A 57671-nucleotide genomic window follows, 5' to 3' on the forward strand; every position below is an offset into this window, starting at 1 on the left:
TTTACTACTCTTTACAGGTGATAGTTTCCGTTATAAAGAATCCTTACTACATGGATAAAAGGATTTGGCAAGTGGCATACAATTTTAAATGCCAAATCATACATTTTTTACTTGCCAAATACAGTCTCCCATAAATATCTCTTTCCACAAACATTTTGATTTATCCTGTTAGATTCAAGTTGTTTTATGAGAGGAAAAGTGTGTGCTTGAGGGAAATGCATAGTTTTATTTCCTATTGAGCGATAAATATGGTAAAGCATTGAGGGGGTAAGAGAGAAGAGGGGAGTTTGTAAGGGGGAGGACAAGAAACTAACACATGTATAGATTATTATTTATCTTCGAATATGGCTTGTTTATTGGGATTCATTTAGAGTATAGCTATTTCAGGGGATATATCAATTTGTTATAATTTACCAATAGATAATTGTATTAATGAAGTGGCTTCAGTTAGTGGATATCCATTCTATATGTAGAAAATGGTGAATATTCCTGTCTCCTTATAGATTACAAACTTTTAATAAAAAGCAGATTATCACTTTTCAAAAAGATAAAGTGAAACTTATGACAGAGTCTAAAGTAAAAAAAAGACTGGCAATTACATTTATCTTTATAGTATACCAGTCCTTTAAAACGATTAATAGAAAGGGAATCAAAATAAACTTTTTATCCAATTGATATCTGAGACATGTAGTAAGTTTTTGACTTTTGTTGCGACTATATCGTAATCTTCTTGATTCTTTGCAGTTTCATAGTCAAACCATTGGGCATCTGGGTCATTTAAATTTTCACTAAGCCTATGTCGGTCATTTACATCATATGCGGTTACTTTATTAGGAGGTATTTTTTCTCCCCAACTGGTTGTAACTCCATCAGCTGGACAAACAGCTAATTCTACTACAAAAGATCCACCATGACGATTAAATTGAAAAGTAATGAGGTCAATATTATCTTCATTTTGCCTTCTAAAGTGAGGAAACGACCCTTTAAAGCCATGTTCTCGTAAATATGGAACAACAATATTTTTTATTGAATTAGTCATATTTTGACGGGCGTTTGTAGTCATGTTAATGATTTCCCTCCATTTTCATTATATTATTCAAATGTCTTTTTAATAGAGGGATTCCTTAGTAGTTGGTAAAAGTTGTTTTTAGGAATCCCTTTTTTATTAACAAAAAAATTTATAATTATTTATCATGAATTTTATAGGAAATTCCTTTAGATTTCAAATAATCTTTTACAGCCTTACTAGCACCTATTTTCCCTGTCTTATCACTTCTAAAGAAATGCCATTGAGCTCCCTTAACATCCTTTACGGATTTATCTTTAATTAATAAGTAGTCTTTATCAATCTGTTTTTTAATTGTTTTAGTTAATGTAACATAACCCACCTTTGATTCATGAGCAATACCGGAAATATCGAGTACGTCTATGTATCTACCACCTAGACTAGTTTTTTTATAAACTTGAGTACCTTTGACTTTTACTAAAGTTTCTAAATACTTTTCTCCAGCTTTACCACTACTAAATGATTTCTTAGCACTTTTTGCAGCGGATTTAGTTACTTGTTTCCCTGTTTGTTTAGAGAAAAATTTAATTGCACCACCAACTATCCTTACGATTATGCCTACTATTGAAGCATGGGCATCATCTTCAGATATAGTTATTACTTCACCAGTCTGTTTGTCTTCTAAAAGAACTTTGAATTCTTCATCTGTATTTTTAATTATTCTTACATCATAAACTGCTACTTCTATTCCGTTTCCATAATCTAATATAGAACTAACTGTAATATTATTTCCGTCTAATGTTGAATTAAGTATTAATTCTGCATCGTATTCGTCGTTATCAATATTTAATTGAAGCTCAATTCCATCATTATCTAGATTTTTGATAATAGGATTTATATTATTAGCTTTATTTTCTAAAGTTTCCTCAAGTACATTGTTGTAATCATTAATCAAGTCTGTTTTTATTTCTTCTAAGATTTTTCGCTCATTTAAAAGACTATCTACCAAGTCTTTTTCATCAAGCAATGCATTTACAGTATTTTCATTAGAAGAAATTTTATCTATTAACTGATCATCTTCTAAAATATTTTGAACAATATTATCATTTGTTAAAACATCGGTTACTAGATTTGGATCTTCAGCAATTGTGTTTACTATACTATCATTTTCAATTATATCATTTACTAAAATAGGATCTTCAGCAATTGTACTAGAAATTTCTTCATCATTTAAAATTTCTTTGACTATTTCAATGTCCTCGGTAATAACTCTTGACTCGTCTTCAGTTAGGATATTATTGATGCTTTCATCATCAGATAAAACAACGCTAGCTATATTAGAATCACTCACAATTGTATTTACAATGTTATCGTTATTGAAAATCTCATTTATTAAGTCAGGTTCCTCTACAATTGTATCAATAATTTTTTCATTTGATAGGACTTCTTCAACTAGATTAGAATCTTCATTTATTACATTTAGAATATTGTTATTATCCAAAATTTCCTTGGATAAATCAGTAGAATTAGCAATTGAATCTTTAAATTCTTCAGATGTAAAAAAATCTAGTAGTTGATTTTGTAGTTCAGTACTTTGAGGTTCATTAGAGTTGTTTGTTGATTCAGCGTAGACGATATTAGTTACACTAGAGAAGTTAGATATTAGTAAAACAATTACAGTTAGTAAACTTAAAAATTTTTTCATTTTCAAATCCCTCGTATCACTCTTGTTTTTTTATTAGGATTAAACCGTTCCCGTATTTATTGTCTACTCCATCTGTCCCTAAGTCATATGCATATTTTTTTAATTCATGATTTATAAATTGATAAGCGCCTTCCTTATCGGTATATTTAGAAATAATTAGAGAAATAATACCGGTAAAATAGGCTGTAGAAAATGATGTTCCGTCAAAATAATCATAGTTACCTTTATTATCTATTGATTTTAAATCAGTGCCTAAAGTGACAAAGTCTATTTTTCCCTCTCCAGAAAAATATGCTTTAGATAAATCTTCATTTACTGATCCAATAGATAAAACATTTGGATATTTTGCAGGATAATCAACTCCAAATCCATATGTATTACCTGCAGCAGCTATAACAATGATGTTATTTCTATTCGCCTTTTTAATAACGTCTTCTAAAGCAGAACTTGATTTCTGAAAACCAAAACTTAAATTTATAATGTCTACATCTTCCTCGATTGCCCACTCAATCCCTTTAACTAGATGCTCCAACTGTCCGGTCCCATCCTCTTCAATAAATTGAATGTCATATAGATTGACATTTGGATTTACGCCAATTTTATTTCCAGCAATAATACCTGCAACAGGTGTTCCGTGATTGAATTCATCGTTTGTAAAGCTAGATTTATTAATTGTATTGTAACTTTTAACTACTTTATCTTTTAGTTCGTCATTTAGATTTATACCAGAGTCAATAATAGCAATTTTTATTATGCGATTCTTTTCTGGTTTATTATTTTTAATAATTTCATCAACTTGATAATAATTTTTATCATTTTCAAAACTAAACATCAGAAAAAATACAAAGACGGTAAAAACAATTATAAGTAAAAAGAAATAATTCTTTTTAAAACATGGTACATTTCTCACCTCCGTAACTATTTAATTGTATTATATTCAGATAATACAATATAAAAAAATAATGATGAATAGTAAAAAAATACTAATTTCTTAATTTTGATTACCTTATTAATAAATATAGAAAACTAAAAAGTAGATTTTTTGATTTATGGCTAAAAATTTTGAACAAATATAATATTAGGGTATAGATGGAGGTGAATGTGTTTTATTATTTATGCTAATTACTTAAAAAATGAAAAGATAAAAAGTTATGGAGGGGATTTTATGGTTAATTTTAAAAAGAATTTAACTAATGATTTTAAAGAGGCTCAATATGCTGCAGGGATGAATTTCGATGTTGAAGAGATAGAACCTTTTTTAAATCATTTATCAAAATCTATCTTAGATATTGGATTGACTCAAAAAGATATTAAATTGATTCAAGAAGAAATTGAAAGTACAAATGAACATAATAAGTTAATAGAGTTTGGAACTTTTAATGTGACTTATAAAGGAAAGCAGTCAAAAATAAGAATTCAAGTTGAAATCCATATTGAAGACGAGGATAAAGAGGTAGTTATGTATATATATAGTAGTCAAGAATTAGTAGATATTATTGATGAGGAAATGTTGAAGGTAGAGGGACAAAGGGAAATTTAAGTCAATAATCGGCTGTAAAGAACAATTCACAGCATCTTAAAGTCAAAAGTAGGAGAGAATAGAAAAAATAAATGTCATCTAGTAAAATTTTATTTTAACAAACGAAATCATTACACATATAGGGAAAAAGAAAAGTTGAGAATAAACAGAAAAAGAAGAATCTGTAAAGAAAACAAGAAAATATGATGTATTTGTCTACTTAATAAAATCTCTTTACATCTGTTAAAATACAATACACTTTCGGACTGGATCCAATCGTGATTCAGTCATTTTTTATTTTCCAATAATTATCCAATCCCTTGTCCATTTATCTAAAACTATTAATTATATTAGGGTTAATATTACCATTGGCATCCTTATAAGAGGACACCCAAAAGTGCATTCTTTTTAAGAGGTGCTCATTAGGATGAAGGGAAAAGGTGGAATTAATGATGGATTATGATTATATTAAATTGGCAGATAAAATAAAAAAACTTGAAATTACCTTCAGCAACAAAAGAATCTACTGAACTTATTTTAATAAAAAAATTTAAAGCAGTTGAAATACCATTATATAGTATTCATCAGATGATTATAAAAATGATGATGAAGTGGCTGAAACAAAAATTTATAAATTATTTACCATCACGAATCCAGAAATATTAATTAAGATATGTAACGAAGAAGAAAAAAGATTTGAAGATGAGCGTAATGATAAAACAGAGATACATGTTCCTTGTGATGAAATCACATATAATAATTTAATAGATGAATATAATAAAGGTTACAGGATATCTATAGTGCTGGAATTTGAGGATGGTATTCATATCAGTCATGCAAGGGACTACGTTTTTTTCTGAATATTTAACAACGTGTCTTGTTGCTCTTATTTTTGATTATCTAAGAGAGAAATGGTATTAAACGATCTCAATGATAGAGGATTTCAATTTTACTAGGGGTGTTAAAAAAGCACAATTTTATTTAATGAAATGTGATCAGTTGAATCCTATCTTATGTGATGGGTACCTATCTTTAAGAGAAAAAAGGTCGTATAGAAATTTTCTACACGCACCTTGATTGTTTTGAAAATGTACGATAACTATTTGAAATCGTACATGGATAAGAAATCATCACTTAAAAACAGCTAAATTTACAATATATTTTTGCTCATTTATGTTAAAAGTACTTTCGTTCAGCAAATGGAATATATAAAACGTCAAACTCTTTGTAAGTATATCAAAAAAGTTTGGCGTATTTTTCCTTTATATATCAGAATCATAATTTTCATATTGCTATGCATACTAGGAAGTGCTGGTAATGAATTTTGTGGACTTAACCTATTCAACAATACCAACCTCATCTATATCCACATGCACATCAACTTTAACGGTCAAGTTTTTATAGTAATCATCCCTCCACTTCTGATAATTGAATTTTCGATCCTCTGACTTAATAAATCGGCCAAATCCAATAGGATCGATATCCTTTTCCTTGAATACATTAATTAATTCTAGACTTCTCTTTTTTATTTCTTCTTCAAATTTTGTTTCAAGTTTACCAAGTGCTTTATTATTAATCATAATTCCTGTATATTCATTGATAACACCTTTTAAATGAATTTTTACGGTCACTTCATAAGGAGGGGAAGATTTCGTTAATTCAAATTTCCGCTTTGTATTAATATTCTGTATAGATGCTTTATACCCATCAATTTCAACATCATGCCAACCTCTACTATATTTGTCCGTTAGTAATTTGAAAAAAAATGCTTCTTCCATTGAAATTTGATGAACAAGCTTTCCGAATCTGATAAATCCCACACCAATAATTTTGATTTTATTTTCTCTTTCTTTTTTTATTATTGGGACATACGGTGATTTACCACGACTATGGAAATCAACTAAAAAGCGATGAAAATTTGTTTTTGGTAAGTTCCCGTGATTAACAGCCGTATCAATTGTCCATTTAATAAAAAACGCATTTCCACGAACACCATAATTGCCTTCCATAAATTCCCTTACATTTCCATCTACAATTGCCATCCTCATTGCGGTACCAATCCTTGGATCTCGTGTAAATGGATCAATTAAATCTAAGATTCCCTTTTGCTTTGTTAATTCTTTACCAAATAATAATATCTCTAAACTTCCCGTGGCAATCGGATTGGCAGACTTTTCCTGAATAACTTGGAGTATTGATTTCTTTAATTCTGCTTTAGCAGATAAAACATTATTTTTTGGTGGTGCATCCTTTTGAAAAATAGGGTTACAGATTACCCCAATAATTTTATCTCCACTTTCACTTATATCAAATCCAATGGAGTTAACCAGAGTTAATTCATCTAAAATCCTAGATTCCCCAGAACTACTTAGTAGCACAATGCAGAATATAGGAATAAACATATTAATTACTCGTTTTCCCATGTTTTTTCACCTTCCAAACAATCAGTACACAAATGAATAAGATTGGAATATAAATTCCAGTTAGATACAGGTCAATTTGGGAAACAAAATCAATAGCACTATGAATTTGTGTACGGTTTTCCATAAAAGGAAGGACGATTAAACAAAGGCTTGCAATTATTGGAATTGAAGTTCTTAATCGTACATCAAAACTTCTCTTTAACATTCGACCGGATATCCAAAGATATAAACAAACTTTTGGAAGCATGATAACAAACCATGTAGCGATTCCGATATATTCAAACCGTTCTACAAAGGGCATTTCAATAATTTTCCACATATTTAAACTTGCCCATATCAGTTGATCGATGGATTCTACTGGAAAAAACATAAAAGTCAATATAGCTATGTATAAGTAAAACAATGTAGTGAACAACAACGCAAAATGGGCCCATTTTTTTGACTTAGCAGGTTCTTTAAGAAAAGGATAAATAAATAGTATAATTTCATATCCCATATACGAATAAGAAATACCGATTACAGCCTTAAATATCTCTCCTAATGAATGGGAAAAAACTGGTTTTAAAAAAGAAGGGTTAGCATAAGGAACTGTATATAAAAATAAAGGCATTACTAAAAAGAGAATGATCATGGAAAAAACATTTATACCAACAATTGTACGAAAACCACCATAGACGATGTAAACAGATAAAAGTAAGAATGCTAAGCCAAATTTAAAAGTGTTGAATGTATGAAACATCCATACTTGTACAATTTCAATATATCCTCTTAAAACCGTTATCATCTTAAAGCATGCATAAATAGCCAACAGTAATGAAAAAATTTTACTTATTTTCTCTCCAAAAATAAAGGCGTGGACATCATACCAATCCCCTTTCACGATATTTAACATTTTATATATACATATCATTAATATTTGTAATAAAATACCGCCAATGATAATTGATATCCAACTGTCCGTACCGGCATCTTTAGCAATTATTCTTTGAAATCCGAGTACCCCTAACCCGATTTGGGAGGATGTAATGATATAAAAAACGAGAAAGGGCGCTATTTTTCGATTTTCTGGTACTTTTAGTTTCACAAAAATCCCTCTATTCACCGATTTTTTCTGATATCTATAAACATGATGTATAGCCCAAAAATTAATAGGGATATGTTCATCACTTTATGCATATAGCTGCGAATCGTTTAAGATATGAATACACCAAAGCTTACATTATATAATTATGTATAGTTTCACCTTACTTGGTGATTTTATCCATAATTTAAAACAGTGATTTGATTAAAAGGTTGGCGACCTGACTTTACGAATATGTTTAGGTCGTTCAAAGATGTCAATTGAAGCTCAAAACGACATGATTCTTTATATGAGTGATTACATGAAAGATTTAATGGAAGAGGGACTTTCTGAACAGGAAGCATTTGAACATGCGAAGATAGTGCTTATGTTCGGAGTGCAACAACTGAGTCCACTGATTTGAAGAATACTGTGATAATCTTGATGTAGCCCATCAAGAAGCAATGGGTTTATTTTATGCAGCGTTTATGTTTATTGGTGTTTCTATAGGTGCTCTTATTGGTTTTCTAGGTAGTGGCGGAAGAGAAATGTTCTTCTCAGGAGGTTGGATTGATGCACTAATCGGTGTCATGATTGGAGGAGTCATTGGTATAGGATTAGGGCTTATTAGCCATGCGATTCTTTTATTAAAGAAATAAGTAATATTTATATTGTAAAATTTTTATATAATCAAGTAACTTGCTTCCTGAAAACAAACCTGGATAGTGGTATGCTAGTGATTCTTGAAAAAGCAGGCTTGCAGAAATGCAAGAATATGTAGTAATACATGTCCATATAGGTGCTAATGTTTTAGCACTAGCACCTGGTCCAGATTATTTGTCTATGAACCGCTAAAAGAGGTTATATTAAGATTTTTGAAGATTAGATAATGCCTTTTGAAGTGGGGTTGTTATCAAGAAAAACTGGAAGCAATATTTCATCCACTAATACTTCCAACCTTTTTTCATCAATACCATCTTGACGCAAGATATTTTCCATACGGATCAAGTCAAAAGGTAGTGTTAATGTCTCATCACTCACTTCTTTTATTACTTCACCGCGTTTTTTTGCAAATTCAAGCAGCTTACGCATGACGAATATATTTTTATTCGTGGCATTCATTTCTAGTTCAGACATTTTATCGTTGTTTTGACCCAGTTCAAATAAAATCGCATTCATGATTTCATGTTCAACTTCTATATAAACACTTTGATAGAGAGTAAGCAATTGTAACAAGTCCCCACGCAAGCTTCCGGTGTCCTCAATTCTATCAATCAATTCCCCGCCAAGCGTATTCTTCATTTTATAAACCATAATATCGTAAATTAATTCAAACGTCGTTTTCCAACGGCGATATAGCACTGTCCGACTTGTTTTCGCAGCTTGTGCGATTTGCTGGAATGTAAGATTGGTATAACCGACTTTTTTAATTAATTCAATCGCGGCTTTATAGATGTCTTCAGTTAGTGTGTCTCCACGTCTACGAGTATTCCTACCTACTTTATTCAACCTGTGATCTTCCTCTCTTTGGAAACCGTTTTAACTTTCAAAAATGTATAGCATTGGAATAGTTGTAAAACATTATAACATATTTTTCAGGAAAAATATAAGGTACATATTGAATCTTATCAGAAAAACATGTATATTAATAAGGTACATTATGTTTCTTAAGGAGATGGAGTTGTGGAAAATGAAAAATTCCCAAAAGAGGTAGTCAGTATAGCATGGATCTTGGTACTTGGCGCAGTTCTACCTATGTTGGACTCTACCATTGTAAATATTGCGGTGAACGATTTGGCAAAGGTATTCTCAGCAAGTTTTACGGTTACACAATGGGTTGTGACCTGATATGTCCTAGCTTTAGGAATTGCCGTACCCTTTTCTGGGTGGATGATGCAAAAATATGACGGAAAAGGAGTATACATGGGTGCATTAGGATTGTTTTTATTAGCTTCACTCCTTGCCGGTCTTTCATGGGATGTACAGAGTTTAATTGCATTTCGTGTGTTACAAGGATTTGCTTCCGGCATTATAATACCTACACTGACGGCTTTAATTGCACAAGTTGCAGGTGAAAACCTTGGTCGTCTAATGTCAGTTGTAGGAATACCTGTCGTATTTGGTCCGATAATTGGTCCGGTGATTGGAGGATTTATTTTACAGCATTTACAATGGGAATGGCTTTTCTTTGTAAATCTTCCTATAGGAATTATTGCTTTATTAATCGCACAATGGAAACTGCCGAAATTCGAAGCAATGAATAAATCCGCAAAATTGGATTGGCTCGGTATTATGTTGCTGGCACTGTTATCAGGAATGTTTATTCTTGGTATAACGGAAATTAGGACGGAAAACGTTCATGTAACAGGCATTTTGGCTTTTATAATCGCTTTTGTCTCGCTAATTTCCTACTTATTTTATGCGCGGAAGAGAAAGGATCAGGCATTAATCCCATTGGATCTATTTAAATCAAAAAATTTCAGTGCGTCGTTTCTTTCACTATTTTTAGCAGGGTTTGCTACTAATGGGCCTATGCTTCTCTTCCCGCTGTTTTTTCAAAATGTATTCGATCTTAATGTTATAACAGCAGCGCTTTGGTTAATTCCCCAGGGCGTAGGGATGCTTGTCGTACGTCCTATGGTCGGTACTTTTACAGATAAGTATGGGGCACGCTTAGTCGTTTTGCCTTCAATTGCCATAACCATTATTGGAACGCTACCCTTTGCATTTTTTGATGCCGATACAGCGCAGTGGATTATATGGGTTGTACTGTTTATTCGTGGAATGGGTGTTGGTGGAATTACAATTCCAGTGATGAGCGATTCATTTGTAGGGCTGCAAAAGTCACAAGTCCCAGCAACTAGCATTGCTACTCGCATCATTCAAAATGTTGGGGCTGCTTCTGGTTCTGCAATTTTAGCAACGGTGGTAAGCAATGCTCTCTTACAGGAAACTACAATAAATCATTTTGCTCATGCTTATCATGTAGGTTTTGTTACAAGCTTGATTTTTATGGTGTTAAGCATTATACCTGCCTTTTATTTGACTAATAAATTAGAACAAAGTAATTAACCTTTAGGCTATCACAATATATAACATTGACAATTTAGTTCATCCCTAATATAATTCATCTGTAATATAAAAAAGGAGGATTATTAAAAAAGTGACACATTCGATGAGACTACGTTTCCCAACTTTGAACTAATGAATTGAATATGTTCAAAGGCTCTGCTTGTGAATGGCAGAGTAATGGGAGTAGTCTGTCCTTTTTTAATAATCGTTATTGAATATATATGATAATTATTACAATTGTGATTTAAGACAATTGTATATTTATGATATATTAGTGACTTCTATATTAATATTTGAATTTTAAAAAGGCAGAGTTTCTCTGCCTTTTTATTTTATAAGGACTTTTTATAAAGGTATAAAGATTTATAAACTTCAGGTTACCTTTCTCTTGGGTGATGTGTGTACATTGTCCTTTTTTGATATATAAAAAAGCAATAAAAATAAAGGATAGATTCTCTTCCCCTTACTCTAAAATCGCAGGCAGATCCTTGTGATGATCTATTTTAAGGAGGAAGAGAAAAGATGACTAGAAAAAAACGTATTTATAAGAAAAACAAAATTGTAAGAGGTGAACCTCCCAATTATTTAGGTCAGCACTTAATGCATAATAAGAAGTTACTGTTAAAAATCGTGAATGAAGCAGCAATTAGTCCAAATGACCTCATTTTAGAATTAGGTGCTGGTAAAGGAGCGTTGACCGAGATACTAAGCCAAAGGGCGAAGAAAGTACTTGCTGTAGAATATGATAAGAAGTTTATCAAGATTTTAGAAAAGAAAATAGCAAACACCAAAAATACTAAAATTATTCATCAAGATATCTTAAAAATAAAGTTGCCGAAGGAACCTTTTGTCGTTGTTTCGAATATTCCATACGCCATTACAACGCCAATAATGAAGAAACTCCTTAATTATCCATTTCATCCTTTTCAAAAAGGTGTAATTGTCATGGAAAAAGGAGCTGCTAAGAGATTTACATCAAATTATGTAAAAGATCCATATATAATCGCTTGGAGAATGTGGTTTGATATTTGCTATGTAAGAGATATTTCAAGAAGAAACTTTTCTCCTCCACCACGAGTAGATTCTGCATTAGTTAAGATTTGTCGAAAAACTAACCCGATTGTGCCATATCGTGATTATTTAATCTTTTGGGGCTTAGTCGATTATATGTATAAAAATTATCAATTTCCGATCGATGATGCACTAAAGGGAGTTTTTACAGCACAACAAATCAAGCGATTGAAAAGAATTCTTCGAATCAATAATGACATACCAGTTGCAGCACTCACTGAACAACAATGGGGTATTATATATGAAACGATGGTAAAGTATGTACCGAATTTTAGATGGCCAAAGATTAGAAAAGGTAAGCTTAAACATTTTTAAAAAGGCACTTAACTTTATCGGAGGAGAATTCACACTACTCTTTCTAAAAATGAATAGAAACCGACTTCATGCAATTTTAAGTATATAATAAAAAAATAAATGTCTCCTTTAGAGCAATGGAGACATTTATTTTGACTAAAAGATCATGTGTGTTGATGTTTTTGTTTAAAAACTTCGAGTTCTCTTCTTTCTTCAGCAGAAAGGGCCTGAAGCCTTTTATTGAGAAGTGTTTTACTGTATTCATATAGTTGTATATCCAATTTATTGTTTTCTTTAATCAATTGAATTAAACTTGGATCAAGGTCTGTTACAGCTGGTCTTCTTTTTGTGATATTTATTTTTTTATATTCAGTGTCTATCCACCCAAACTCTTTTTGTAATAAGTACAATGTTTCATTAAATCGTTCGGTAACACCAACAATGGAAAATGTTTGTAAATGTTTCATCGCTTTCTGGATACTTGGATTTTTACCAATGTCTCCAGAAATCATCTTTGTTTGTAAATTATGTGCCTGCGGTTCTGATAATACAAATTGTTCGAGAGTCATTCTTTTTATTCTTTCAAATCCTGGTGTGTTTCTAAGATAATAATAAGAAGAAATTACACGGTCAATCGGATCTCTTAACATAGTAAAATATGTTGCCCTTTTGTTAAATAAATGGTGGATTCCATAAAAATAGTGACCAGCAATCGCTTGAATCTGTTTTTTTTCTTCTTCTGTTAAATCTTCAAGTTTCATCCTTTTATTTTGATAATTATCATGATCAAATAATTTATCTCTCATAAATTGTTTGCGAAATATAGAGTTTAATGTTGTTCCACCCGTTTTAGGAATATGCAAAAAGATAAGTAATGAATTTTTGTCCATTTTTTCCCTCCGAAGATAAGGTGATATTCTGTAATACAATATGCTTAATAAGAATCGTTTGTTTGGACAATGATCGAATTTGGACGCAAATCACTTTCCTATTTTGTTAGGGAAAAAGTATTTTTAGATGACTAGACATTCAAACATCTAGTTGATATTGGTCATTATCAAAGTTATACTAAATTTGAACAAATATGGAATACTAGATTAAATAGCTATTTAACGAGAGGAATGTGATTGGAAATGCTTAAAAAGCTTTTTAAAAAGACAAAGGGAGAAGAAAAAATTGTTGCGGCTTTGAATGGTAAAGTAGTAAAGCTGGAGGATGTTCCTGATCCTGTATTTAACCAAAAGATGATGGGAGAAGGAATTGCGATTGAACCTGTTCAGGGTGAAGTAGTATCCCCAGTAAATGGAAAAGTAGTGCAAATTCCAGCTTCAAAACATGCGATAGGTTTGGAGTCGGAGCAAGGTGCAGAAATATTGATACATGTGGGATTGGAAACGGTAGCGCTAGAAGGAAAAGGATTTACTCCTCATGTTCGTGTAGGGGATAAGGTCTCTGTTGGACAATCGCTTTTATCCTTTGATTTAGATTTTATTCGTGAAAATGCAAGTAGTACAGTGACCCCAATGGTAATTACGAATACCAATACCTTAAATAAACAAATGAGAGTTGCAGAAGTATCCGATGCTAAAGCAGGTGAAACGGTATTAATCACAATTAAATAGTAGGATCTGGATAGACGAATGTAAATTAGGAAATGTTCTAGAACAATTTAATCAAATTTCATCTATAATAAATAGACTAGAAACAGAAGAATCGGAAAAAATAACACTGGCAGCGTCAAAAATCAGTAAGGTCTTGAAGAATAATGGTATTGTTCACTAGACTTTAAGCATTCCCATATCTTAATACAATTTTACTATGAGTACCACTACTAATAAGTGGGAAATGTAGATTGCGCGAATGAGCATTGCATTAATAAAAAGAATATCGAAATAGAATAGGGTTTCAACTGTATAGATGTATAGACAACTATATGATGGTATGTTATAATTTGGATGATATTTGAAGGGTCTTTCTTCCTATTATCAAGGAATGAAAGCGGATTATTGTTCATATTGGATAGTAAAGGAGGTTATTTGTATGATGAAGTATTTGCAAAACCTTGGTAAGTCGTTAATGCTTCCTGTTGCGGTTTTGCCTGCAGCTGCATTATTGACTGGTGCTGGATATGCACTTGACCATGAAGGATGGGGTTCAGGTAATATAGTATCTGCATTTTTGATTAGTGCAGGTAACTCAATATTAAATTTTATTCCGATTCTCTTTGCAGTTGGGGTTGCAATAGGAATGTCAAAGTCAAAGGATGGTCCTGCAGCCCTTAGTGGTTTGGTTGGTTATTTAGTAGTAACTACCGTTTTAGCACCCGAAAACGTGGCAAATCTTCTACATACTAATCCTGAAAGTGTAGATGTGGCATTCGGCCAAATCGGAAACGTTTTTGTTGGTATTATTTCTGGTTTAGTTGCAGCTACTTTATACAACCGATACAGTGAAGTAAGATTGCCAGATGCATTAGCTTTCTTTAGTGGAAAACGATTAGTACCGATTCTTACTGCCGCAGCAATGTTGGCTGTTTCTGTTATTCTGTTGTTTGTATGGCCTTATGTTTATAATGCATTAGTTTCATTTGGAGAAGGGATTAGTAAATTAGGTGCAATTGGTGCTGGTTTATATGGATTCTTTAACCGGTTATTAATTCCTACAGGACTACACCATGCATTAAACAATGTATTCTGGTTTGACTTAGCTGGTATTAACGATATCGGTAACTTCTGGGCAAGTGAAGGTGAAAAAGGTATTACTGGTAGATATCAAGCAGGTTTCTTCCCAATTATGATGTTCGGACTTCCAGCTGCAGCCCTTGCCATGTATCATACAGCAAAAACCAAAAGGAAAAAGCAGGCTGCTTCTCTATTAATGGCTGGAGCACTTGCAGCATTTTTAACTGGTGTTACAGAGCCACTTGAATTCTCATTCATGTTCTTAGCACCTGTACTTTATGTGGTTCACGCAGCACTAACAGGACTATCATTGTTCATTGCCGCGTCATTTCAATGGACAGCAGGATTTAGCTTTAGTGCTGGATTAATTGACTATATACTTAGTTTACAAATACCAATTGCGAATATGCCATTCATGTTATTAGTACAAGGTTTAATTTTTGCAGTGATTTATTACTTCTTATTCCGTTTCTTAATCGTCAAGTTCAATTTCAAAACCCCAGGACGTGAAGATGATGATGTTATAGAAACAAACCAAGCAACAGCATCTACTGGTAAAGACCGTTTTGCGGTAATGGCACAAACAATTTATGAAGGGCTGGGCGGAGATGAAAACGTCCTATCTGTTGATAACTGTGCTACACGTTTAAGACTTGAAGTAAAAGATGTAGATGCGGTCGATCAAGGTAAAATAAAATCAACTGGTGTACCAGGAATTAATGTTGTTGGAAAGCATAATATCCAAGTAATCGTTGGAACACAGGTACAGGCAGTTGCCGATGAAATCAATAAAATAAGAAATAACAAATAGAATACCCTAGGGGGCTGGTGATTAAATATGAATCACTGGCTTTCTTTTTATAGTAATATTTTTAAGCTCTGTGTAAGTAAAAATCAATGGAGGATTTATTTAAATGAAACGTATATTAAACTGTACTGCATCAGACTTTGCAAAAATGAATAAACAGGATTTACTCCAGTCGATTAGGGCAGCAGAAGGAAGAACGTTGGTTGCCGAAGTGATGTGCCATACTACCCCGTTATATCCAGGGCTGACCAATGCTGAATATGCATCAGCATTTGGGGCCGACCTGATATTACTGAATGTTTTTGATGTAAATGAGCCGAAAATAGAAGGATTGGAAAATGTTAAAGCAGCAGATACGATTATACAATTGAAAAAACTAGTTGGAAGACCGGTTGGAATTAATTTAGAACCTGTTGATCCAGAAGCGGAAGCGATGGAAACATTGAGTGAGCTACCGGAGGGAAGAAAAGCAACAGCGGCATCGCTAAAAAAGGCTGTTGAATTAGGGGTGGATTTTGTTTGTTTGACGGGAAATCCTAAAACTGGTGTAACCAATAAAGCGATTTTAGAAAGCACAAAGTTGGCGAATGAATTAGGTTTATTAATAATCGCTGGCAAAATGCATGGAGCAGGGGCTAATGAATCGCTGGTTAATGAAGAAACAGTTAAAGCATTTGTTGCTGCAGGGGCAGATATTGTATTAGTGCCAGGGGTTGGGACGGTACCTGGAACGACGTTAGCGAAGACGGAAAAATTAGTTGAAGCTATTCATGAAAGTGGAGCACTTGTTTTAAGTACGATTGGAACAAGTCAAGAGGGTGCTGATAAAGAAACAATTCAACAGATTGCTTTGTATAACAAAATGGCAGGAGCAGACATTCATCATATTGGAGATGCTGGAATGAACGGTATAGCTGTTCCAGAGCGCATTATGGATTACTCGATTACCATCCGGGGTAAAAGACATACATATTTTCGGATGGCCAGCTCAATCCTTCGATAAAGTTTAGGCACCTTTCGTTTTGGAGTTAAAAAACTTCAAAAGGTGCCTATTCATTAATCACGTTTCATTTGGATAATAAACTTGTATTTGTCAGAACGATATGCAGATTTAACATATTCAATCGGTGTTTCTTGTTCATCATGTAGAAAACTGATTCGACGCATGACGAGAACAGGTTTCCCTTTTTTGATGTTTAAATAATCAATCTCATCTCCTCTTGCAAGAGAGGCCTCAATAGTTTGTGTACCATAAGCAATTTTTAAGTTGAGTTTTTTTTCAATATAATCATAAAAAGAGGTAGTGATATCTCGCGCTTCGATTTGACCAACTATTGCCTTCGGTGTGTATATTGTTTCTAATGCGACGGGTTCATCATTCGCCAGTCGAATTCGTTTTATTTTATATATTTCACTTTCTAAATCGATCTTTAGTTTAGAAGAAAGCGAAGGATCGCCAGTAATTGTTTTAAAACTGATTAATTTATTTGAAGGAGTAAGTCCTCGCTTTTTCATATCTTCGCTAAAACTAGATAATCCGGAGAGGTCTTGTTCAAATTTTCGTTCTGCAACAAAGGTTCCTCTCCCTTTTTGACGATAAATCAATCCTTCTTTGACTAAATTTGCAATGGCTTGTCTAACGGTCATTCTGCTAATATCGTATTTTTCTGAAAAGTCCCGTTCGGATGGCAGCATATCACCAGGAGAAAGTTCTTTTTCGATCATACGGCGGATTTCCTGTTCCAATTGATAGTAAATAGGAATCGGTGAATTTTTATTAATCATGTATATCCCTTCTCCTATCGTTAATTTTAATATTAGTTTATCAAATAAAGGTAAAATTGTACAGAAGACAATATGTATAGACATCTATATATGTAATTGGTAATCTAATGGTGGAAAGGAATGATGACATATGCATACAACCACTTTTATAAAAAATGCAACTATTTTTTTAGAAGACGGTACCCTTATAAGAGGTGGCTTGTTTATAGCAGACGGAAAGATAAGCGCGATTTACGAAGAGCAAGATAAGCCGATTGATATACCTGAAAATGTTCAAATTATTGATGCTACGAATCTTACTGCCATTCCGGGGTTTATAGATGGCCATATCCATGGAGCCAATGGAGCAGATACGATGGATGCAACCGAGGAAGCATTAGATAAAATGGCTTCATTTTTACCAAAAGAAGGCACAACGAGTTTCTTAGCTACCACGATCACACAAGCACCTGAAAATATTGAAAAAGCGTTACAAACAATTGCAAGCTATCAAAATAAACCGACCTTTGCGGAAATGATTGGTGTCCATTTAGAAGGACCTTTTGTAGAGAAATCCAAGGCAGGTGCGCAACCTTTAAAATATATTGTAGAACCAGATATTGATCTTTTCTTAAGATGGCAGGAGTTGTCAGGTAATAAAATCCGAACAATTACGATGGCTCCAGAGCATGACATAGATGGGTCATTTATCAATACATTAAAAGAACATGGGATTAACGTATCTGCAGGACATACCGGTGCAGGATTTGCAGAGATTAAGAAAGCTGTTGAACAAGGTGTTTCTCAGTTGACACATCTATGTAATGCGATGAATGGAATTCATCATCGGGATATCGGTGCAGTAGGTGCTGCATTTCTATTAGATACATTGCGAGCTGAATTAATAGCAGATGGGATCCATGTTGTACCTGAGATGCTTCAGCTCATTTATGATAATGTTGGTAGTGATAGAATTATTCTAATTACCGATTCTATGCGTGCCAAAGGCCTGCCTCCTGGAGACTATGAATTAGGTAACCAGCCAGTAAAAGTAGATAATGAACGTGCGGTACTAGAAGACGGTACACTCGCTGGTAGTATTTTAAAGATGGATGATGGTGTTCGGAGAATGTTTGGATTAAATGGTGTTTCACTTCATGATGTGGTCAAAATGGCTTCCGTTAATCCAGCTAAACAAATTGGAATATATGATCGGAAAGGGAGTATTACAGTCGGTAAAGATGCAGATATTTTACTAGTAGACAATGACTTAAATATCCAGTATACGATTTGTCGTGGAGAGATTGCCGTTCGTCCATAAGTTTGTTATTTACTAAAACAACTCCTAAATCCATAATGGTTAGGAGTTGTTTTTTAATTGAACGCCTAAAGCTTGTATCATACCCGATTCACCATCAGATGTACCTAGATCATCACAGCCAACTCCTAACGCTATAAGTAGTTGTTTTTAAGGGGTTCTTTTATTACGAGGTACTAGTTTTAATCCTGTTACTGACAAAGCAGGCAGTTCGTTTTCCACTCTCTACATATATCCTAAAATGACTGTGAATCTTCTTGCTAACTGGTCCTGTCACTTTTTTATAGATCAATTCTCCTCCTTTTATGTTAATGAGTTTTCGCAAAACTTTCTCCTCCATCGATCATTGGTAAAACACCCATTTCAATCGATGGATCAACACGTTTCATTGCTGAAGCCACAAACATTCTTTATATCCCGACGGTACTATAACAATTTCTATTAAAACATTCCTCTAATACTTCTACCTAATTTATACAATCAAAAAGTTAGAAGTTAATAAGAGCCACATTAAAAAACAAATATAAAGCTTAATTTATATGAGAAAGTGTTTTAATAGGTTAAGAAGATGACATGTCATTACAAAATATTTTTTCTAAAATATTAATAATTTAGGTTTACACTATTGTGTTTTCTTTATCCTTCTAATGGCTGTTTCAGAACTTTTTCCTATATTTCCATAAAATGTTAATTGTAAGCACTTGCAAAACTTGTATATACAAGATAAACTATAGTTAGAACATGTATATACAAGTTAATAGAAAACGATTTCTTGTATATATAAATTCAGACTAGAACATGTATACAAGTTCTTTCATACCAAATAATCTTTTAAAAGTTGAGAGCGTACGCTTTTTGTTGAATATTTTTATTGTTTTATTAATGCGTATTTGTGTCTTTTAACCAAAATAAGGATACTACTGTTTTATGACGGGAAATATAACAATAGCAATTAAGAATTGGAGTGAAAAACATGGCAAATCAAGCAAGAAAAATAGCTTTGGTAGCGCCGCTAACTGGTAAGGTTGTCGCAATTGAAAATGTTCCAGACCAGACATTTTCTGAGAAGATGATGGGGGATGGACTGGCCATTGAACCGACAGATGGTAAAGTGGTTGCACCGGTAGATGGAGAAGTTGTCGTAACGTTTCCAACGAAGCATGCAGTTGGTTTAAAAACCGCTTCAGGTATGGAATTGCTTATTCACGTCGGTTTAGAAACCGTTCACATGGATGGTGAAGGGTTTGATATGCATGTTAAGCAAGGGGATAAGGTTAAGGCTGGAGATCTGTTGTTGACATTTGATTTACAGCTAATTAAGAAAAAAGCAGCAAGTCATATTACTCCGGTCATTATTACAACTGGTGAGCTAGTTCAAAGTATTAGAAAAACCAATGATGGTACGGTGATCGCCGGGGAATCAACATTGTTGGAAATCACGTTGAAAGGTCAATCTGAAGAGAGCTCAAAAGAAAAAGTAGTCACTCAATCTGGTATGGAATATAGCGAAGAGGCAAAGCAAATTGTTGAAGCGATTGGTGGAATCGAAAATATTAATGCAGCAACTCATTGTGTTACAAGACTACGCTTTGCATTAGACAATGAAGACATTGTAGACAAAGATAAATTAGAAAAAATAGATGTTGTAAAAGGTACGTTTTCTGCAAATGGACAATTTCAAATTGTGATTGGTCAAGGTACTGTAGATAAAGTATACAAGGCATTAGTTCATGAAACAGGTATTAAAGAAGCGACCAAAGAAGAAGTAAAAGCTGCTGGCGGTCAAAAATTGAATCCGCTTCAACGAGGAATTAAAGTACTTGCTGATATATTCATTCCAATTTTACCGGCCATTGTTATGGCAGGTTTACTACTGGGGCTAAATAATATCTTAGTTAACCCGATATTTACAGATCAGCCGATCATTGAAATGTATCCTTCTTGGGCTGGCGTAGCGGATATGATTAACGTAATAGCCAATACTGCATTTACATTTTTACCTGCACTAATTGGTTGGTCGGCAGTAAAACGATTTGGTGGAAATCCGTTACTAGGGATTGTACTCGGGTTGATTCTTGTACATCCATCCTTAATGCCTGCAAGTGATTATGCGGTTGCGGCAGCAAAAGGTGAAGCACCCACTTGGAATCTTTTCGGTTTTGAAGTAAACATGATGGGTTATCAAGGACAAGTGTTGCCTGTTTTAGTTGCATCATGGGTGTTAGCAAGTATTGAGAGATGGTTAAGAAAACGAGTAATTGACTCCTTACAGTTGTTAGTCGTTGCACCTGTTGCTCTTCTTGTAACTGGATTTTTAGCATTTATTGTCATTGGGCCAGTTACCTTTACAATTGGAAACTGGATAACAAACGGATTAATTGCTATCTTCGAGGCAGTTCCACTCATTGGTGGTCTAATTTATGGATTATTTTATGCTCCTTTAGTTATTACTGGAATGCATCACACATTTCTTGCCGTAGACTTGCAATTGATCGGTAGTACAGGTTCGACTTTCCTATGGCCAATCGTAGCACTTTCCAATATAGCCCAGGGATCTGCTGTATTTGCAATGTTTCTTGCTACTAAAAATGAAAAGTTAAAAGGACTAGCAGGAACTTCTGGAATATCCGCCTGGTTAGGGGTTACAGAACCAGCGATGTTTGGGGTTAATTTACAATATCGCTATCCATTTATTGCTGCAATTATCGGAGCAGCAATTGCCGGTGCTCTCATTACAGTAAGTAATGTACAAGCTTCCTCTATCGGTGTTGGTGGAATTCCAGGATTTTTATCAATATCCAACAGCATAGGAGCCTTTTTCATTGGAATGTTGATTGTAATCGTGGTTCCATTTATCATTACATTTATTATTGCAAAACGGAAACAACTGGAAAATTAAATGCATTGTTATTTAAAAATATTTGCCTTAGTTCTTTCGTTTTAAAATGGTACGAAGGAGCTGAGGCATCTATCTATTTTTATTCATAATCGTTTTGAAAGGAGTATATATTATGATGAAAACAGAAGCATGGTGGAAAAGGTCGACGGTCTATCAAATTTACCCAAAAAGTTTCTATGATACGACAGGATCAGGGACTGGTGATATTCAAGGGATCATTCAAAAACTTGATTATATAAAAAAATTAGGTGCTGATGTCATTTGGTTAACGCCAATTTACCAATCTCCTCAAAATGACAATGGCTATGATATTAGCGATTATTATGCGATTGACCCGTCCTATGGAACAATGGAAGATTTTGAGCAGTTGTTGGAAGAAACACATAAACGTGGGATGAAACTAATTATGGATCTAGTTGTCAACCATACCTCCACTGAACATGAATGGTTTAAACAGGCGAGATCATCCAAAGACAATCCTTTTCGAGAATTCTATATTTGGAAAGATCCAAAAAATGGTGGTCTTCCGAATAACTGGCAGTCAAAATTTGGTGGACCTGCCTGGCAGTTTGATGAGAAAACCGGACAATATTATTTACACTTGTTTGATGTTACTCAGGCCGATCTGAACTGGGAAAATGAAGCGTTAAGAGAAAAAATATTCGATATGATGCGCTTTTGGGCAGAAAAAGGAATTGATGGTTTTCGTCTAGATGTCATTAATTTGATTTCTAAAAATCAAGATTTCCCTGATGATGATATCGGTGATGGGCGTAGATTTTATACAGATGGACCGCGGATCCATGAATTTTTGCATGAAATGAACCGGAATGTTTTCTCGAAATACGATATGCTTACTGTCGGGGAAATGTCGTCTACCAATCTGGAAAGCTGTATTAAATATACGAATCCGGAACGTGAAGAACTGTCGATGACATTTCAATTCCATCATTTAAAAGTGGATTATCCAAATGGGGAGAAATGGACGAAAGCACCGTTTGACTTTTTGGAGTTAAAAAAGATTTTATCTGATTGGCAAGTTGGCATGCATAAAGGTGGAGGCTGGAATGCCTTATTCTGGTGTAATCATGATCAGCCTCGGGTAGTTTCACGATTTGGGGATGATGGTGAATATCATCGTGAGTCAGCGAAGATGCTAGCGACCACTCTGTTCATGATGCAAGGTACACCGTATATTTTCCAAGGTGAAGAAATAGGTATGACGAATCCTAATTTCACATCCATTGATCAATATCGTGATGTCGAGTCTTTAAACGCCTACAAAATTTTGCAAGAAGAAGGAAAAAACGAAGAAGAAATTATCTCTATATTGCAGCAAAAATCCCGCGATAATGGTCGTACGCCGATGCAATGGACAAAAGAACGTCATGCAGGGTTTACAAAGGGAACTCCTTGGATTGGAGTTGCAGACAACTATTCGGAAATCAATGTAGAAAATGCACTCGAAGATTCAAATTCCATCTTTTATCATTACCAGAAGTTAATCCAATTGCGGAAACAATATGATATTATCACATACGGTGATTACAAACTCCTTTTGGATGCTGATCCACAAATTTTCGCTTATACTAGAAATTGGGAAAACGAAAAATTACTCGTGATTAGTAATTTTTACGGAAAAGATGCGGTCGTCAATTTGCAATTTGAGGAAGAGAAGGAACCTGAAATCCTACTATCAAATTATGAAGATTCACCACGTAAGCTGGATCAGTTGCAACTTCGGCCGTATGAATCGATTGTCTATTATTGGAAGGGATAACTGCATGCAAAAGAAATATTTAAACATCTACAATGATTTAGTGAAAAAAATTCAATCCAATTTATGGTCGATAGGAGAACTGTTACCATCTGAAAATGAATTGGCCAGTCAATATGAAACTTCTAGAGAAACCATCCGTAAAGCATTAGATTTATTGTCTCAAAACGGCTATATTCAGAAGATCCAAGGAAAAGGGTCTATGATAATTGATCGGAATAAATTTTCATTTCCTGTTTCCGGCATTGAAAGTTTTACAGAATTAGCGGGCAAATTAGAGTTAAACAGTCGGACTATTGTTCATTCTATTAAATACTTAGATCCGAATAATAAGTCGATGGAATTTTTAAAAACTGATCCACATGATCGGGTATGGAACGTAAACCGGATCCGGGAAATAGACGGCGAAAAGGTAATTTTAGATAAAGATTATTTTAATGATCAATATTTACCTTTACTAACAGAAGAAATTTGTCAAGGATCCATTTATAATTATATTGAAAATGAGTTAGGACTTGTCATTGGATTTGCACAAAAAGAAATTGTCGTGGAAAACCCAACGGATGAGGATCGTGAACTCCTCGATCTAGAAGGTTTTTCTAATGTGGTTGTCATCCGAAGCCAAGTCTATTTGGATGATGCTAATTTATTTCAATTTACCGAATCGAGGCACCGCCCGGATAAATTTCGATTTGTTGATTTTGCAAGACGAGTAAAAAATTAGCCACGGTGGGAGGATTCATATTGCAAAAAAATTGGTGGAAAGAAAGTGTTGTTTATCAGATTTATCCGCGTAGTTTCTTTGATAGCAACGGGGACGGGATCGGCGATATTAGAGGTATAATTAAAAAGCTAGATTACCTAGAAAAACTTGGAGTAGATGTTATTTGGCTTTCTCCTGTTTATGAATCACCAAATGATGACAATGGATATGATATATCCGACTATCAAAAAATTATGGATGAATTCGGAACAATGGACGACTTGGATGAATTAATTACTGACATCCATGCTCGTGGAATGAAAATCATTATGGATCTCGTTGTTAATCATACGTCTGACGAACATGAATGGTTCAAACAAGCAAGAAAATCTAAGAATAACCCATATCGAGATTATTATATTTGGCGACCTGGAAAGAATGGAAAAGAACCGAATAATTGGCGGTCCAACTTTGGGGGATCCGCATGGGAATATGATCCTGTGACGGATGAATATTATTTGCATTTATTTAGCAAAAAACAACCGGATTTAAACTGGGAAAATCCGAAACTGCGTAAAGAAATATACAAAATGATGACATGGTGGCTAGATAAAGGAATTGACGGTTTCCGTATGGACGTTATCAACTTTATTTCTAAAGCTCCAGGATTACCAGACGGAAAGGTTATGCCGGGAGAAATATATGCTTCCGGCAGCCAATATTATCGAAATGGTCCGCGTATTCATGAATTTTTGCAAGAAATGCACGAACAAGTACTGTCCAAGTATGATGTGATGACCGTTGGCGAAATGCCTGGTGTTGATGTAGAAGAAGCGAAAAAATATACAAATCCAGAAAGAAAAGAATTGAATATGGTGTTTACCTTTGAACATATGAGTCTTGATTCTGGACCATATGGCAAATGGGACTTAAAACCCCTTAGGCTTATTGATTTAAAGAAAAACCTTACCAAATGGCAAAATGGACTCAATGGAATCGGCTGGAACAGTTTGTATTGGAACAATCACGACCAACCGAGGATCGTTTCACGATTTGGAGATGACAAAGAATATCGGGTTGAATCTGCAAAAATGCTTGCGACATGTCTGCATATGCTACAGGGGACACCTTACATTTATCAAGGTGAGGAAATTGGCATGACGAATATCTGCTTTGATTCGATTGAGGATTATAGAGATATTGAAACTTTAAATTTTTACCGAGAAAAAGTGATCGAAGGTAATGAGGACCCGGAACAAGTGATGGAATCGATTTATGCAAAAAGTAGGGACAATGCCCGGACACCATTTCAGTGGAGCGATAAACCACAGGCAGGATTTACAACAGGAAAGCCGTGGATTCAGGTGAATCAAAATTATAACGAAATTAACGCAAACCAGGCAATCGAAGATCCGAATTCAATTTTCCATTATTATCGGAAATTAATTCAACTTAGAAAACAATACCCGATCATTATATATGGGGACTACCAGCTCCTACTACCGGAACACGAACAGGTTTTTGCTTATTTACGAACATATAAAGGTCAAAAATTGTTGGTGATTACAAATTTCAGCAAGGAAAACATTCCATTTAAATTTCCAGAGGATATTCCGTTTTACGCAAACGAGTTATTAATTAGCAACTATAAAATAGATGGGGATAATTTCCAAATATTTACACTCAAACCGTATGAAGCACGAGTATATCTAGGAGTATAGGACGTTAATATAGGATCCTTGCAAAGACACAAAGGTAAGACACATAAAATGAAAATAGTATGATATAGGAAAATTTAAATGTCTCCAGTTGTTATATGGAGACATTTAAATTTTCCATTTTAATTATTAATTCTACTTTATGAATATCTTGCTTTATATAAATGTCTTAGAAATAAGATATAGTCTCTTTTCTTCACTTGAAAAACTTAGTTTGTATACTAGACAAACAATATCCGTTTTGTTAAGCTATTGATGAAAGGGGTTTCACAATAAATCTATATAACAACTTTTCATTAATAGAAGTGATGGGATTACTTTACATATTTTTTTCTGATTATTCTGATGAGTATAACGATGATGTTTTTTAACCAATAACATACTTGGATATCGAAAGTTTGAGCGTTAGAAAGCAATCATGATAGGTGATAAAAAGAATTCAACAGTCATCATTTAGCTTATACCCTTTTTAAACGATCCTTCAATATGTAAATGTAGAAAATTTGAAGGAGTATTTATAGATTGTCTATATATTGGCTTGATTAAAATGAACTGCCAGGAGGTGTTTTATGAGAAATACAATAAAAAATCCGATATTGACAGGTTTTAATCCAGATCCGTCAATATTAAGGGTAGAAGATGATTATTATATTGCTGTATCTACTTTTGAATGGTATCCGGGTGTACAAATCTATCATTCAAAAGATTTAGTTAACTGGAAATTGATTGGTCAACCTTTAACTCGTACCTCTCAGTTAAATTTGATAGGAAATATTGATTCTGGGGGAGTATGGGCACCTTGTTTAAGTTATTCAGATGGGCTGTTCTATTTGGTATATACAGATGTGAAAACTAGAATGAGTGCTTTTAAAGATACTCACAATTATTTAGTTACCGCAGAAAATATTGAGGGTCCTTGGTCGGAACCGACATATTTGAACAGCAGTGGATTTGATCCGTCTCTATTTCACGATGATGATGGTAGGAAATGGCTAGTGAATATGCTTTGGGATTTTCGTAAGGGGCGTAATTCTTTCGCAGGGATTGTCATTCAAGAGTATTCTGTAGAAGGAAAGAAACTTATAGGTCCAAGAAAAAATATATTTAAAGGTTCGGAGCTGGGAGTCACTGAAGCTCCACATATCTATAAACGAAATGGATATTATTATTTAATGACTGCTGAAGGAGGGACTTGGTACACTCATGCTGTATCTGTAGCACGATCAAAGTCCATATTTGGTCCCTACGAACTAGACCCAACAAATCCAATATTGACCTCTAATCAGGAAGATATGAACGAATTACAAAAAGCAGGACATGGTAGCTTAGTAGAAACACAAGATGGGGAATGGTATTTGGCCCATTTATGTGCAAGACCGGTGGTGGATAAAAAGTGTATATTGGGTCGAGAAACAGCCCTGCAAAAGTGTTATTGGACAGAGGATGATTGGATTCGTGTAGTGGGAGGTCCAAATCCACAGAAAGAAGTCGAAGGTCCAAATCTTCCTTTATATCCATTTAAACAGGAAAGTAATTTTGATGACTTTAAGGAGAAACAGTTGAAGAAGTATTGGAACTCATTAAGAAGACCTTTTTCAGAAGACTGGGTTTCCTTAACTGAACGTCCAGGGTACCTGCGTGTAACCGGGGGCGAATCAATGCAATCAACACATCGTCAGAGTATGATAGCTCGAAGATTAGATAGTTTACAAGTTGAAGTAGAAACAGCATTAGAATTTGAACCAGAAAATTTTCAGCAAATGGCAGGACTTATTTTTTATTATGATACAGAAGATTATGTTTATCTTAGAGTGACACATGATGAAAATATAAATAAATGTTTGGGCATTATTGAAACGAAACATGGAAAGTATAATGAACTACTAAATGAAGATATCCCATTAGAATCTGGATTAATCAGATTAAAAGCAAAGCTTGATCATCAATGGTTACAATTTTATTATTCAACAGAAGATAACCGTTGGCAAAAGATTGGAAATCGAATCGACATAAGTCATCTTTCAGACGATGATTCACATTATATCCGCTTTACTGGAACATTTGTCGGTATGTGTGTACAAGATTTGAGTGGTCAAAAAATACCAGCATACTTTAAATACTTCGATTATCGAAAATAGTCATATAATTTCTAGATAAATAGAGTACTAGGATCTGTACTACTATAAGTTTGTTCTGCATTACTCTTTTTTTGAATTTTATTTCAGAAAATTTGATTTTGTGTAATTTGTGATAAATAAGTTATGAATAATAATATTTAAAATTATCGTATAAAACAGGGATAAAACTATGTTTCAGGAGGTAGTTTTAGAATGGGACGTGTTTATCATGTGGCAAAAACTGGTTCAGATTTAGGGAATGGAACAAAAGAGGCACCATTTTTAACAATAAATAAAGCTGCTTCTATTGCAGTGGCAGGTGATACAGTTATTGTCCATGAAGGTGTATATCGTGAATGGATAAAACCGAAAAATTCAGGCTTAAGTAATACTAGACGAATCACATATCAAGCAGCTGAAGGAGAAAAAGTAGTTATTAAAGGTTCCGAAAGAATTCAAAATTGGAGACATGTAGAAGGCAGTATTTGGAAAGTACAACTATCCAATAGTTTCTTTGGAGACTTCAATCCTTATAAAGAGGAAGTATATGGCGATTGGCTTTTATATAGTCCAGGTAAACACCTAGGTGAAGTATATTTAAATGGTATGTCTTTTTATGAGGTAAATAGTTTAGAGAAGTTATATAATCCAAGTGTAGTGAAAGAAGTATTAGATCATTGGACAAATAAAGTTGTTCCTGTAGATAATCCTGAGCAAACAAAATATGTATGGTTTTCACAAGTAGATGAGGAATTCACTACTATTTATGCAAACTTTCATGAATATGATCCAAATAAAGAATTAGTAGAGATTAATGTACGTAAATGTTGTCTTTATCCAGAGCAGACAGGAATAAATTATATAACTATAAAAGGATTTGAAATGTGCCATGCTGCTACTCCTTGGTCTCCGCCGACAGCCGAACAACCTGGTTTAATCGGAGCTCATTGGAGTAAAGGTTGGATTATTGAAAATAATATTATCCATGACTCAAAGTGTAGTGCAATTAGTATTGGTAAAGAAATCACAACAGGTAATAATTATCGTACTAAAAGGAAAGATAAACCTGGTTATCAATACCAACTGGAATCTGTCTTCTCTGCAAAGAAAATAGGGTGGAGTAAAGAAAATATCGGTTCACATATAATTAGAAATAATATCATATATGATTGTGGCCAAAATGGAATTGTCGGACATCTTGGTTGTATATTTAGTAAAATTTATAATAATCATATTTATAATATTGGTATAAAAAGAGAATTTTATGGACATGAGATCGCTGGAATAAAATTGCATGCGGCAATTGACGTGCAAATTGTTAATAATCGAATCCATAATTGTAGCTTAGGTACCTGGTTAGACTGGCAAACTCAGGGAACTAGAGTAAGTAAGAACCTGTACTATAATAATAATCGGGATTTGTTTGTCGAAGTCAGTCATGGTCCGTATTTAGTTGATCATAATATTCTTGGCTCCGAATATGCAATAGATAATTTTGCACAAGGAGGAGCCTATATCAATAATTTAATCTGTGGCAAAATGGTGCACCGCAAAGTTTTAGAACGATCAACACCATACCATTTTCCACATAGTACGGATATAGCCGGCTGTGCTGTAGTATACGGAGGAGATGACCGTTTTAAAAACAATATTTTTGTCGGCAAAGATTCAGTTGAAATGGTCGGCACTGCACATTTTAATGGTTACACAAATTCATTAGAGGAATATATTGAGCTAGTTGAAAAGAGAGAACCCGGTGATTTAAATATATTTTTAGAAGTAGAACAGCCTGTATATATCAATCACAATATGTATTTAAATGGTGCTATATCATATGAAGATGAAAAAAATAAATTAGTGAAAAATGATTTTTCTCCAGAAATAAACATTCTGGAAAAAGAAGATGGTGTCTATCTTCATTGTAAACTTCCAGAGGAATTTGAAGAATTTCTAGGTGAAGTTCAAACGACGAAAACGTTAGGAAGAGTAAGAATTGTTGATATGGAATTTGAAAATCCAGATGGAAGTGAATTAATCTTAGATACTGATTATTTTGGAGAAAGAAAAACGAATCGACATGTCATAGGTCCTATAAACCAATTAAAAAAGGGAAATAACCAAGTGAAAGTTTGGATAAAAGAAAATGTGTAGCTTAGGTTTTAGCGATAATACGAAATGGTTCTAAACAATACTGTTTAGAACCATTTTTTTGAAAAGAGCACCCTATTTTAAGTGATTGCATTATTTTCAGATAAGGAAAGTTAATTCTAAATATATTGACAATTATGTATTATTATAATAAACTGAAGTTAGTTAGTACAGTGGCTAAACTAACTTTTTTGAAAACGTTACCGTCCATTTATCATTCTTTTTAAATGATTGAAGGGGGGACTTATATTAGTATTAGGAAATTTGTTTGTTATCCGAGTGGGTAGGAACACTGTTAAACAAACAAACTACAAAATCTAAATCGGGAAAATCGAAAACATGATATTTCTATGATTAGTAGATTGTTATGCAAAAATGTAGATTATAGCTGTAGTGGATCTTAATTATTCTGAATTATCTGTCATATTAACGATAACTTATAATTTTTGAAAAAACATGATCTTTCTTAAGTAACCTGGATATCGGATGTAGAAGTAATGGGGTTTAGTAAAACATGTATGACAAAATGTGATTATAAAGCTAGATTTTAAAAAAGAGAGGATGATGAAATTGAAAAGGTTACTTCTCCTTTTCATTGTGACATGTATAAGTCTGGTAGGCTGTCAAGGTTCAAATGAGTCTAAAGAACCCAATGCCTCCAAGGGCCAAAAAGAGCTTGAGCTTTGGCACTTTGACACTGGAGCAAGAATAGAAATATATAATGATGCTATAAAGCGCTTTGAAGAGAAACATCCAGGTGTGAAAGTAAACGTAGTACAGGTACCAAATGATGATTATAAGCAACGTTTAGTTGTTGCTATGTCAGGTGGCCAAGCACCAGATGTCTTTGCGAGTTGGGGCGGTGGATGGCTGGAAGAGTTTGTGAAATCAGGGCAAGTAAAAGATCTAACGAATGAAGATATTGAGTTTGATCGTTTTATAGAAACTGCCTTAGAAAACGCTACATATGACAATAAAATTTACGGACTCCCATTAGGTATATCGCCATATATTTTTTACTATAATAAAGAAATTTTTGAGAAATACGGGTTAGAAGTACCAGAAACCTATGATGATTTGCTAGAAATTGTTGATGTTTTAAAGGAAAATGACGTATATCCTATCGCGTTAGCAAACCAACCTAAATGGCCAGGTGCATTCTTTTTAATGTATTTTGTAGATCGATTAGGTGGAGAAGATGTATTTAAACAAGCTTATCGTCGAGAAGGAAAAGGTTTTGATGATGAAGTCTTTGTAAAAGCTGGTGAATATATTCAAGACCTTGTTAATAAAGGTGCCTTTAATCCAGGCTTTAATGGACTCCCTTATGATTCTGGCCAAGCAAGACAATTGATGTATACGGGACAAGCAGCTATGTTACTGCAAACAGGTGCTTTTGTTAATCATGTTCGTGAAGAATTTCCTGAGTTTGAAGAAAAAATGGGGGTATTTCGATTTCCTAAATTGGAAGAAGGAATTGGAGATCCAACAAATATGAGTGCTGGGGTTTCACCAACATGGTCTATCAAAGAAGATACGGAACATCCAGAACTTGCTGTAGAGTTGATTAAGGAATTAACAAGTGATGAGACTGCACAAGATTATGTTGATAGATCGGGTAATGTAGTTGCGATCAAAGGTGTGGAAGTTGAAGATGAGTATACAAGTATCTTTACAGAATGGATCAATAATGCAAATTCAATCCAATTTCCATATGACCAAACATTGCCACCAGAATTAGCTGAACTCCATAAAAATACAACTTTTGATTTATTTGGACTAACCATGACACCAGAAGAAGCTGCAAAGGCAATGGAAAAAAAAGCAAAGGAAATCCTAGATAAATGAACAAAGGCTAGTATACAAAACTAGCCTTTCTACTAATATATGATACTCTCTAGAAAAATAAAGGGGGGGCACAATGGATAGTAACAACAGTTCGCTTAAAATCGAAAATCGAAAAAAAAGAATGGCAATCTTATTATTCGTATTACCTGCACTCTTAGTTTATACAATTTTTATCATTTATCCTATACTTGCCACCTTCAATTATAGTTTATTTGAATGGAATGGTATTTCAAAAGAAAAAGTATTTATTGGCTTTGAAAATTTTAAAAATCTATTATATGACAGCACTTTCTGGCTAGCATTGAAAAATAATGTATATCTCATTTTAGTATCTGTTTTTGTTCAAATACCATTAGGATTAATAATGGCATTGGTATTATTAAGTAAAATTAGAGGGAAAAAGATCCTAAACGTAATATACTTTTTACCGTTTTTAATGTCAGCAGTGGCTATTGGTCTTTTATGGACTTTGATGTATGATCCTGTGAATGGACCGATTAATAAATTTTTGGAGTTCTTTGGTATCGACTCAATCCATTGGTTAGCTTCAAATAAAACGGCAATTGTTGCTGTTTTGGTTGTAATTGTATGGCAATTCGCTCCGTTTTATATGATATTATTTAAGGCTGCAATGGTAGGAATTCCTGAAGAACTATATGAAGCTGCAGATATCGATGGGGCAAATGAAGCTCAGAAATTCTTTTATGTTACACTTCCATCATTAATGCCAACAATTGTAAGTTCATCTATTCTTGCTGTAGTAGGTTCTCTTAAAACATTTGATATGTTTTATATAATGTTAGGCGGAGGCTCCGGTAGTGCAACTGAAATATTAGGAACTTATATGTATAAACAAAGTTTCATTAATTTTAATATGGGGTATGGAAGTGCGATTGCATCAATGATGTTTATTCTTGCATTAATTAGTGTAATATTAATTTTAATTACTGACGGTCTAAGGCAAAGAAGGGAGTCTCTAAAATGAAATCTGTAACAAAGGTGATTAATAAATTTTTAATTTATATATTCGCTCTCATTTTAGTTATTTTTACAGGATATCCCTTTTTGTATATGGTTACCACTTCCTTTAAGTCGATGAATGACTTTTTTTTAAATCCTTTCTCCATTTCGTTGGATTCTATGACATTTGAACAGTATGTGTCAGTGTTTGAAAAAGGGCTTTTCAACTTTTTCCTGAACAGTATTTATGTAACGGTTGGTTCTGTTATATTAGTTGTTATTATATCTGCCCTTGCAAGCTATCCATTAAGTCGGTTGAATTTCAAATTAAATAGACCGCTATTTTTATTATTTATCGTTGGTATGATGATTCCAATTCATGCCACTTTAATACCAATATTTATCATGTCAAATAACTTTGATCTCTATGACTCATTATTAGCGTTAATCGGTCCATATGTTGCATTTGCTTTGCCAATTTCAATATTTATTTTTGTACAATTTATGAGAGAGATTCCTGTTGAGCTTGAAGAGGCTGCGAAATTAGACGGTGCTGGATATTGGAGGATTTTTATTAATGTCATATTTCCGAATGTTAAACCCGCCATTTCAACTGTTGTCATATACAACTTTGTTCATATTTGGAATGAATTTGTATTTGCTTTAGTATTAATCCAAAGTCAGGAAGAAATGACATTGCCACTAGGACTCCAAAAGTTTTATGGTGAATTCTCGGTTAATGTACCAGGTTTAATGGCAGCTTTAACGTTAGCTAGTTTACCAATAATTGCAGTATTTATTTTCTCTCAAGAAAGAGTAGTAAGAGGTTTAACGAGTGGTTCTGTAAAAGGTTAATAGATTATTGAATATTATAATTGAAAGTGATAAAAAGTGAAATTAATTGTTAAAAGGGAGCAGAGGAATTTTTAATTAAAGAATCAATTATTAAATAAAAGAAAACGCTGTTTTGAAGTATCTACCTAATCATAAAAAGAGAGGTAATCCTCCCTCTCTTTTTTTGTATGCTTATGTGTAGCTTTGTCAATTTTATACTAAGTGTCCTTTTTGCTATATACAAAATATAATACAACATTATAAGCCACTTATTCTAGATATATTATGGGAGTCTTGATTGTACGAAAGATTTCTTCTCATCTATGATGGTGCCTACCTTGATCTGTATGTTAAATTTTCCCCATACACTTGAAAATAGACATGAGTGTCGTTATAATTATCTTTGTATAAACGACAATAATGTCTATTTATTTTTTCGAAGGTGATAGGATGACTCCTAAAGTAAGTGAAGAATATAAAAAGAAAAGAAAACAAGAATTAGTAGAAGTAGCTAGGGAAGTTTTTGTACAAAAAGGGTTTATTCGGACTACGATGCAAGATATTATGGACAGAGCTGGCATTTCAAGAGGTGCATTGTATAGCTACTTTAATAATATTGAACATGTTTTTCTAGAAGTTTTAAAATATGATGATCAAAAGGATATTCAAAATTTTATGCCATCTGGTGAAGGTTCCAATTGGCTTCAAATCAGACAATGGATTGAAGAACAACGTACATATATTGAAAGAATTGAACAAACATTACTTTTAGCAAAAGCAGAATTCTTTTTGTCATCCAATTATGCGAATGACAAAGAACACTTTCCTTATATATCTGAACGATATATTCGGTTGATTGAAGTGATCGAAAATGTGATAAATGTAGGAGAAAATAGAGGAGAATTTAACCCCCAACAACCTAGCCATACAATTGCACGTTATATAATCTCATTTTTAAACGGTTTAATGTTGGATACGTTTCAGTTTGGCTATGAACAGACAAAAGTCAAGGAACAATTATCGATTTTACTTTTTACGTTAGAAAAATTATTAAATCCAACATCTTTAAATGAGGAGTGAATGCAATGTTGTTCGAATCACCAAGATTGCGATTAAGAAAGATGACGAAGGAAGATACAGAATTGTATAACAAATGGAGAAATGATTTAGACGTCATGTATAATACGAATCCATCACTTGATGTTTATACCTTAGAATCAACGGAAGACTTTGTTGAACAGGTAATTTTAGGGTCTTCAACAGCTAAAAGCTATATCATAACTGAGACAGAAACTGAAACTCCAATTGGGATCGTATCATTAATTCATATAGATTATAAAAACAGGAATGCTGAATGCATTATTGATATTGGAGAAAAGAATTATTGGGGGAAAGGTTATGGTTCAGAAGGAATGAAATTAATTCTGGATTATGCTTTTTATGAACTAAATCTTCATCGAGTTTCCTTGAGAGTATTTTCATTTAATGAAAGAGCAATTCGTTTATACACAAAAATGGGTTTCCGAAAGGAAGGGCAGAGTAGAGAAAGTTTATTTAGAAATGGTAAATGGCACGATATTATTCACATGGGCATTTTACAACACGAATATTTGGAAAGTTAAGCATTTAGTCGATTTCGGAGCGACTTAAAAACAAGCGATAACGGACTGTAAACCGTATACAGGTTGCTTTATAGTTGCCTTACGATGAAATTCATGAAGCCATTTTAAATGCAATTAATAAATTATTATATATTTACTACTAAAATTATGAAAAGTATCGATAATACGAATTGACTTTCGTCCTAATCAATACAGGGCTAAGTCAGCCAATCAGTTGAGAAAGAAGAAACTTCCAAACATCAGAGAGATGACTCTTTTGTTCGGAAGTTTACTATAATGTTTATCCTTAATTTTGATGAACATCCAATGCTTTTTTTATATTTTTAAAAGAACCTTTTCCGTATAAAAATACGCCACCTTTGAAAACTCTTGCTGTGACAAAGATTGTAGCAACAGTAAGTAATGATAAAGTTAACAGAGATATAAAGATTTCCAGGAAGGAAATATTAAGAAAGCCTACTCTGACAAGCATAATAATTGGTGTGAAAAATGGGATATGACTTGTAACAGTAATAAATGTACTGCTAGGATTATATAATCCGAAGATCCCGATATAAAAACCTATTAGTAATAGTATCATCAATGGCATCACTGCTTGGGAGGACTCCTCGGATCTGCTCATTAAGGAGCCGAATAAACAAGCTAAAGAACCATAGAGTAAAAATCCAAGTACAAAGAATATAATCCCTAATCCAATCATTTCTGTATCTAAGCTAGACAAATTTATGAAACTAGATAAACTATCGTCAATATTAATAATGTTAAGTTTATATAAAAGATATGGCACTAACAACCATACAGCAACTTGAGTTAGACCTACGAACAAGGTTGATAATAATTTCGCAAATAAATATTTCGTAGGTGAAATGCTCGATATAATTAACTCCATCACTCGTGAAGATTTTTCAGTAGCTACAGCTGTTGCTAATTGTGTTGCATAACTTAAAATTAAAATATAATTTAACGAAATAAACAGAATGATAAGAAAACCTGTACTTAAATGATTTTCTTCATCTTTTAAATTTGAGCTCATCTTTTCAACAACAATTTCTGCTGGTGATAGAACACGTAGAAATTCTTCATCTGAAAGTTGAATATCCTGTGCCATTAGATACGATTGAATTTGTGAGAAAATACTTTGAACGGATGCAACATCTTCATCATGAACATCTGTTTCTGCAATGAATGTTACCAAAAGTGTTCTGTCCGTGTTACGATCAATCGTTAAAAAATAAGCAAGTTGATCATCCGCTAATTTTTCCTCAGCATCTTTTTTATTTGAAAAATACATGATTTCGTGTTCATGACCACCACTAATCAATTGATCTTCTGTCATTTGACTAACGATTTCTTTGAGTTCATTATCGCTTGTAACCACTCCAACAGGTTTACTATCCGGTTGGAAGAGATTCATGATTTTATCTGAAAACATTAAGCCAATAATAATTAAAGTGAATAAGATTGTGAATGTAAGAAAGGATTTTGATTTAATCTTTGTCCGGTAATTCGAAAAAAATACTGTCCAGAAATTATCCATTTTTACCACCTACTTTAGCAATGAATATCTCTTGCAAGGATGGATCTTCTACTGAAAATTTTTCAACAAAGTCCATCTCTTTAATATAAGAAAAAATTTTTCTTGCAGTCTCTTTAGATTCAATTGAAAGTGTAATGCCATTTTTATTTTTCTGAACATCTTTTACACCGGAAATTGATGCGATTCTACTATCGTCGATCAGACCATGAATAACCACGTATTTCTTTCCGAAATTATTTTTAATATCTTTTATTTTTCCTGAGACAACGGGTTGTCCATGTTTCATAATACAAATATTCTCACAAAGTTCTTCAACATGATCCATTCGGTGGGAACTAAACACAATGGTTGTACCATTCTTTTGTAAATCTTTAACTGCGGATTTTAACATTTCAACATTTACTGGATCAAGTCCGCTAAATGGTTCATCTAAAATAAGCAAATCAGGTTTGTTTATGATTGCTGTAATTAATTGAATTTTCTGCTGGTTCCCTTTTGAAAGACTACCAACTTTCTTTTTCTTTATATTTTCCGCTATTTCAAAGCGATCTAACCAATATTTCATCTCAGAGACAATTTCCGCTCTATTCAATTTTTTTAGACGGCCAAAGTATAGAATCTCTTCCTCAATTGTCATATTTGGATATAAGCCACGTTCTTCTGGCAAATAACCTATACGATTTTTTATTTTATAATTAATAGGTTTGCCATCCCATAAAATGATGCCGCTTGTCGGTTTAATCAAATCAAGTATCATACGAAAGGTAGTTGTCTTCCCTGCTCCGTTTGCGCCTAAAAAACCAAATACCTCTCCTGTTGGAACTGTTAAATTTAAATTGTGAACAGCTATTTTTTTATTAAATTCTTTTGTAATATTTTTTATTTCTAAACTCATCATCGTCCTCCTTACACACTAAATAATTGTGTATCCATAGTCGACAACAATATTCTGACCTCTAATGGCATCACTTTTTTCTGACAAGAGAAATAAAATAACATTCGAAACATCTTTGGCTTCTAAAAACTTCCGGTAGGGAATCCGATTTAAGTATGTTCTACCTTGATGAGAATTTAAAAGTGTCTGGTTACTTTCATTTTTTACATAAGATGGTGATACACAATTCACTTTAATGTCTCGACTTTTATCTTTTAAAAAGTCGATACTTAAATTTTTTGTTAAGTGGATTAATGCAGCCTTTGATGTTCCATATGCGATTCGATCTTCATGAGCTACTACACCATTTTGAGAAGCTACAGTTACAATTGCTACTTTTTTTGCAAAGAAATGGTAAATCTTTTTAAGTAAAAAAACGAAGCTTTTTATATTGGTTTGAAATGTTTTGTCCCAGTTTTCATCTGTGATAGTAAAAAAATTGTCCATTGTATTAATCCCGACCAAATAAACAAGATAATGAATCTCGATGTTTTCCCTTTCTAAATAAGATATTAAAAACTTTTGATCTTCTTCATTGGTTATATCTAGTTGTAGATATACCTTGTTACTTTCCTTTTGTACTTGATCTTGTGGTTTTTGATCGATACAGATGAGTGAATATTTTTCAAGATCAAATCGTTTTTGTAAATCGAGCCCTATATAACCTTCCGAACCGAAAATTAGAACATGTTTCTTATCCAATTGCCAATCTCCTTCATTTCTGAATATGCAAATACAGTTCCAATGATAATGACGAAAAGAATTAAGACGATATTAACAATGGCAAAAAGCAGTTCTAAGAACTGAATCTGCTTTCTTTTGAAGATAAATTGAGTAAAGCTATTCATATAATCATCGGAATCGATGAATAAATTAATAAGCCAGTAGCCATCCATTCTTAAGAAAGGGATAATATTCAGGACAATGATTAAGATATTCACCATATAAAGATATAAAATGAGATTATTTTCAGTAAGTATATAAGCAACCGAAAGAATTCCACCCGTAAACAGTTGGGTTATTACTCCTGAAAGTAAGATACGAATACGCTGTTTTTTTTGCAGAGTCCGCATGTAATTAACATTGGTATAAAATAAAGGAATAAAAAAGTATCTGATCATAACGCCAAACCTTGCCGTTTTTGTTCTCACATACTTACGGTAGGTGAGATAATGTCCAAACTCGTGGAGTTGCACGATCAATATTTGAGCAAGAAATATGTAAAGAAGATGATACCATTTGAACTGATAGGCTCCAGTAACGTAGTAGAGATATGCTTTTTCAAATACAAAAGGTATCATGACAAAAAAGATAAGTATAATTGTTATAAAAAAATATTTAAATTGTTTTTGCTGGCTTATAGAAACCAACTTATCCATCCATTGGGACTTCATTTCAAATTGTAAGATTTTTAAATGTAAAGGATTGAGTTTCTTTTTTCCATAAAGAAAGTGATCAACTTCCTTAACTTTTTCGTTTGTCTGATGATAATTTTTTAAAAACGTTAATGTTTCGCGATTCCCATGTACCATTCTTTGATTAGCTGGATTATAAAAATAAACATCATCATCATTTTCTAAGTACTCTAAATGAACATTACCAATTTTTAACCCTTTAACTTCTTTCACCTCTACACTCTCCTTACAACCATTTTCATGGCTCTTTTTAAGATAGAACTTTCAATGAGAAGAGGTGGAAATAGAGTAAGACCATTATCTCGTTCACTATTTATATATAAATATGTGAGAATACCAAGTTTTTTTAGTTCCTCGGCAATTCTCATCGTTTGTAAACGATCATTAATAGGGATGGAAAACATAGCTCCTTTACCATTAACTTTTGTATGTGTTGTTATGGAATCACGAATAATTTTTTCAATTTTTTTTACATTGGTTAAAAGCATCTCTTCTTTTTCTTTATAGAATTTCAACGTTTCCATTGCAGATGCAATACCAAGTAAATTTCCGTTTTGGGTAGAAAAATGTTCGATATATATTTTCTTTTCTTCGAACCACTGGCATAATGATTCCTTCATAACAACAGCTCCCATTGGAGTTGTCCCATTGTTTATACTTTTACTTAGAATGATTAAGTCGGGTACAATTTTTAACTCGTGAAAGGCAAAACGTTGTCCAACCCGAAAAAACCCAGTTGCTACTTCATCAAAAATAAGGAGTATGTTGTACTTATCGAGAATGTTTTTTAATTCTTGCATAAATGATTGACGAAAAACATGCACACCACCTGAACCGATTACCGGCTCAAATAATAAGGCACCGATTGATTGGTGATGGTTTTCTATATGTTGAAGTAGTTGGATCTCTTCATCCTCATTTTCCGGTGTTTTAATATGTACAAATCCGTCAACTTTTGGTGCATATGGAGCGGTGATGTCTTGTTCAATACCGTTCGCTGATATACCTGCATAAAAAGTTCCATGGTAACTTCGGTCAAAAGTGACTATACGTTTATTGGGTCCGCAAATATGACGCACAAGTTTTGTCACAAGTTCAGTGCCTTCCGAACCACTATTCGTATAAAAAACCTTACTATACCGCTCAGATTGTCCATTATTAATAAAATCCAAAAGTTGTTCACTATATATTTGATATAAAGGATGTATGTATGAACTTAAATCGAGGTATGGAAGTTGCTTTCCTATTAAATCTTGAAAAACAGTTAAAATTCTGTTGTTTAACTCGGAATTATAGCCGAGTGAAACATTCCATAAACCGCTACGAAGATCTAAATATTTTTTACCATCAGTCCCAATTAAATACGAACCTTCTCCTCTAGTAATCTCTAGTTCATAAAAACTATTTTTATTAATTTCTCCCATTGGGACAACATAATTTTTGTTAATCAATGTTTGTCATCTCCAAAAATTGATAGGTATTCGTACTTTGAATAATATTGAACTTATAATTTAATTCGTTTGCTAATTCCTGAAAATAACCCGAAGTATGTAGATACTTTTTCGAATAGCCAATTTTTTCTGTTTGTTGTTGTTTCGTATAAATATTGAGAACATAATATTGATCAATAATTGTATTCCCAAGAAAAAATGTACCTTCATCTGTTTTAATTGTTTGAATCTGATTGGAAGTCTGTTTTCCAAACTCGGGTTTAATAATATCAAAAATAATTTTTCCGTCGAAGGTTAAATAGGATTTCATTTCTTTAAAAAATAGAGAAATGACTTCTTTTGGAAAAAGTGAAATAGTGGTAGCAGGGATAAGTACTTTAGAGAATTTCATCCCATTAAGACAACTTAAATGCTCGATCCCCGTTATAAAGATCCTATCTTGATATTGTTCATCTATGTATTGAATCATCTCAATTTCAGGTTCAATACCATAAATATTAAAATTTTCATTTATTAACACATTAAAAACCCGGCCATTTCCGGTACCAATTTCAAGTATCGTATCTTCTTGCTTTAAACATTTCCTATAAAAATCGATGTCACTAAACTGAGATCCATAATCGATGGTTTTATTGTAAAACTTGGCGAAAAGAGGATCCGCATAAATATTGTCTGTTACTGGAACACCTTGAGTGTACTTTCTGTAAAAAGGACCAAAAAGATAATGATTATGCATGTTTGACGATCTCCCTGTATTGGTTAATCATATTTTCAATATTTGTATGTCGCTTTCTCAGTTCATCTAAACAATCTTTTTGATCTGCTTCCATTATTTCCAAAAATAATGCTTCTGTCTCATACATTTTCTTATTATTTAAATTAAAAACATATTTCCCTTTTTCATTCTCAATACCTACCCATGACAGATTCTTTAATTGATCAGTTATAGGATCAAAATGGATGCGAGAATAAGGGGTTATAAATTTACTTTCTGGTACTTGAAAATAAGAAGTTAGATGAAACATAAGCGGAAAAATACTTTTTACAACTTGATCATAATTTGATATTGCCGAATAAGCCGGTAAACTTTGTGAAGAGATATTAAAATAATTTGAAGATAAGTCTTGTGTAATTAAATATTTTTTTCCGTAATCATGATATATGCCATCCTCATAAAAAAATAACCGATTATTTGTATGTCGCTCAACTAGGAGTGAGTAATCAAAAATCCCTTTTTTTGAGTATGGATTTCTCACAACTCCACTATTTTTAAATTCATCCAACATCGATAAAACTTCATTTTTATCAAGTTGAATGAATTCTTCTAAATAATGGTGTTCAATGGACTCTCCTTCAATCATAATAAAAGGAAATTCGTTCAAACTTTTTTCTTGATGAGAACGTACAAATATTGAGCTATTTATTGCAATATTCATAAAAACATCTTTACTAATTTTTTCTAAAATTTCTTCATTTTGAATGTATAAATGTTTTAAAATATTTTTATTTAAATTTTCAGGGTAAAAACCAGTAAACATTGCCATGATACCGTTTTTTAAATATTCAGTTGAATTAGACTGACTTCTTACTTGCCTACGGTCTATCCACTTTCCTTTAAATAAAGTTGCAACAGATGGGTCCCCATACAAAACTTGTAATTGATTATCAATAACAGAAAATTGGATATGGTCTAGTTCGTCCTGAAGAAATGAAGCAATGCGAACAGTTCGATTTACTTCACCGATGACGAAAAATACATATTGTTCATAACCTTGGAATTCAATATAATCGATAAAATCGGTTAAAGTAGATTGGTCAAAATCAAAATGATCCATTATAACTTTATTATTTTCAGCTATTAATTCACTTAACTGTTCTTTTTCTTGATAATTATGTATAATTTGATTAGTTTCCTCGATAACTGAAAGACCGATCATTGGAAGCTCCTCCTCTAACAAAAGAATTCCCATCAGTAGAGGGCAATACTCTACTGATGAGAAGAAGATAAAGTATTATTCCTGTCTGTATTTAAGTACATTACCTAAAAGAAAACTAGAAAAAATAACGAGCAATAAAGAGACTGGTATAATAATAGCAAGATGCTCGTTAGTAATTATAATCAGTAAACCAAAGACGATAAGTGTTAATAATGTGACTAGAGTTGGAATTGCTATTCTATTCATTATGTTAAGACAGCTGCTAATCCAGCAGCGGCTCCTACGAAACCTGCTCCAATGCCAAAGCCTGTCCAGAAATCAGTTACATGGGAGTTTAATTCTTCTACTTCAACTTCTTTAAAAAATAGTTTATCCACTTTAATTCCTCCTTTACATCTTAATAGAATCACTTAAATTAAGTTATGAGAAGTGCGCCGCCGATTGTTGCCCCAGCACCAATAACTACGCCAGCAGTCATGCACCAGCCGCAGTTTAATTCTTCAGCTTGGACTTCTATGAATTTTAGCATTTCTTTTCACCTCCTTAAAAGAGTAATGAATAATCTGAAAACTTAATAGACTCTATATGAATTATGAAAATAGAAAATATCCTGCAGTAACCCATATAGCAGCGCCTATCCCAATAGCAGCAGAAGTTGTTAGCATTTTGTCTTTCTCCTCCCTATTGACATTCCAATAACCATTCCCATTCTAGAATATTCGTTAAATTCATACAAGTTGATTTTACAAAATCAGTAATATGTACTAGAAAATTAGGAGTTTTTATACAACGATGGAAATGTTTGTTATTATGACTTGGGAATATAGGATTATTAAGTTCATATATAAAGATAGGCAAACAATCATTATAATTCCGAAAATTTATAAATATCAAAAAATAAAAACAAATGGATTAAAAATGTCAGATTACGAGGAGAAGAACCCATTTATGATTAAGAAAGGATATGGATCTTTTAATGATTCTTCATGGGATTTAACGTAAGAGAATTGTTCATTTCCTTCATTTGAATGCTTCTATTATATAAGTAAAGCAATAATTCAATGGATCGAGTAAGGATTGTAATGTATTTTAATAAGTGTTCCCTAAAAATCCTGTATACCTAGTCTAGAAATACTTAGAAAGTAATATAGTCAGTAAAATAAGACACATAAATTATTGATGCAATAATTCTGAAAAAAATAAAAAAGAGTTGAATAATATTACAGTTATTGTTAAACAAACAATCCAAAAGAATAAACTCCCAAAAATAATATTTTCTCTTGATGTTTTGGTTGCGATAAACCTAATCGTTCTAGATCTATAATCTTCATATATAGCATTATGTATTAAAACAAAAATAAACAGAGGGCTAGCTAATAGGATTATGATTAATAATCCTGTAGCATAGGGGCTATCATTCATCCCTAATTAATGAAGTTGACTTTGAAAAATGCTGATTAGCTTAGCAGACCTTAACGTAACCCCTAATATAATGCTTATAACAACTAATGATTTAAAACTTTTGAACAAGTTTTTAAACTCTTTAAAGCCAATAGCAAACATGTTAAATTATTTCTCTCCCCATATAAAGATAGTACATAACTGTTGATATGTTTTTGAATTTCTAAAGGAATGTAATGATTAGAAGTAACTCTTGAACATTATTTTAAATAATATTAAACAAAAAATAAACAAAGTTAAAGACAATAACAAAAAAATATTTACATTATTAAAATGGTGTGGTATCCTTGGAAACAAGGAGGGAAATGAATGAGTGAAAGAGATATTCCTTCGTGGATTTTATCGCTAGATTCAGAGGATCTTGAATTCATTCGTAAATTTATTATTAATTCAGGTTCTTTGAAAAGTCTTGCCAAAGAGTATGATGTATCGTATCCTACAGTCCGACTCAGGTTAGATAGGTTGATACAAAAAATAAATATATCTCACAATAATCAATCAGAACCATTGGTTGATTTTATCAAAAAGCTTGCCATTGAAGAGCGCATAACATTGGAAGATGCACGACTAATTATAAAAAAATATAATGCTGAAAAGGGAGGGAATTAAATGACAGAGTTAACTGTATTCTTACTTATTGTTGCGATGTCAGCAATTCAGTATTTTATGGCTACAAGAAATCCATTTATCCTAGGTGTCATTATGCCTGTAATATTTATTGGTGTTATGACGTGGTTGTTTATTACAAACAGAATCGAAAATAATATTATGTATATTGTTTTACTAATTGTTGGATTAATTTTATTGATTGAGGAGTGGGTTAAAGGTAGAAAAGCACTCCGTAATCGTCGTCAAAAGGAAATGAATAAGATGAAAACAAAGGATTTATAAAAAGCTATACAAATTAATATACATGATATAATAATAAAAATATTCCATACTGCTTCATACTACTTTTTTCCTTACAATATTGTATAAATCTAAAATGTAAACCCTGGAAATAAGTTATAAAAATCACCCTTATTTAATTCATTGCAGGGTGAGTTTTTTATTATCACCGACTAATTCAAGATTTACATCCTAACGAAGATGTTTACAAAGCTCATCATACCTTGTTGCTTGTTCGTCATACTGTAAAACATCAGTTAAACCTACTCACGTAAATTCTGACTGACAAAAGCATTATTAAGACCCTTAATATTCTTAATAGTAAAAAATAATCCCAATCTAGTTCAGAAAGGGATTATTTTTGTATATAAAATTGTCGTATTATCATTTATTTATCTACCAATTAAGTCTATTAATATATCATTTCGTTTTACTTCTTTTGGAAGAGAAGAGTGATGAATCGTAAACTGATCACTATTTAAGACTATGATTGGTGTAATGGTATTCAAACCTTTTTCTTGTAAAAGTCGAATATCCATCACGGCAAGAAGTTCACCTTTGGCTACTTGATCTCCCGCAACAACTTTCACATCAAAACCTTCACCTTTTAGGGTTACTGTATCTAATCCCATATGAATCAGGATTTCTTCACCATTTTCTCCACGAATGGTAATCGCGTGTTTGGTTTCAAAGACACTAACAATCATTCCGTCTACAGGTGATACAATCGTACCTTCTGATGGCAGAATCGCTACACCATCCCCCATCATTTTGGTAGAAAATACTTCATCGGGAATGTCTTCTAATGGAACAACTTTTCCTGTCAATGGTGCGAAAATAGTTGTTTTACCACGATTAGTCATTGATTTTTCCAATTCCGTATCTGGAGTATCTTCTTTTATGTTCGTTTCATGATAGTTGTTTTCAATAATATCTAAAATTTGATTTTTTATTGTGTCAGAAGTCGGACCAAAAATGGCTTGTACACCATTTCCTACCTCTAATACACCAGAAGCACCTAATGCTTGTAATTCTGCTTTATTTACCATACCTTTGTTATTAACTCCTACTCGAAGTCGAGTAATACAAGCATCTAAACTAGAAATATTTTCTTTACCACCAAGGGCCTTTAAAATGTTGTAGGCTTTTTTATAACTGTTATCTTCATTTTTTCTATTTATTTTTTCTTCATAATCTTTTTTAGTATATAGTTTGTTAGAGCTCCCATCTCCACGACCCGGAGTGAGAAGATTAAATTTTCCAATTGCCCAGCGAAATACGAAGTAATAAATAACAGACATCATTAGACCAACAATTGGAACAAACCACCAAGGTTCGCCTACACCTGGAAGAATACCAAATAAGGTAAAGTCTATAAATCCTGATCCGCCAGCATAACCGATGTTAACGTCAAGAATATACATTAACATGAAGGACAATCCAGCCATGAATGTATGAAATACGTATAAAAGTGGTGCTACAAACAAGAAAGTAAATTCTATTGGTTCCGTAATACCTGTTAAAAAGGCAGTACCTGCTGCAGTAAGTAATAATCCTGAAACGGCTTTTTTATGTTGAGGTTTAGCCATGTGATACATAGCTAATGCTACTGCTGGTAATCCAAAAAGAACGAATGGGAATTTACCAGCCATAAATCTTCCAGCAGTAATTTCGACTGCATCACTAATCTGCTTATCTGCTAGTTGTGCCATGTACATTGCAGTATCTCCATATACAACTTGACCTGCTAGTGTTGTATACATTCCACCAATTTCAGAAAAACGGATTGGAATATAAAAAATGTGATGTAGACCAAAAGGAATTAAAGCACGTTCAATTAGACCATAAAGAAACATATAAAATGGTGGCGTACTTTCTCCTGATAAAGCTCTCCCTAAATTATAGATCCCATCTTGAATTAATGGCCATAGAAAGGAAAAGAGTAGTGCTACTACAATTGAATATGCCGCGGTAATAATGGGAACAAAACGTGTTCCCCCAAAGAAAGAAAGTATCTCTGGCATTTTAAAATTATGGTATTTATTGTAAAGGACTGCGGCCATGAAACCAATTACAATACCGCCAAAGACACCGATTTGTAAAGTTGGAATACCAAGTTCTAAGACGTGACCTGGTTCTGAAATATTATCCATATTAATTCCGAGAACAATTCCAATTACTTTATGCATGACAAGGTAACCCACTAAGGCAGACAAAGCAGCAGAAGCTTTTCCTCCAGACCAGCTACCCGCAATTCCAATAGCGAATAAAACTCCAAGGTTACCAAATATCGCATTTCCGGCACCTTTCATTAATTCAGATGTAGTTTGCCAAAAGGAATTCTCTAAAAACGGAAGATACTCAATTAAATAAGGTGACTGTAGTGATGTACCAATTCCTAAAAGTAAGCCAGCGGCTGGTAGTAAAGATATAATTACCATAAATGTCTTACCAATACGCTGAAATAGGTTAAAATTAAAAACGTTTTTCATATCACTTCTCTCCCGAATAAAAGTATAGTATATATTTGGTGATTTAAATTGGCTAACATGGAAAGATGCAAAAATTAAAAGAAGTTTTATTTGAGAAACCGCATACAATAATTTGAAAACTAGGATAGCTCATAATTGAGCCATCCTATAAAGGCTATTTCAATTTTGGCCAATAACCTTTATTGGCTTCTATTAATGCATCTAGTACTTCGCGGGCTTTTTCCGCTGATACTACGGTTCTATTTAAAGTTAATGCTTGTAGTGCTTTTGCATAAGATCCCTCTAAATAGGCTTCAACTGTTAGTTTTTCATAAGCGTATTGACTTTCAATTAATCCTTTATAAAAGGTTGGGATTTCACCAACGGCATATGGTCGTGGTCCATTGGAAGTTATACTTGCGGCAACTTCTACCATTGCATCATCTGGTAAATTGCTGATTATACCATTATTCTTTAAAATGACAATAAAGTTATCCCCTTTATTGTGTGCAATAGATTCAGCAACAATTAAGATGAATTCACCGTGGGCGTCATTATGCACGACATTGGAGCCACGAGCGGTTCCTTGTTTCGCTACTTTTATACAATCTTCAAAAACTCGTTTCTCACGGCCAGCTTGTACTTCGTTCGTACGTGTGAATTCTGGATTTAATTTATCTAATACTTTATCTGGATATAAATAATACTGTAAATACGTATTTGGAAGAAAATCAGGGAAATCACGTACCATTTGCTCGACCATTGCATACGTTTCTAACCATGATTTGTCACGCTGCTCTGCATCAGCTGGACGGAATCCTCCATCTAAGATTTTCTGACGTAATACAGGCAATAAATCGTTTCCTTCAGGATCATATAGATGTGTAAACCAACCAAAGTGGTTAAGACCAAAATAGACTGGATCAAAATCACGTTCATGCATATCTAGTAATTTTCCATATGAACGTAAGAGGTTTTCAGGCTGGTCACAAATGTTTAGAATCCGTTTATCATCTGGAAAAATTTCTTGTAATGCTACTGCAACTATAGCTGCTGGATTCGTATAATTTAAAATCCATGCATTTTTATTAACCGCACGTACATCTTCTATTAATTGCACCATATCTCGGATTGAACGCATACCGTAAGCAAATCCACCAGGACCACATGTTTCTTGGCCAATAATCCCCATACTCAGTGGGATCTTTTCATCTTTTTCACGCATCTCAAAGCCGCCTGTACGAATTTGGCAAAAAACAAAATCCATATCTTCTGTGAATGCTTCTTTTTTATCGTTAGTGTAACTAAATTCTATTTCAGGATATTCTTCTTTAAATAATACTTTTGCAAATTCACCAATTACTGCTTGACGCTCAGCATTAATATCATACATAACTAATTTTTTTATAGGAAATGTATTTTGTCTGTTACAAATTCCTTTTAATAGTCCTGGTGTCCAAGTACTACCACCACCAACAATTGTTACATTATACTTTTTCATTTCATTCAACTCCTAAAAATGTTTCTGTTTGTAATCGGTTACTTATAGTTTAACGAAATTTTTTAATACTCCCTGAAAAATTTCATTTTATGAAACTTTATAAAGTATGCTTTATAATAGCTAGTAAAATCATATTGTGGAGGATTCTTTATGTATAACTTTATGGCTAAGCTGTTGAACTTCATTGAATCGTCTACGGATCATACAAAATCTGAAATTATAATTTCTGAGTATATTTTAGGGAATATAGAAAAGCTTCCTGATATGACGATTTATGAATTGGCAGATGCCTGTCATACATCTCCAGCAACGATAACACGATTTTGCAAAAAGTTTGACAACATAACTTTTAAAGAACTAAAGGAATATGCTCGTAGCTTTACAGAATTTAATTTTAATGAAGTACGTTATGAACAATTAGAGGAAGAATTTGAACGAGAACATATAGACTTATATTATCGAGAATTAGAAACTTCTTTAAAGGAAACACGTGAGTTAATAAATTCGGATGCATTAGTCCGGACAGTTCATCACATGTCTAAAGCGAAAAAAGTTGCATTTTTTGGAGTAACATTCTCCCACCTTTTAGCAAGAAATGCATTTTTTAAGTTTACTCGGTTAGGAAAATATACGACATCTTATTCTAATCATGAAAACCAAATTCAAGAGGCAGAAAACTTAACGTCAAGAGATCTCGCTATCGTTATTTCATTCTCTGGTGAAACGAACTTTATTTTGCAGATTACGAAGGTGTTATCAAAACGTGGTATACCAATCATCGCAATTACAGGAAATGAACATAGCTTTCTTGCTAAACGGGCAAAGGAAATTATAAAGGTGAGTAATCGTAAATTAACACAGTTTAAATCACCTATTGTTGAGGAGTTAAATCTACTAAGTGCTGTAAATAGTATATACTTAGCTTATTCTCTATTAATTAAATAGTGGTAAGCCTATAAGGAGGATTGTATAGGATGAAAATTGTTTTGGCACCAGATTCATTTAAAGGAAGTCTGACCTCTCTTGAAGCAACAACAGTCATGAAACAAGCGATAGAATCTCTTGGTAAAGATGATGAAATCATTGAGAAACCGATGGCGGATGGTGGAGAAGGAACGGTTGATGCAATCGTCTCTGCTACAGGTGGGGAAAAAATAATGTTGAATTGCACCGGTCCAGTCGGTAAGGAGATAACGACTTATTATGGTCTTATTGAAAAAGATACGGCAGTCATTGAAATAGCGAACATAGCCGGGCTTCCCCAAGTAGATAAAAAAAAGAGAAATCCTGATTTTACGACAACGTTTGGGCTTGGAGAAGTAATAAAGGATGCGCTCGATCGTGGATGTAAGACGTTAATTATAGGCCTTGGGGGGAGTGCAACGAATGATGCTGGTCTTGGGATGCTTATGGCACTTGGGATGAAAGCTTTTGATGAGCAAGGGAGAGAAGTTGGGATATTTGGTAAAGATCTTCTGAATGTAGCAAGAATCGATTTGGAGAATGTTGATCCGCGGCTTAAAGATATAACGATTAAAATTGCTTGTGACGTAGAGAATCCTTTGACTGGCCCATTGGGAGCTAGTGCAATTTATGGTCCACAAAAAGGTGCCACAGCCGAACGGGTAGTCGCATACGACAAAGCGATGGAGAGATTCTCTCAGCTATTTTCTAATCCAAAGTTAAGTAAAACTCCTGGAGCAGGGGCTGCAGGTGGTCTAGGTTTTGCTTTTCTTATATTGAAATCTGAACTTGTATCCGGTGCACAATTAATAGGTGAATTTTCCCGTATGGAAGAAGCAATTCAACATGCGGATTTGGTTATCACAGGAGAAGGCCAAAGTGATGAACAGACACTTTATGGTAAAGCACCGGGCTATGTTGCAGAATTAGCTAGTAAACATCAGGTTCCAGCGATTCTCATTTCCGGTAGTCTTAAAGGGAATCTTTCCCCGCTATTAAACAAGTTTATTGGGTGTTTTTCTATCGTTAATCGTCCAATACGGTTAGAAAAATGTATGGAGCAAGCAGAAAAGCTTCTTTTTGAGCAAACAAGGCAAGTCGTTAGTTTGGTTCATGGAATCAAACAGTTATAGTCATTTTTTTAATTTAAATCAAATCTTTCCTCTCAATGATACGTACATATCAAAATAGCGTGGTCATTTTTTAACCACGCTGTTTGATCATAATCTTTCTTAAATCAAGATCTTCACTCGTTCACTGGCTATTCCTATTATATTTAAGTACATTTCCTAATAGATAACTAGAGATAATAACGAGCAATAAGGCGATTGGGATAATCATATAAAGTTGGTCAAGTGAAATAATCACCACTAAACCAAAGACAATAAGTGTTAATAATGTAACTAAAGTTGCTAGAGACATATTTTTCACCTCCATCCACACTTCACATTCTGAAAAAAATCAAAATAATGGAAGAAATTTTTCTCTTCCTTCTTTTTATATTTATTATTATTCTAGAATATTGAATGAATTCCTCCTCATTTTTTGAATAACGAACGGATTTTTTACATGTACTTTTTATTTATCGGCTTCTTTCTCAACAATTTCTACGCTTTTTGAGACAAAATCCAAAATAATATTCAGTTCATCTTCGGAATATTGGCGATACAGTTTGCTCATTTCATTTCCAATTGATTCAAACAAAGGACTTACTTCATTCGAAACCTTTTCTTCGTTAGCGACAACAACTATTTTTCTTCGATCATTTGGATCTTTATCCCTTTTCACTAATTCTTTCTTCTCAAGCCTGTCGATCACTCCTGTAATTGCTCCCGTTGTTAAACCGGTAACTTGGGCTAATTCTCCAGCGGTCATATATTTATTTTTCAAGATTAAATCCAGACATTTATGGTCAGTCGGATTTAAACCTAACTTTTCTGCAATTTTTTGATGAAAGATGACAGTTGCTGTACTCATTTCTTGCATTTTTCTGCCTAGAGCTTCAATGATTTCGTTAAATTGGTGAGAATGACTACTTGACACGCTAAAAATCCTCCTTTATCATTTATCTTAATAAACTAAGATATTTAATTAAATAAGATTTTTGTTTTCATAAGATATTTAGTGTTATAAAGTTTTTAATCCATTATAACAATTTTTGAACAAGGAGTATATGTAAAGAAAGGGAGATGAAGGTGACAAATAAAGTGATTATTATTGGAGGAGGAATAGCGGGGGCCTCTGCTGGATTGTTTTTAAAACGACTTAATTTTGAAGTGGAAATTTACGAGGCGTATGAAAAAAGAACGGATATCGGAGGAGGACTGCAAATTGCTCCAAATGGAATGAAGGTAATGGAAGAGCTTGGACTTGCGGACGTTGTTTTGAAAAAGGGAGTCGAATGTTCTGTTATGCAATTTCTAAATGAAAAAGGGAAGGTACTAGCTCGTGTAAAACAAAATGCCCGTGAAAAATATGGTTTGCCTCCAGTGAATATTGCTAGAAGTACTTTTCATGAAATCCTTATTCATGAAGTTGAAAAAAATGGCATAAAAATCCATTATAAAAAACGTTTGGAAAGGATTATTGAAAAAGAAGCTGGTGTTATTGCAATTTTCAAGGATGGAACTGAAACAAGCGGAACCTTTCTTATTGGTGCAGATGGCGTGCACTCAAAAACGAGAGAATATGTCGTTGGAAACAGTCCAAAACCGGTTTATACAGGGTTACTAAATGTTGGTGGATTTGCACCGGCATCCTCAATAGATGAACAACGAATACACAATGAATATCCTACTTATTTTACATTTGGAAATAAGGGGTTCTTTGGTTACACAATGTGTAATAAGAACAATGGAGAGGAAGTGATGTGGTGGAGTAATATTCCTGAAGAGAAGGAAATGCCTAGAGAACAGCTTAGATTATTAAAAACTGAAGAAATAAGACAAGAGTTGCTTTTCCTCCATAAAAATTGGCATCCACCAATTGAGCATATCATTCAACAATCCTCATCTATATTTATAAGCAATATTTATGATATCGACAGTCTTCCGAATTGGTCTAGAAAAAGGGTTGTTCTCATTGGCGATGCTGCCCATGCCATGAGCCCGCATGCTGGACAGGGAGCATCGGTTGCGTTAGAGGATAGTATGTATGTAGCAAAACTTATTAAGGATTTAAACTTACCAATTGAAGGCATTTTCAAACATTTTGAAGCTGAGAGAAAGGAACGTGCTGAAAAAATTATGAAAACAGCAAGAAGAAATGGAAGTGGAAAAAAAGGGGTTAGTCCTATTTCCAGTTGGTTCAGGGACAAAATCTTATCGATCCTTCTTCCAGTTTTTGCAGGTAAAGGTCAGGATTGGATTTATAATTATGAAATTAAGTGGGATGAAAATAGCAATTGAGGTTAATGTAAACAGGTATAATTACAAAAAGAGGATGGTGTGATATCAAAATTTAAGAAGTTCCTTTCGTAGAAGTATCGTTTCTTATGATCTAAATAAAAGTAGTTATACACTATGTATAACACAGAGCTTGGAGGAGAAATTATGCAAATAATCGAGCTGCCAATCGAATACGAATTGAATGGGCAAATTGACATTATATATCCTAGTTTAGTTATAGTGAATGATGAGCTTACTTTAGTAGATACAGGTTATAAAAATCTTTTACCGTTGATTAAAAATGAAATGTTAAAAAAAGGTTATAACATGAAGCAATTAAAAAATATATTAATCACACATTACGATCATGATCATGTTGGTTCATTATATGATTTTAAATGGAACTATCCATGGGTAAAGATTATAGCTAGTGACATTGAATCCAAATATATCAGTGGTAAAATGAAGTCGGAGAGATTAATTCAAGCTGAAAGCATGCTTGAAAAAATGTCTACAGAAGAAAGCGAATTTGGAAAGTGGTTTATTCAGGAATTAAAGAGTTTAAAGCCTGTTTCGGTTGATAAAAAGGTACATGACGGTGATACCATTTTAAATGGGAAATGTAGAGTCATTGCAACACCAGGTCACACTTCAGGACATATTTCACTATATTTTCCAGAGCTAGATACTGTAATTACAGGAGATGCAGCTGTTCAAGAGAATAATGAATTAGTTATAGCTAACCCACAATTTTGTTTAGATCTTGAAAATGCCGAACAGTCTTTGATGAAAATCAAAAATCTTAAAGCTAAGTATTACTATTGTTATCACGGTGGAAAACATATTTCTAAAGAAGAATAATGGGTATTTAATTATAATCTTATAGATTTAGAAGATAAAAATAATTAGAACTTAGAAAACAACAAAAAAACGAGCATTTTTCGCTCGTTTTTTCATTCAGGTAATAAATATCAGTATAATTTATAAAATATTCAAAGAAAAATAACCATGAATATAAGAAATAAATCTGTTGTCAACAAAACATGACAAGATTTGTTACGTTTAATTGGTTGATCTAGGATTCGAACATAATTTAATCTATTTAAGATAAGATATGAACATTGAATTGGTTGTTTTAAGACGAATATTTTTGAAAAAGTTATAGAGAGGGTATGATCAATTGTTGAAGAAGAAGAAAAAAATGGTTTTTATAGGCATTTTGGGATTCATCATATTTTTAGTAGGAAGTTACTTTTATAACAATATGACATATATTGAAAAACCTCTTAAAAAATTGGATAAAGCTGGATTTGTCGAAAAACAAGTGAAGCTCAAAGATGGTACGATTTTGAATTATGGAGAAGGTCCAAATAATGGGAAAACGCCCCTTCTCTTAATTCACGGTCAAGGTATGACATGGGAGGATTATGCAAAAGTATTGCCTGAGCTTGCTGAACACTATCATGTATATGCTGTAGACTGTCATGGACATGGTGAATCTGATTGGAATGCTGAGAAATATACAGCGAAAGCAATGGCAGAAGATTTTATTGAATTTATTGATGTGGTAATTGGAGAAAAGACCGTCGTTTCGGGTCATTCGTCAGGTGGAATGATTGCAGCGTGGATGGCGGCAAATTCACCAGACAAAATATTAGGGACTGTTATAGAGGATTCTCCTTTCTTTGCGACTGAACCAGGTAGACGTGAAAAAACATATGCATGGGTATACGGTTTCCAACTATACGAAGATTTTAAAAATCAGACAGATGAAAAAGATTATTTGAAGTATAGTTTAGAAAGAAGTTATTGGAGAAACGTTTTTGGGGATTTTCTTTGGAATAAATTTACGAAAGATGCTGTCGCATATCATAAAAAACATCCTAATGAACCCGTGCATTTAAAGTACTTGCCACCACAAATAAACAGAATATTTGAATCGGTTACTTATCCATATGATCGCAGGTTTGGAGAGACATTTTATGACAATACTTGGTTTGAAGATTATGATCAGAAAGAGGTGTTATCCAACATCAAAACACCAACTGTCTTTATTAAGGCTGCCACCAATTATGACGGGGATTTATTAGTTGCAGCATTGTCCGATGAAGATGCGGACCGTGTTGTTCGTTTATTGCAAAATGGCAAGAGAATTGATGTAGATACTCCAGGACACGATATCCATTACGATCAACCTGAAGAATTTATTAACATCATGGTCGATTTTTTAAGTGAAGTTCAATAAAATAAGTTGACAAATGAAAAATATTTAGTAATTGATTGAAAGGGTATTTTCATCTTACCTCTAATCTCGGAATCAAGAGATTAGAGGTTTTTATGTTAAATATTAAAGAAATGATATTCGCTTGTCTGCTAATGAAGAACAATGAAGATAATCATGTAAAAACATATTAAATTTCTTTTGAAAAAGGCTTAAAATATAAAGAGTAGTTCTGACTATCGGACTGTTTTAGATGAATTTTAAAAAAGTAAAGTGTTAAAATTTGTTCAATCATTTATTGTTGACCTTTATGAAATTATATGATTAATAATAAATAGGAAGGTATAAAAATTAGATTGGAGAATAGTTATGGATTTGTTTACTGTCAAAAAATCACTAAATAATAATGTTATCATAGCCGAAGATCATGACCATAAGGAAGTTGTACTAATTGGTAAAGGAATTGGTTTTAATAGAAAAAAGGGCGAGCAACTAGATGAGCGGTTCGTCGAAAAAATATTTATACTAAAGGATAAAGATAAACAAGAGCAATATAAAAGTTTATTGCTTCAAATGGATAATGAAATTTTTGATGCAATAATTGATGCGATGGAATATATCAAAAAACACACAACCGCCAGATTAAATGAGCATATTCATGTTGCATTGACCGACCATTTAATGTTCTCCATATACAGGACGATGAAAGGGGTTTCAATCCACAATCCTTTTCTTGTTGAAACTAAAAACTTGTATCCTCAAGAATTTAACATTGCATCTAAAGTGGTCAAAATTGTGAATGAGGCTGTAAATATCCATTTGCCTGAAGATGAGATAGGATTTATTGCATTACACATCCATAGTGCCATAAAAAATAAAAAAATAGGAGAAGTAAATAAGCATTCAAATTTAATAAAGCAATTAGTCGATGTAATTGAGGATGCATTTAATGCGAAAATTGATAAAAAGTCAATTGACTATATTCGACTTATCAGGCACTTACGCTTCGCTATTGAAAGGACCCATGAAGGAGATGAATTAGGGGAATCTACTAATATAAATTTAACATTGCAAAATGAATACCCTTTCTGCTATAATCTTTCTTGGAAGTTAATAAAAATAATGCAAAACACTTTAAAGAAACCGGTGGGAAATGCAGAAGCTGTATATTTGACTATGCATTTGCAAAGAATTTATAGTAAATTAGGTAGTCAAAATTAAATATTTTAAACACGTGTTACTGATTTATTCAGGCATGAGTTTTAGACATGTTTGTCGAATAGTAGGTTAGACTACTAATGTACAAACATTGTCTTTACTCATGCCTATTTATTTATTGTAAAAATCACTAAAGGAGTGAAAAAAATGTTTAAGAAAATCTTTGGCTCTTTGCAAAAAGTCGGTAAAGCTCTTATGCTTCCTGTAGCACTTTTGCCTGCCGCAGGTTTATTATTGGGAATTGGTAATGCAATAGGTCAAGAAAACATGATCGATGTACTTCCATTTTTACAGGCTGACTGGATTCAACTTATAGGCGATGTTATGGAAGAGGCAGGCGGTATCATTTTTTCAAACCTAGCCTTGTTGTTTGCTGCAGGAGTTGCTATTGGTTTAGCTGGTGACGGTGCAGCGGCATTAGCGGCAATTGTAGGTTATTTAGTAATGAACCAAGTGATGGGTTCATGGCTTGGTTTGACAGCTGATGATATTGGAACAGAACCCAGCTTTGCATCTGTTTTAGGAATACCAACACTGCAAACCGGAGTTTTTGGCGGTATTATTATAGGTTTAATTGCGGCATTTTGTTATAATAAATATCATGATATTAAAATGCCTTCATATCTTGGTTTCTTTGCAGGAAAACGATTTGTTCCGATCGTTACGGCAGCGTTTTCATTTGTTGTCGGCTTGATTCTACTCGTTGTATGGCCACCGGTTCAAAATGCATTAAATTCAGCTTCCATGTGGTTAATTGAAGAAGGTACGTATTTAGCTGTATTTATGTTTGGATTTATTAAAAGATTACTGATCCCGTTTGGTTTGCATCATATTTACCATGCACCATTCTGGTATGAATTTGGTTCTTACACAACAGCAGCTGGAGAAGTTGTTCGTGGTGATATGACAATCTTTTTTGCTCAGCTACGAGATGGAGTTGA

The 57671-nt window shown here is 33.2% G+C and carries 50 protein-coding genes and 1 pseudogene (1 of these 51 running past the window's edge); 31 read left to right on the forward strand and 20 right to left on the reverse strand.

Going from position 1 to position 57671, the window contains the following annotated elements:
• Positions 1 to 649: 649 nt before the first annotated feature.
• The 3 genes from OEV82_RS03555 to OEV82_RS03565 all read right to left on the reverse strand — a co-directional run bounded on the left by OEV82_RS03555 (position 650) and on the right by OEV82_RS03565 (position 3543).
• A complete protein-coding gene (locus OEV82_RS03555; protein WP_263061048.1) occupies positions 650 to 1063 on the reverse strand; it encodes a DUF4304 domain-containing protein in 414 nt (137 codons plus the stop codon).
• A gap of 121 nt (positions 1064 to 1184) precedes the next feature.
• The gene (locus OEV82_RS03560; protein ID WP_263061049.1) at positions 1185 to 2711 is read right to left on the reverse strand and encodes a hypothetical protein; all 1527 of its coding nucleotides are present in this window, start codon (positions 2709 to 2711) and stop codon (positions 1185 to 1187) included.
• A 16-nt stretch (positions 2712 to 2727) separates the two neighbouring features.
• Positions 2728 to 3543 (reverse strand): S8 family peptidase, encoded by an 816-nt coding sequence (locus OEV82_RS03565; RefSeq protein ID WP_263061050.1) that lies wholly within the window; start codon positions 3541 to 3543, stop codon positions 2728 to 2730.
• Positions 3544 to 3876: 333 nt separating this feature from the next.
• Between OEV82_RS03565 and OEV82_RS03570 the strand changes: the two genes are divergently transcribed.
• Complete coding sequence (locus OEV82_RS03570; protein WP_263061051.1) at positions 3877 to 4251, forward strand: hypothetical protein; 375 nt, start codon at positions 3877 to 3879, stop codon at positions 4249 to 4251.
• A gap of 590 nt (positions 4252 to 4841) precedes the next feature.
• The gene (locus tag OEV82_RS03575; protein WP_173659828.1) at positions 4842 to 5090 is read left to right on the forward strand and encodes a hypothetical protein; all 249 of its coding nucleotides are present in this window, start codon (positions 4842 to 4844) and stop codon (positions 5088 to 5090) included.
• 477 nt (positions 5091 to 5567) lie between these two features.
• On the opposite strand, the gene OEV82_RS03580 is transcribed toward OEV82_RS03575, so the two are convergent.
• Both OEV82_RS03580 and OEV82_RS03585 read right to left on the reverse strand, forming a co-directional pair.
• On the reverse strand, positions 5568 to 6653 hold the full coding sequence (locus OEV82_RS03580; RefSeq protein WP_263061052.1) for a Ger(x)C family spore germination protein: 1086 nt from the start codon (positions 6651 to 6653) through the stop codon (positions 5568 to 5570).
• Complete coding sequence (locus OEV82_RS03585; RefSeq protein ID WP_263061053.1) at positions 6634 to 7737, reverse strand: GerAB/ArcD/ProY family transporter; 1104 nt, start codon at positions 7735 to 7737, stop codon at positions 6634 to 6636. The genes OEV82_RS03580 and OEV82_RS03585 overlap by 20 nt, the downstream gene beginning before the upstream one ends.
• Positions 7738 to 7987: 250 nt before the next feature.
• Here OEV82_RS03585 and OEV82_RS03590 point away from each other — a divergent pair, with 250 nt between their 5' ends.
• Positions 7988 to 8137 (forward strand): hypothetical protein, encoded by a 150-nt coding sequence (locus OEV82_RS03590; protein WP_263061054.1) that lies wholly within the window; start codon positions 7988 to 7990, stop codon positions 8135 to 8137.
• 40 nt (positions 8138 to 8177) lie between these two features.
• Entirely contained in the window at positions 8178 to 8372 is a 195-nt protein-coding gene (locus OEV82_RS03595) for a hypothetical protein (RefSeq protein ID WP_263061055.1), read from the forward strand.
• 223 nt (positions 8373 to 8595) lie between these two features.
• Here OEV82_RS03595 and OEV82_RS03600 read toward each other — a convergent pair whose 3' ends face one another.
• Complete coding sequence (locus tag OEV82_RS03600; RefSeq protein WP_263061056.1) at positions 8596 to 9222, reverse strand: TetR/AcrR family transcriptional regulator; 627 nt, start codon at positions 9220 to 9222, stop codon at positions 8596 to 8598.
• A 174-nt stretch (positions 9223 to 9396) separates the two neighbouring features.
• Here OEV82_RS03600 and OEV82_RS03605 point away from each other — a divergent pair, with 174 nt between their 5' ends.
• From OEV82_RS03605 to erm, 3 genes and pseudogenes are all read left to right on the forward strand, one after another.
• Positions 9397 to 9561 (forward strand): hypothetical protein, encoded by a 165-nt coding sequence (locus OEV82_RS03605; RefSeq protein WP_263061057.1) that lies wholly within the window; start codon positions 9397 to 9399, stop codon positions 9559 to 9561.
• 12 nt (positions 9562 to 9573) lie between these two features.
• Positions 9574 to 10785, forward strand: a pseudogene (locus OEV82_RS03610) (MFS transporter); the annotation flags it as partial.
• A gap of 522 nt (positions 10786 to 11307) precedes the next feature.
• The gene (gene erm / locus OEV82_RS03615) at positions 11308 to 12171 is read left to right on the forward strand and encodes a 23S ribosomal RNA methyltransferase Erm (RefSeq protein ID WP_263061058.1); all 864 of its coding nucleotides are present in this window, start codon (positions 11308 to 11310) and stop codon (positions 12169 to 12171) included.
• Positions 12172 to 12314: 143 nt separating this feature from the next.
• Here the strand turns inward: erm and OEV82_RS03620 are convergent, their stop codons facing one another.
• Entirely contained in the window at positions 12315 to 13040 is a 726-nt protein-coding gene (locus OEV82_RS03620) for a sulfotransferase family 2 domain-containing protein (protein ID WP_263061059.1), read from the reverse strand.
• A 243-nt stretch (positions 13041 to 13283) separates the two neighbouring features.
• On the opposite strand from OEV82_RS03620, the gene OEV82_RS03625 reads away from it, so the two are divergent.
• The 3 genes from OEV82_RS03625 to OEV82_RS03635 all read left to right on the forward strand — a co-directional run bounded on the left by OEV82_RS03625 (position 13284) and on the right by OEV82_RS03635 (position 16642).
• The gene (locus tag OEV82_RS03625) at positions 13284 to 13772 is read left to right on the forward strand and encodes a PTS sugar transporter subunit IIA (RefSeq protein WP_173658656.1); all 489 of its coding nucleotides are present in this window, start codon (positions 13284 to 13286) and stop codon (positions 13770 to 13772) included.
• Between the two features lie 418 nt (positions 13773 to 14190).
• Positions 14191 to 15642, forward strand: coding sequence for an N-acetylglucosamine-specific PTS transporter subunit IIBC (gene nagE, locus OEV82_RS03630; RefSeq protein ID WP_173658654.1), 1452 nt, complete (start codon positions 14191 to 14193; stop codon positions 15640 to 15642).
• A gap of 103 nt (positions 15643 to 15745) precedes the next feature.
• Complete coding sequence (locus tag OEV82_RS03635; protein ID WP_173658653.1) at positions 15746 to 16642, forward strand: DUF7916 family protein; 897 nt, start codon at positions 15746 to 15748, stop codon at positions 16640 to 16642.
• A gap of 53 nt (positions 16643 to 16695) precedes the next feature.
• Here the strand turns inward: OEV82_RS03635 and OEV82_RS03640 are convergent, their stop codons facing one another.
• Positions 16696 to 17424, reverse strand: coding sequence for a GntR family transcriptional regulator (locus tag OEV82_RS03640; protein WP_263061061.1), 729 nt, complete (start codon positions 17422 to 17424; stop codon positions 16696 to 16698).
• A gap of 130 nt (positions 17425 to 17554) precedes the next feature.
• On the opposite strand from OEV82_RS03640, the gene nagA reads away from it, so the two are divergent.
• The 12 genes from nagA to OEV82_RS03700 all read left to right on the forward strand — a co-directional run bounded on the left by nagA (position 17555) and on the right by OEV82_RS03700 (position 35347).
• Positions 17555 to 18724 carry an N-acetylglucosamine-6-phosphate deacetylase gene (nagA, locus tag OEV82_RS03645; protein WP_263061063.1) on the forward strand — a complete coding sequence of 390 codons (1170 nt, stop codon included), beginning with the start codon at positions 17555 to 17557 and terminating at the stop codon, positions 18722 to 18724.
• Between the two features lie 970 nt (positions 18725 to 19694).
• On the forward strand, positions 19695 to 21620 hold the full coding sequence (gene treP, locus OEV82_RS03650; RefSeq protein ID WP_263061064.1) for a PTS system trehalose-specific EIIBC component: 1926 nt from the start codon (positions 19695 to 19697) through the stop codon (positions 21618 to 21620).
• A 115-nt stretch (positions 21621 to 21735) separates the two neighbouring features.
• Positions 21736 to 23400 carry an alpha,alpha-phosphotrehalase gene (gene treC, locus OEV82_RS03655; RefSeq protein ID WP_173660529.1) on the forward strand — a complete coding sequence of 555 codons (1665 nt, stop codon included), beginning with the start codon at positions 21736 to 21738 and terminating at the stop codon, positions 23398 to 23400.
• A gap of 4 nt (positions 23401 to 23404) precedes the next feature.
• Positions 23405 to 24121, forward strand: coding sequence for a trehalose operon repressor (gene treR, locus OEV82_RS03660; protein WP_173660523.1), 717 nt, complete (start codon positions 23405 to 23407; stop codon positions 24119 to 24121).
• A gap of 20 nt (positions 24122 to 24141) precedes the next feature.
• Positions 24142 to 25821 (forward strand): glycoside hydrolase family 13 protein, encoded by a 1680-nt coding sequence (locus OEV82_RS03665; RefSeq protein WP_173660525.1) that lies wholly within the window; start codon positions 24142 to 24144, stop codon positions 25819 to 25821.
• Between the two features lie 566 nt (positions 25822 to 26387).
• Positions 26388 to 27956, forward strand: coding sequence for a glycoside hydrolase family 43 protein (locus tag OEV82_RS03670; protein WP_263061066.1), 1569 nt, complete (start codon positions 26388 to 26390; stop codon positions 27954 to 27956).
• Between the two features lie 192 nt (positions 27957 to 28148).
• Entirely contained in the window at positions 28149 to 30086 is a 1938-nt protein-coding gene (locus OEV82_RS03675; protein WP_263061068.1) for a right-handed parallel beta-helix repeat-containing protein, read from the forward strand.
• A 561-nt stretch (positions 30087 to 30647) separates the two neighbouring features.
• Positions 30648 to 31931, forward strand: a complete 1284-nt coding sequence (locus OEV82_RS03680; RefSeq protein WP_263061069.1) for an extracellular solute-binding protein — start codon at positions 30648 to 30650, stop codon at positions 31929 to 31931.
• A 73-nt stretch (positions 31932 to 32004) separates the two neighbouring features.
• Positions 32005 to 32916 (forward strand): carbohydrate ABC transporter permease, encoded by a 912-nt coding sequence (locus tag OEV82_RS03685; RefSeq protein WP_173662047.1) that lies wholly within the window; start codon positions 32005 to 32007, stop codon positions 32914 to 32916.
• Positions 32913 to 33746: a carbohydrate ABC transporter permease gene (locus tag OEV82_RS03690; RefSeq protein ID WP_173662045.1), complete on the forward strand. Its 834-nt coding sequence runs from the start codon at positions 32913 to 32915 to the stop codon at positions 33744 to 33746. The genes OEV82_RS03685 and OEV82_RS03690 overlap by 4 nt, the downstream gene beginning before the upstream one ends.
• Before the next feature lie 429 nt (positions 33747 to 34175).
• The gene (locus OEV82_RS03695) at positions 34176 to 34805 is read left to right on the forward strand and encodes a TetR family transcriptional regulator (RefSeq protein ID WP_263061070.1); all 630 of its coding nucleotides are present in this window, start codon (positions 34176 to 34178) and stop codon (positions 34803 to 34805) included.
• 5 nt (positions 34806 to 34810) lie between these two features.
• Positions 34811 to 35347 (forward strand): GNAT family N-acetyltransferase, encoded by a 537-nt coding sequence (locus OEV82_RS03700; protein ID WP_263061073.1) that lies wholly within the window; start codon positions 34811 to 34813, stop codon positions 35345 to 35347.
• Positions 35348 to 35633: 286 nt separating this feature from the next.
• Here the strand turns inward: OEV82_RS03700 and OEV82_RS03705 are convergent, their stop codons facing one another.
• The 8 genes from OEV82_RS03705 to OEV82_RS03740 form a co-directional block, all read right to left on the reverse strand.
• Entirely contained in the window at positions 35634 to 36884 is a 1251-nt protein-coding gene (locus OEV82_RS03705; protein WP_263061074.1) for an ABC transporter permease, read from the reverse strand.
• Positions 36877 to 37779 carry an ABC transporter ATP-binding protein gene (locus OEV82_RS03710; protein WP_173662468.1) on the reverse strand — a complete coding sequence of 301 codons (903 nt, stop codon included), beginning with the start codon at positions 37777 to 37779 and terminating at the stop codon, positions 36877 to 36879. Before OEV82_RS03710 ends, OEV82_RS03705 begins: the two co-directional genes overlap by 8 nt.
• 18 nt (positions 37780 to 37797) lie before the next feature.
• Positions 37798 to 38520, reverse strand: coding sequence for an SDR family oxidoreductase (locus tag OEV82_RS03715; RefSeq protein ID WP_263061075.1), 723 nt, complete (start codon positions 38518 to 38520; stop codon positions 37798 to 37800).
• Positions 38499 to 39446 (reverse strand): zinc metalloprotease, encoded by a 948-nt coding sequence (locus tag OEV82_RS03720; protein WP_263061076.1) that lies wholly within the window; start codon positions 39444 to 39446, stop codon positions 38499 to 38501. Before OEV82_RS03720 ends, OEV82_RS03715 begins: the two co-directional genes overlap by 22 nt.
• 2 nt (positions 39447 to 39448) lie before the next feature.
• Positions 39449 to 40684 (reverse strand): aminotransferase class III-fold pyridoxal phosphate-dependent enzyme, encoded by a 1236-nt coding sequence (locus OEV82_RS03725; RefSeq protein WP_263061077.1) that lies wholly within the window; start codon positions 40682 to 40684, stop codon positions 39449 to 39451.
• Positions 40677 to 41420 (reverse strand): class I SAM-dependent methyltransferase, encoded by a 744-nt coding sequence (locus tag OEV82_RS03730; RefSeq protein WP_263061078.1) that lies wholly within the window; start codon positions 41418 to 41420, stop codon positions 40677 to 40679. Before OEV82_RS03730 ends, OEV82_RS03725 begins: the two co-directional genes overlap by 8 nt.
• Entirely contained in the window at positions 41413 to 42621 is a 1209-nt protein-coding gene (locus tag OEV82_RS03735) for a hypothetical protein (protein WP_263061079.1), read from the reverse strand. Before OEV82_RS03735 ends, OEV82_RS03730 begins: the two co-directional genes overlap by 8 nt.
• Positions 42622 to 42866: 245 nt before the next feature.
• Positions 42867 to 42998, reverse strand: a complete 132-nt coding sequence (locus OEV82_RS03740) for a hypothetical protein (RefSeq protein WP_263061080.1) — start codon at positions 42996 to 42998, stop codon at positions 42867 to 42869.
• Between the two features lie 1393 nt (positions 42999 to 44391).
• Here OEV82_RS03740 and OEV82_RS03745 point away from each other — a divergent pair.
• Both OEV82_RS03745 and OEV82_RS03750 read left to right on the forward strand, forming a co-directional pair.
• Positions 44392 to 44691 carry a DUF2089 family protein gene (locus OEV82_RS03745; RefSeq protein ID WP_173660726.1) on the forward strand — a complete coding sequence of 100 codons (300 nt, stop codon included), beginning with the start codon at positions 44392 to 44394 and terminating at the stop codon, positions 44689 to 44691.
• On the forward strand, positions 44692 to 44973 hold the full coding sequence (locus OEV82_RS03750) for a hypothetical protein (RefSeq protein ID WP_173660724.1): 282 nt from the start codon (positions 44692 to 44694) through the stop codon (positions 44971 to 44973).
• 389 nt (positions 44974 to 45362) lie between these two features.
• Here the strand turns inward: OEV82_RS03750 and ptsG (OEV82_RS03755) are convergent, their stop codons facing one another.
• Positions 45363 to 47462 (reverse strand): glucose-specific PTS transporter subunit IIBC, encoded by a 2100-nt coding sequence (ptsG, locus tag OEV82_RS03755; protein ID WP_263061081.1) that lies wholly within the window; start codon positions 47460 to 47462, stop codon positions 45363 to 45365.
• 154 nt (positions 47463 to 47616) lie between these two features.
• Positions 47617 to 48942: a 6-phospho-alpha-glucosidase gene (locus tag OEV82_RS03760; protein ID WP_173660458.1), complete on the reverse strand. Its 1326-nt coding sequence runs from the start codon at positions 48940 to 48942 to the stop codon at positions 47617 to 47619.
• Positions 48943 to 49092: 150 nt separating this feature from the next.
• Here OEV82_RS03760 and OEV82_RS03765 point away from each other — a divergent pair, with 150 nt between their 5' ends.
• Together OEV82_RS03765 and OEV82_RS03770 are read left to right on the forward strand one after the other, a co-directional pair.
• Complete coding sequence (locus tag OEV82_RS03765) at positions 49093 to 49887, forward strand: MurR/RpiR family transcriptional regulator (protein ID WP_263061082.1); 795 nt, start codon at positions 49093 to 49095, stop codon at positions 49885 to 49887.
• A gap of 29 nt (positions 49888 to 49916) precedes the next feature.
• Positions 49917 to 51038: a glycerate kinase gene (locus tag OEV82_RS03770; RefSeq protein WP_173660454.1), complete on the forward strand. Its 1122-nt coding sequence runs from the start codon at positions 49917 to 49919 to the stop codon at positions 51036 to 51038.
• Between the two features lie 121 nt (positions 51039 to 51159).
• Here OEV82_RS03770 and OEV82_RS03775 read toward each other — a convergent pair whose 3' ends face one another.
• Both OEV82_RS03775 and OEV82_RS03780 read right to left on the reverse strand, forming a co-directional pair.
• A complete protein-coding gene (locus tag OEV82_RS03775; protein ID WP_173660452.1) occupies positions 51160 to 51327 on the reverse strand; it encodes a hypothetical protein in 168 nt (55 codons plus the stop codon).
• A gap of 156 nt (positions 51328 to 51483) precedes the next feature.
• Positions 51484 to 51948: a MarR family winged helix-turn-helix transcriptional regulator gene (locus OEV82_RS03780; protein ID WP_263061083.1), complete on the reverse strand. Its 465-nt coding sequence runs from the start codon at positions 51946 to 51948 to the stop codon at positions 51484 to 51486.
• A gap of 152 nt (positions 51949 to 52100) precedes the next feature.
• On the opposite strand from OEV82_RS03780, the gene OEV82_RS03785 reads away from it, so the two are divergent.
• The 5 genes from OEV82_RS03785 to ptsG (OEV82_RS03805) form a co-directional block, all read left to right on the forward strand.
• On the forward strand, positions 52101 to 53312 hold the full coding sequence (locus OEV82_RS03785) for an FAD-dependent monooxygenase (protein ID WP_173660450.1): 1212 nt from the start codon (positions 52101 to 52103) through the stop codon (positions 53310 to 53312).
• 144 nt (positions 53313 to 53456) lie between these two features.
• Entirely contained in the window at positions 53457 to 54152 is a 696-nt protein-coding gene (locus OEV82_RS03790) for an MBL fold metallo-hydrolase (protein WP_173660448.1), read from the forward strand.
• Positions 54153 to 54471: 319 nt separating this feature from the next.
• Entirely contained in the window at positions 54472 to 55536 is a 1065-nt protein-coding gene (locus OEV82_RS03795) for an alpha/beta fold hydrolase (RefSeq protein WP_263061084.1), read from the forward strand.
• Between the two features lie 345 nt (positions 55537 to 55881).
• The gene (gene glcT, locus OEV82_RS03800; RefSeq protein ID WP_173660446.1) at positions 55882 to 56733 is read left to right on the forward strand and encodes a glucose PTS transporter transcription antiterminator GlcT; all 852 of its coding nucleotides are present in this window, start codon (positions 55882 to 55884) and stop codon (positions 56731 to 56733) included.
• Between the two features lie 144 nt (positions 56734 to 56877).
• Positions 56878 to 57671, forward strand: partial view of a glucose-specific PTS transporter subunit IIBC gene (gene ptsG, locus OEV82_RS03805; RefSeq protein ID WP_263061085.1) — the beginning only. The gene runs 1258 nt beyond the window's last position; 794 of the gene's 2052 nt are visible here — the first part of the coding sequence; it begins with the start codon at positions 56878 to 56880; its stop codon lies beyond the right edge, outside the window.

Origin of the sequence: Pallidibacillus thermolactis (genome assembly GCF_025660415.1) — a bacterium.
Lineage (GTDB): Bacteria > Bacillota > Bacilli > Bacillales > Caldibacillaceae > Pallidibacillus > Pallidibacillus thermolactis.

Bases quoted from the DNA above. Each gene is read 5' to 3' on its own strand.
- nagE (WP_173658654.1), top strand. From the start codon at position 14,191: ATGATGAAGTATTTGCAAAACCTTGGTAAGTCGTTAATGCTTCCTGTT.
- nagA (WP_263061063.1), top strand. From the start codon at position 17,555: ATGCATACAACCACTTTTATAAAAAATGCAACTATTTTTTTAGAAGAC.
- OEV82_RS03635 (WP_173658653.1), top strand. From the start codon at position 15,746: ATGAAACGTATATTAAACTGTACTGCATCAGACTTTGCAAAAATGAAT.
- OEV82_RS03675 (WP_263061068.1), top strand. From the start codon at position 28,149: ATGGGACGTGTTTATCATGTGGCAAAAACTGGTTCAGATTTAGGGAAT.
- treP (WP_263061064.1), top strand. From the start codon at position 19,695: ATGGCAAATCAAGCAAGAAAAATAGCTTTGGTAGCGCCGCTAACTGGT.
- OEV82_RS03625 (WP_173658656.1), top strand. From the start codon at position 13,284: ATGCTTAAAAAGCTTTTTAAAAAGACAAAGGGAGAAGAAAAAATTGTT.
- OEV82_RS03690 (WP_173662045.1), top strand. From the start codon at position 32,913: ATGAAATCTGTAACAAAGGTGATTAATAAATTTTTAATTTATATATTC.
- OEV82_RS03760 (WP_173660458.1), bottom strand. From the start codon at position 48,942: ATGAAAAAGTATAATGTAACAATTGTTGGTGGTGGTAGTACTTGGACA.
- OEV82_RS03560 (WP_263061049.1), bottom strand. From the start codon at position 2,711: ATGAAAAAATTTTTAAGTTTACTAACTGTAATTGTTTTACTAATATCT.
- OEV82_RS03790 (WP_173660448.1), top strand. From the start codon at position 53,457: ATGCAAATAATCGAGCTGCCAATCGAATACGAATTGAATGGGCAAATT.
- OEV82_RS03765 (WP_263061082.1), top strand. From the start codon at position 49,093: ATGTATAACTTTATGGCTAAGCTGTTGAACTTCATTGAATCGTCTACG.
- OEV82_RS03705 (WP_263061074.1), bottom strand. From the start codon at position 36,884: ATGGATAATTTCTGGACAGTATTTTTTTCGAATTACCGGACAAAGATT.
- OEV82_RS03680 (WP_263061069.1), top strand. From the start codon at position 30,648: ATGAAATTGAAAAGGTTACTTCTCCTTTTCATTGTGACATGTATAAGT.
- OEV82_RS03700 (WP_263061073.1), top strand. From the start codon at position 34,811: ATGTTGTTCGAATCACCAAGATTGCGATTAAGAAAGATGACGAAGGAA.
- OEV82_RS03770 (WP_173660454.1), top strand. From the start codon at position 49,917: ATGAAAATTGTTTTGGCACCAGATTCATTTAAAGGAAGTCTGACCTCT.
- erm (WP_263061058.1), top strand. From the start codon at position 11,308: ATGACTAGAAAAAAACGTATTTATAAGAAAAACAAAATTGTAAGAGGT.
- OEV82_RS03580 (WP_263061052.1), bottom strand. From the start codon at position 6,653: ATGGGAAAACGAGTAATTAATATGTTTATTCCTATATTCTGCATTGTG.
- OEV82_RS03565 (WP_263061050.1), bottom strand. From the start codon at position 3,543: ATGTTTAGTTTTGAAAATGATAAAAATTATTATCAAGTTGATGAAATT.
- OEV82_RS03745 (WP_173660726.1), top strand. From the start codon at position 44,392: ATGAGTGAAAGAGATATTCCTTCGTGGATTTTATCGCTAGATTCAGAG.
- OEV82_RS03595 (WP_263061055.1), top strand. From the start codon at position 8,178: ATGGGTTTATTTTATGCAGCGTTTATGTTTATTGGTGTTTCTATAGGT.
- OEV82_RS03735 (WP_263061079.1), bottom strand. From the start codon at position 42,621: ATGATCGGTCTTTCAGTTATCGAGGAAACTAATCAAATTATACATAAT.
- glcT (WP_173660446.1), top strand. From the start codon at position 55,882: ATGGATTTGTTTACTGTCAAAAAATCACTAAATAATAATGTTATCATA.
- OEV82_RS03775 (WP_173660452.1), bottom strand. From the start codon at position 51,327: ATGTCTCTAGCAACTTTAGTTACATTATTAACACTTATTGTCTTTGGT.
- OEV82_RS03695 (WP_263061070.1), top strand. From the start codon at position 34,176: ATGACTCCTAAAGTAAGTGAAGAATATAAAAAGAAAAGAAAACAAGAA.
- OEV82_RS03590 (WP_263061054.1), top strand. From the start codon at position 7,988: ATGTCAATTGAAGCTCAAAACGACATGATTCTTTATATGAGTGATTAC.
- OEV82_RS03620 (WP_263061059.1), bottom strand. From the start codon at position 13,040: ATGGACAAAAATTCATTACTTATCTTTTTGCATATTCCTAAAACGGGT.
- treR (WP_173660523.1), top strand. From the start codon at position 23,405: ATGCAAAAGAAATATTTAAACATCTACAATGATTTAGTGAAAAAAATT.
- OEV82_RS03670 (WP_263061066.1), top strand. From the start codon at position 26,388: ATGAGAAATACAATAAAAAATCCGATATTGACAGGTTTTAATCCAGAT.
- OEV82_RS03685 (WP_173662047.1), top strand. From the start codon at position 32,005: ATGGATAGTAACAACAGTTCGCTTAAAATCGAAAATCGAAAAAAAAGA.
- OEV82_RS03710 (WP_173662468.1), bottom strand. From the start codon at position 37,779: ATGAGTTTAGAAATAAAAAATATTACAAAAGAATTTAATAAAAAAATA.
- ptsG (WP_263061081.1), bottom strand. From the start codon at position 47,462: ATGAAAAACGTTTTTAATTTTAACCTATTTCAGCGTATTGGTAAGACA.
- OEV82_RS03640 (WP_263061061.1), bottom strand. From the start codon at position 17,424: ATGATTAATAAAAATTCACCGATTCCTATTTACTATCAATTGGAACAG.
- OEV82_RS03730 (WP_263061078.1), bottom strand. From the start codon at position 41,420: ATGCATAATCATTATCTTTTTGGTCCTTTTTACAGAAAGTACACTCAA.
- OEV82_RS03750 (WP_173660724.1), top strand. From the start codon at position 44,692: ATGACAGAGTTAACTGTATTCTTACTTATTGTTGCGATGTCAGCAATT.
- OEV82_RS03570 (WP_263061051.1), top strand. From the start codon at position 3,877: ATGGTTAATTTTAAAAAGAATTTAACTAATGATTTTAAAGAGGCTCAA.
- treC (WP_173660529.1), top strand. From the start codon at position 21,736: ATGAAAACAGAAGCATGGTGGAAAAGGTCGACGGTCTATCAAATTTAC.
- OEV82_RS03555 (WP_263061048.1), bottom strand. From the start codon at position 1,063: ATGACTACAAACGCCCGTCAAAATATGACTAATTCAATAAAAAATATT.